This window comes from Serinicoccus marinus DSM 15273 (genome assembly GCF_008386315.1).
In the GTDB taxonomy this organism is placed as follows: Bacteria; Actinomycetota; Actinomycetes; order Actinomycetales; family Dermatophilaceae; genus Ornithinicoccus; species Ornithinicoccus marinus.
In genome coordinates, this window is sequence record NZ_CP043808.1 from 562042 (window position 1) to 618417 (window position 56376).

Sequence of the window (56376 nt, forward strand, 5' to 3'; positions counted from 1 at the left end):
CCCGTGCGCCGCGGGCGCCAGGCCGACGACGAGGACCTGCGGGTGAGGGTCGCCGAGGCCCGGCGCAGGACGCCCCCAGTAGGGCTGGTCGGCATAGGCGGCCCGTCGCGTGCTCGCGACCTCCTCACGCCACGTGACCAGGCGCGGACAGGCGGCGCACACGCTGACCCGGGCGTCGAGAGTGGCCAGGTCGCGGGCCCCGGCGGCCAGCCGGCGCACCCCGCCCTCGGAACGCGCGACGCGGGTGCCGGGGTCGGCCGGGTCCTGCGGCCAGCCCGTGCCGGGCGGGACGGGCGAGGGGAACTCGTGACCGGTGACCGGGTGCGGGTCGGTGCGCGCGGGCATACCCCCATCCTGCCGCCCCACGCCCACGGCGCGGAGCGCAGGAGTCGTCGTCACCGATCTGCGACAGGTGCCCCCGGCGGGACTCGAACCCGCACTGCGCCCATTTTAAGTGGGCTGCCTCTGCCGATTGGGCTACGGGGGCAGGATCCGGACGCCGGACGCCTGATGGAGGGCCGCCCGGCCTACCGACCGGCGCCGGTCCAGAGTACGGCGCGGGCGACGAGGGCGAACTGGCCCTTGGGGTGGGCCCGGAAGAGCGGCTCGCTGCCGAGGAGCACCGCGCGGGAGTCCTCGCCGTCGTGGCTGATCGCGAGCGGCTGACCCGCGCCGGCCTCCGGGCCGCCCTCACCGCTGGGCGTCGGCCTCCAGTGCCCGCTCACCACGGGGTCCGCACCGAGTCGCTGGTCCACCCGCACGTCGTCGCCCAGGTCGGAGAACCAGACGGGGGAGTAGACGAAGGTGTGAGGTGTTGCGCCGGAGGCGACCGGACTCTCCTGGTCGTTGTCCACCCGGACGACACCGTTGGCGTCACCGCGTCGCCGCGCACCGGCGTCGCCTCGATCACTCCGAGGGAGTTGGCCAGGCTGGTGCCCGCCACACCGCGCCCCACGAGGCCGCCCCCCTCCGCGACGAAGTCCCGCAGCTCGGCACGGGCCTCCTCGTCGAGGTCGTCCCAGGCGAGGCCGCTGGAGACATACAGCGCGTCGAGCTCGGTCAGGTCCATCCCGTCGTTGAGCGACCCGGTGCTCACCTCGCGCGCGGTCAGACCCATCTCGCCGAAGGCCCACCGCTCCTCGGCACTGCCGGCCACGCCGACCGTCCGGGCCGAGGGGTCCAGCGGCTCGCCGGAGGCCTGCCGGGGCGCCGCGTCGAGCTCCACCCCGAACCGCCGGACCACGTTGCCCGCGGCCCAGGTGTAGCTGCGCGGCACGAGCACTCGGCCGTCCTCGAGCAGCTCCAGCGGGACCCCCTGCTCCAGCAGCAGGCTCACGGCCTGCACGTCGGCGGGGTCGGTCATCGGCAGCGTCCAGCCGCTGCGGCTGCGGGGCAGCGAGCCCTCGCGATCCACCTCGTCGACGACACGACCCCGGATCCGCAGCGGGTCGCCCTCGGGCACGGTGACCACGTCGGCACCCCAGAGCAGCCCGTGGCTCCACCCGGAGATGTCGTACATCGCGTCCACCCGGTCGGAGATGTCGGTGCCCCGGCCGAGCAGCGTGTTCGCCATCCCGCGCTTGGCCTGGTGCATGTCGACGACATAGCTCCCCGCGGGATAGCTGCGGCCCGACAGCGTGGCGGAGCGCGTCAGCCGCGTCACCTCGACGTCGTTGGCGAGCAGGTGCTCGACCAGCCGGACGGTCGCCGGGGCCGACCGCTGCTGGTCGCCGACGGGATGACGTAGGCGCGCGGGTAGGTCGTGGTGTAGACGTCCTCGGGCCCGATGACCCCGTCGAAGAGACCCTCCTCGACCGGCGTCTGCGGCTCGCCGGCCTCGCCCCGCCGGAAGATCTCGATGTGGTCGGCGAGCAGCTCGTCACGGTGCGTGGCGGCATACTCCAGCGTCGCGGTGACCGCCGCGTGCGCGATGTCGGTGTTGATCCGCGAGCGGCGCTCCAGCTCCTCCACGGGCAGGTCGTAGGAGGAGTTGTTGACCCGCAGCGGCACCTCGATCGTGTGCGCGACGGCCCCGTGCAGCGCGGCGTACTGCGGGGTGAAGATCGGCGGCCAGTCATCCCAGCCCTCGTCCCAGTCGCGCAGCGGCACCTGGACCGGCTCGACCCCGTCGTCGGCGTCGTAGCCGAGCCCGTTGATCGCCTCCTCCATGCCGAGGCCGTTGGGATAGGCGTGCTCGATGAAGAGGTCGTACTCGTAGTTCTCCCCGTGCGGCGGGGTCGTCGGCTCCACCAGGGTCCCGTTGACGTAGCCGTGCAGGTCGAGCATGAGCGCGGGCTGCGTCGCGATGAGCGCGTCCCGCACCGCGATCGTCTCCGGCTGGGTGGCGGTGACGAAGTCGCGGTTGAGGTCGAAGCCGGCGCTGTTGCGGCGGGTGTTGCCGTGCCGGCCGTCCGGGTTCATCGTCACGACGAGGTGGATGCGCGAGCGCTCGAGGAGATCCACGACCTGGGGGTCCTCGCTGGTCGCGTAGTCCTCCACGAGCCGCAGGGCTGCGTCGGTGCCCTCGAACTCGTTGCCGTGGATGTTGGCGTTGACGAAGACGGGGAGCTTGTAGCGCTTGCCGAGCTGCCGGTCGCGGGCCGCCCGGGCGGGGTCGTCCGTGATGAGGTCGCGCAGCCGCTCCTGCTGCCGGGCCTGGCCCGGGTCTCGGGCGCGGTCAGGGTGACGAGGACGACGTCGCGGCCGCCCCCGGTCTGCGTGATGACCTCGGCGGAGACACGGTCGGAGCCGGCCATCGCGGCGTTCAGCCGCCGCGAGACGTCGTGGTATGCCGTCAGCCCGGGTTTCAGCGCCGCGTCGGTGTCGTCGACCGGCGGCTCGGGCAGCGGCTCCTGGCGCGGGTAGGGGGTGCCGTCGCCCGGGTGGGTGGTGACCGGGGTCGTGAGGACGTCGCCCGAGGGTGCGGCGCCGGCCGTGACGGGGGCACCGAGCAGCCCGGCGGACATCGCCAGGGCCAGGGCGCCGGTGAGCGCGCGGGTGCCGGTGCGGCGCGGCATACCCTCCTTCGGACGGGAGCCGCCAGGATAGCCGCACCCGGTGACACGGACCAGATCGATGCCGCGAGCGTGATGAGCGCGCGGAATCCTTCTGTCGGCCCGCGCGTTTATGCTGGTGACACCTGACATCGCGGTCGCTCGACCGCGGTGCCGTACGACTTGGAGGTTCCATGGCCGTCAACCCGGTCTTCAACCGCATCGACAAGGAGGCCGCCCAGGGCGGGTATGCCGGCTTCGGCCAGCAGTCCGGCGGCTACGCGCAGCAGGGGTACGGCCAGGCGCAGGGCGCACCGCCCATGCCGACCGGCTACCAGCCCGGCCCGAGCGAGACCATGTCCGAGCAGCAGCTGCAGGACATGTACGACCAGGCCCCTGCCGGCCCCGCGCAGACCGGTCGCCTCACCCTCGACGACGTCGTCGTCAAGAGCCTCATGCTCTTCGGCGTCGTCGTGGCGGTCGCCGCCGCGACCTGGATGTTCGTCGGCCCGCGACCGGAGGTCGCCATGCCGATCTGGCTGGTCGGCATGTTCGGCTCGCTGGCGCTGAGCTTCGCCATCGGCTTCAGCAAGAAGGTGAACGTCGGCCTCATCCTCGTGCACGCCGTGCTGCAGGGCGCCTTCCTTGGTGCCGTCAGCTCGACCTTCGAGTTGATGTTCCCCGGTGTCGTCACCACTGCGGTGGTCGCCACCTTGGCGACCTTCGCCGGCATGTTCATCGGCTGGAAGGCCGGCTTCATCAAGGTCACCAGCAAGTCCCGCCGGATCTTCGGCATGGCCGCGATGGGCTACATGGTCTTCCTGCTCGTCAACATCGGCGCCAGCTTCCTCGGCTTCGGCGACGGCTGGGGAATCTACAGCGGGCCGCTCGGCATCCTCGTCTCGCTACTCGGCGTGGGCCTGGCGTCCTACTCGCTGGCCGTCGACTTCGACTCCGTGGACCGCGCGGTCAGCGGCGGTGCTCCGGAGAAGTACTCCTGGCTGCTGGGCCACGGCCTGGTCGCCAGTCTGGTGTGGCTCTACATCGAGTTCCTGCGGCTCTTCGCGATCCTGCAGAGCAGCGACTGAGCCTCTCTGGCTCGGCACACCTCGTGTCCGGTCTGCGGTCCGTCGGCAGTTCCTCTGCCGGCGGGCCGTCTGCGTCCCGTGCTGCCGACACCGAGCTGGAGCGGGTCGCGCTGCGCTGGGCGCAGCTCCCGGTGGACCGCGCGCTCCGGGCATACCCGGCACTGCGGCGACTGGTGCAGGAGCTCGCGGACGAGACCGCCCGCGTGACCGGTCAGCCGCAGGAGGGCGTCCCCGACCTCGGTCCGGCCGTGGTCATCGACCAGTTGCGGGTGATGATCTACGACCGCCGCGAGGCGGGCCTTCCCGACGAGGCTGTGCGTGAGCGCCTTCGTGCCGTGCGGCGCTCGCTTCCCTGATCGCTCGACGCTGTCAATGGCTGTCGGCGCCGGCGTGCGCGGCGCCGCTGTCGCTCCCGTGGTCCTCGTCCTTGCCGCCGAACGGCAGGACCGAGACGATGCCGACGATGAGCAATCCGACGAGCAGGCCGAGGATCGCCGAGAAGAAGGTGTTGGTCAGCCAGGTGAGGAAGCCGGCGATCGCGGGGATGAGCCCGGCGACGACCTCCTCGGCGTGGTGCACGAACTCGTAGATCGGGTGGAAGCCGAGCTCGTCGATGCCGACGAGCAGGATGTGCCCGCCGACCCAGAGCATCGCGACGACACCCACGATGGACAGGGTCCGAAGGACGATCGGCATCGCCTTGACCAGGCCGCGCCCGAACTTCTGGGTCCCCTCGGACTCGCGCTGCGACAGGTTCAGCCCGATGTCGTCCATCTTGACGATGAGCGCGACGGCGCCGTAGATCAGGGCCGTGATGGCGAGGGCCACGACGACGAGGACGATGGCGCGGTTGAGCAGCGGCTCCTCGGACACCTCGTTGAGCGCGATGACCATGATCTCGGCGGAGAGGATGAAGTCGGTGCGGATCGCCCCCGAGGTGACCTTCTGCTCCGCCTCCGGACCCGTCTCGACGGCCGGCTCGTCGTGCGACGCGTCGTGCCCCACGCCCAGCCACTCCAGCACCTTGTGCGCGCCCTCGTAGGAGAGGTAGCAGCCGCCGACCATGAGGATGGGCGTGAGCAACCAGGGGAGGAAGACGCTGAGCAGCAGCGCCGCCGGCACGATGAAGAGCAACTTGTTGCGGATCGAGCCGATCGCGATCGTCTTGATCATCGGCAGCTCGCGGCTGGGGTCGACGCCGCTGACGTAGCGCGGCGTCACCGCCGCGTCGTCGATGATGACGCCGGCCGCCTTGGAGCCGGCCCGGCCGGCCGCAGCGCTGATGTCGTCCACGGACGCGGCGGCGACGCGGGCGATGGCCGCGATGTCGTCGAGCAGTGCAGCGAGGCCAGCGGCCATCGGGTCACCTCACAGGAAGCAGCGGATCGGTCCGCGTCAGGCTACCTGCCGGGGCGCGCGTCTGCCGCATACCGCGCGGCCGGTCCGCCGCAGACCACGCGGCCGGTCCGCCGCAGACCGCGCGGCCGGTCCGCCGCATACCGTGCGGCCGGTCGGTCAGGAGAGGCGCTCGATCACCATCGCCATGCCCTGGCCGCCGCCGACGCACATGGTCTCCAGCCCGAACTGCCCGTCGTGGGTCTGCAGCGCGTTGATGAGCGTGGTCGAGATGCGGGCGCCGGTGGAGCCGAAGGGGTGCCCCAGCGCGATGGCGCCGCCGTGGACGTTGAGCTTGTCCTCGTCCATGCCCAGCGCGTCGGCCGAGCCGAGGACCTGCACCGCGAAGGCCTCGTTGATCTCGTAGAGGTCCATGTCGCCGATGCTCATGCCCGCACGCTCCAGCGCCTGCGTGCTCGCCTCGATCGGCCCCAGGCCCATGATCTCCGGGGAGAGCGCCGAGACGCCGGTGGAGACCACGCGCGCCAGCGGGGTCAGGCCGAGCTCCTTGGCCCGGGTGTCGCTCATGACGACCAGGGCGGCCGCTCCGTCGTTGAGCGGGCAGCAGTTGCCGGCGGTGACCGTGCCGTCCTCGCGGAAGACCGGCTGCAGCTGGCTGACCTTCTCCAGGGTGACCCCGGCACGAGGGCCGTCGTCGGTGCTGACCACCGTCCCGTCGGCGAGCGTGACCGGCGCGATCTCGCGGGCGAAGACACCGTCGGCGATGGCCTTCTCGGCGCGGTTCTGGCTGCGGACGCCCCACTCGTCCTGGCGCTGCCGGGAGATGCCGAGGGAGGTGGCGACGTTCTCGGCGGTCTGGCCCATGGCGATGTAGACGTCGGGCAGGCCGCCCTGCTCGCGCGGGTCGGTCCAGGTCTCGTTGCTCGCGGCCATCGCCTCGGTCCGGGCGACGGCGTCGGCGAAGAGCGGGTTGCGCCACGACTCCTTGCCACCGCCGGCGCCGGAGAAGTCGGCATACCGCGACACGCACTCGACCCCGGCGCTGATGAAGACGTCGCCCTCCCCGGCCTTGATCGCGTGCAGCGCCTGCCGGGTCGTCTGGACCGAGCTGGCGCAGAAGCGGTTGACGGTCGAGCCGGGCACCCCGTCCAGGCCCAGCAGCACGCCGACGACGCGCGCCATGTTGAAGCCGTGCTCGCCCCACGGCTCGGCGCAGCCGAGGTAGAGGTCCTCCACGGTGGTCGGATCGAGCTCGGGCACCTGCTCCAGCGCGGCGCGGATGACGCCGGCGGCCAGGTCATCCGGCCGCGCGGTCGTCAGCGACCCCTTGAAGGCGCGACCGATGGGGGTGCGGGCGGCGGCGACGATGACGGCCTCGGGCATGGGGTCCTCCTTGACGCGAGCGGTATGCCGTGAGTCTAGGTGAGCGCCGCGGCGCCGCCGGGGGAGAGGTCCCGGCGGTGCCGCTCCCGACGTGCGCGACTGCACCGGTTGTGTGCTCAGAACCGCTGATGTGGCGACATGACCGCTGCAGGCGCACAGAGCTCAGAGGCGGGTGAGGCCCTCGTCGACGCTCACCCGCGGGCGCCAGTCGAGCACCTCGCGGGTGTGCCGTTGGTCGAACCAGTGCGCGGTCGAGAGCTGCTCGGCCAGGAAGCGGGTCATCGGCGGCTGGGTGATGGTCGGCAGGCCGGGGACCCGCTCGGACAGCGCGGTCACTCCCTCGACCGCCGCCCCGAGGCCCCAGGCCAGGGGGGTGGGCAGGCGCAGCCGCGGTGCCGGTGCCCCGACCGCGCGGCAGATGTCACCGACGAGCTCGCCGATCGGCCGCGGCTCGCCGTTGGTCACGACCAGGGCCTGGCCGCGCGCGACGTCGATGCGGTCCAGTGCAGCGACCAGGGCCTCGGCGGCGTTGTCGACATAGGTCGTGTCCACGAGCGCGGTGCCCGGGCCGACCAGCGCGAGCCGGCCCTGGTGGGCGCGCTGCGCGATGCGGCCGACGAGCTGGGTGTCGCCCGGCCCCCAGACCAGGTGCGGCCGCACGGCGGTGACCGCGAGGTCGGGGGAGTCGGCCTCGAGGGCGAAGAGCTCGGCCGCGGCCTTGGTCCGGGCGTAGTGCCCGCGGGCGCGCATCGGGCTGGCGGGGGTTGCGCCCGCCCCGGCCAGCGAGTGGCCGCTGTGCGCGACCGAGGGAGAGCTGACCTGCACGAGCCGGCCACCGCCGTGGTCGCGCAGCGCCTCGATGACCCGGCGGGTGCCGCGCACGTTGACGTCGACGAAGTCGCGCCACGGGCCGACCACGTCCACCTTGGCCGCCAGGTGCACCACCGCGTCCTGCCCCCGCACCGCGCGCTCCACGGCGTCAGGGTCGCGGATGTCGCCGAGCGACTCGCGGTGCCGACCCCCGGCGGTCCGGCGCTGCATGACGGTCACGTCCCAGCCCTGGTGGGCGAGCAGGTCGGCGGTCGCGCCCCCGAGCATCCCGCTCGCACCGGTGACGAGCACCCGCCCGCCCATCAGCGGCTCCTGCGCCGGGGTGCCCGGGCGCGACCCCGGCCGGCAAGCACGTCGCGCAGCCGGTCGGTCGTCCGGCGACCGTGGAGGATCCCCTCGGCCCAGTCCGCGAGGGCGCCGCGGTCGACCTTGCTCGCGTGCCGGACGTCCACCGGGAGCCAGTCGCGCACGAGCACGGCAGCCACCGGGACGCCTGCCGCGGCCCGCGCCCGTGCGGCGAGGTCTGGGCCGGCCAGCGCCCCGGCGCCGGCAGCGGCCCCGGTGACGCGCGCGAGAGGCCCGCCCCGGTGACCCGGCACGAGCACGAGCACGACGAGCTGCGCCCCGATCGGGCCGACCCCGACGACGGCGACGTCGACCAGCCCGGGAACCTCCCGCACCCGGTCCTCGACAGGGTAGGGGGTCACCGGTCCGTCCGCCGTCGTGAGCACGTGGGCCAGCCGCCCCTCCACCCAGAGCCGACCGTCCTCGTCCAGGTGTCCCACGTCGCCGGTGCGGTGCCAGCCGGTCGGACGGTCGCTGTGCTCCTGCGCGGCCCAGCGGCGGTCGTAGCGGTCCTTGACGTGCGGGCCGCGCACGACGATCTCGCCGACCACACCCGGTCCTGTCTCGAGCTCCTCCGCGGGTATGCCGTCCGGCCCCAGTGCGGCCACACCCACCTCGACGCCCGGCACGGGTCGTCCCACGCAGACCCCGTCCTGCGCGGTGAGCTCGTCGGTCGCGGTCGCGGTGGGGTCGTGCGTGGCGACGGGAAGCGCCTCGGTCATCCCGTAGGGCGTCTGCGTCTGCGCACCGGGCAGCACCTCCTGGACCTCGCGCAGCAGGTCCGGCGGCACCGGCGCGCCGGCGGAGAGCACCAGCCGCACGCCGCCGAGAACCCCCCGCTGGTCAGCGGTGAGCGACCCGGCGGTCGCGACGACGTTGCGCAGGGCGGCCGGCGCGGCGAAGACCATCGTGGCGTCGACCGCGGCGACCGCCTCGACCAGCCCGGTCGCCGTCAACGTGTGGGGAGCCGTGACGTCCATGTCCGGGACGGCGCTCGGCAGCCCCAGCGCAGGGCCGTAGAGCGCGAACGGCGCGAACGCCGCGACGAAGCGCTCGCCCGGGCCGAAGCCGAAGGTCTCCCGCAGCAGCGCGACCTGGGCGCCCAGGCCGCGCCGGGTGTAGACGACCCCCTTCGGCGGGCCGGTCGCACCCGAGGTGAACAGGATCGCCCCGTCGGCCTCGTCGTCGAGCCGGTCCGGGAGCGGGCCGGTCCCGCCGCGGCCCTCGTCCGCCAGCGCGTCCAGGCCTCCCCCGTCGGTGCGGATCCGTGACCCCGGGACCCGGGTCGCCGCCGCGAGAGCCAGCGCACGGCCGATGCCGACGACGTGCGCCGGCCCCGCGCCGGACAGCGCCGCGGCGAGCCGGCGCAGCCCCAGCCCGGCGTCCGCGACGACCACGACGGCGCCGAGGCGCCACACGGCATACACGACCGTCGTCAGGTCCACCCCGGGTGGCACGAGCACGGCCACGCGGTCACCCGGCTGCACGCCTCGGGCCGCCAGGCCGCGGGCCACGGCGTCCACCCGCTCGTCCAGCTCGCCGAAGGTCACCCGCCGCTCGCCCTCGCCGAGCTCGACGATCGCGACCTCGTCCGGTCTGCTCGTGTCGACCCGGACCGGCACCACGGCCGCACTCCCACCCTGAGCCGTCCCCTCGGCCCCGTCGTCGTGCGAGGCCCGTGCCCCGTCCCCGCCGACCCGTCGCCGCACCCAGTCCCAGACGACCCCGACACCCTCGGGGGAGTCCTCGAGGACGAGATGCGACGCGGTGGGGTAGACCTGCACGTCGGCGTGCGGCAGCCGCCGCAGCAGGTCCTCCAGGTAGCGCTGCGAGAAGACCGGGTCGCGGGTGCCCCAGACCAGCAGCGCCGGCACGTCCAGCGTCGCCGTGCCGGCGGCGATGTCGTCGAGCGTCCTCCGGCTGGGGTGGTCGGGGTCGAAGGGGATGTCCCGGACGAAGTCGGCGACGGCGTCGCGGCGCGCGGCGCTCGCGTAGGGCGCCGCGAAGGCGTCGCGCACGTCGCGGGCCAGCGCCGGCCGGGACAGGGCGGTCGTCGCCCGGACGAAGGCGGGGGTGGTGCGGCACACCTGCGCGAGCAGCATCGGGGCACGCGCGAGCCGGATGACGGCCGGCGCCGCGTGCTCGACCGGCTGGTGCACGGCGGTGTTGGTCAGCACCACGGCCGCGAGCTGCTTCCGGTGCGCCAGGGCCCAGCCCAGGCTGACCGGTCCGCCCCAGTCGTGGGCCAGCGTGACCACGGGTCCGGTGAGCCCGAGGGCGTCGGTGAGACCCCCGAGGTCGGCGACGCGCTGGCCCAGCGTGCGGGGGGTGCCGGGGCGCTCGGACCAGCCCATCCCGAGCTGGTCGACCGCGACCACGCGCCAGCCGGGCGGCGACTGCGCCAGCACCCGGCGCCACAGGTAGGACCACGTCGGGTTGCCGTGGACCGCGAGGACCGTCCCGACGGGCTCGACCCCCTCCGCCTCGAGCGCGGGGCCGTTGTCGAGCACGTGCCACCGCCGGGTCCGCCCTTCGGCGTCCCGGGCCAGCACGACCCGCGACCAGTCGCGCTCGAGCCCGGGCAGCGGCGCGGACGGGAGACCGACCCGGTCGTGCGCGGCGCGGCGCGCCGGATCCTCGATCCGGTGGGTGGGGGAGGGGTGCGGCACGGCCACGCTCAGCTGGGCTCGGCCCGGGTCACCAGTCGATCTCGAGGCAGGTCATGTTGAGCCCGGAGCCGATGCCCATCATGAGCACCCGGTCCCCGCGCTCGAGCGCGTCCGCCTCCTTGGCGAGGGTGATCGCGACCGCGGCGGGACCGACGTTGCCGTAGGTGGGGAAGGTCAGGGGGATGCGCGCGAGGTCGATGCCCAGCGCCTCGGCGGTCTTGGTGGTATGCACCTGCGAGACCTGGTGGACGATGTAGCGGTCCATCTCCTGCCAGTCGAACTCCTGGGCCGCGTCACGCCACAGCTCGCCGGCCAGCCCCATCCCCGCCGCGAGGAGCCCCTGGGCGTCGGTGCGCATCTCGGTGAAGTCGCCGACGCACAGCTCGTGGTGCTCGGTGGCCGCGCGCGTGACGCCACCGACCACGCGGTGTCCTTCCGGGTGCTCGCTGGCCCGGCCGAGCAGCATCGCCGCCGCGCCGGAGCCCAGGGTGAGGGTGGCGAACTGGCTGACGATGTCCTCCGCCGTCGCGTCGGGGCCGGAGAGCCGCTCCAGGGTCCGCTCCTGCGGGATGCGCGAGCCCTCGCCGCAGACGACCATTGCGTAGTCGATCTGGCCGGCGTCGATCATCGTCGCGGCCAGCTGCATACCGTTGACGAACCCGAGACAGGCGTTGGTGAGGTCGAAGTTGAGGCACGCCGAGGGCAGCCCCAGGTCGTGGTGCACCGACACGGCGATCGAGGGCTCGAGGTGCTCCCGGCTCACCGAGGTGTTGACGAGCAGTCCCACCCGGCTCGCGTCGACCCCGGCCTCCGCCAGCGCCTCCTGCGCGGCCTGGACCGCGCCGTCGACGAAGCTCTGGTCCTCGCGCCACCACCGACGCTCGGAGATCCCTGCCAGCTTGGCCAGCATGCCCGGGCGCAGCCCGTTGCGGGTGTAGGAGTCACCGATGACCTCGTCGAACTCGGCGGAGGTCTTGACGATCGGGGCGTCGACGGCGTTGACGGAGAGCACGGCGGTGTCGCTGTGCCGGAAGGTGGCGTTGCCGGTCACGTGGTGGTTCCTGCGTTCTGGCGAAGGGAAGACGGACAGAGTCCCCATTCGACCACAGCACCGGCGCCGGGGAAGAACCGAAGGCGCCGCTGTGCCACGATGGGGATCACCATCCACCTCCCGCCGCCCGGCGGGAGCCGCCGGGAAAGCGAGACCGACATGAGCAGCACGCGGACGAGGCTGGGCGCGATCCTCAGCGCCGGAGTCCTGGGGTTGGGGCTGAGCGCCTGCGGCGGGGACGAGAGCAGTGACTCCTCGGGCGGGGCCGGCGGGTCCTCCGGCAGCGAGGCGTCGCAGGAGAGCAGCGCCGGGCAGGAGGGCGAGAGCGAGGACGCAGCCGCGTCCGAGGGCGACGCCGGTGGTGAGGGTGACGCGGACGCCGCCGCGGACGGCGAGGAGATCCCCGTGGAGGAGTTCCTCGCGATGATGCAGGAGCCGGGCGAGGAGACGCTGTCCAGCTACACCCTCACCATGACGATGGACGCCTCCGGTCAGTCGATGGACGCGGAGGGGGCGGTCGACCTCTCCGGCGACCAGCCGGTCATGCAGTTCACGATGGCGGTGCCCGAGCTCGGCGACATGGACATGATCACCACCGGCGGCGAGGTCTACTTCGCGATGCCCGGCGTCACCCCCGACGGGATGTACGTCCGCGGTGGGGAGGACCTGCTCGGTCAGGCCGCCGCCATGGAGGATCTCGACGTCTCCTCGCAGTGGGAGGCGTGGGAGCAGGGCGCGCAGAGCGTGGTCCTCGTCGGCGAGGAGGACGTCGACGGCACCGAGATGCGGCGCTATCAGGTGACCCTCGATCCCGAGGCGGCCGCGGCGGAGTCAGGGGAGGCCGCCACGACGACCGCGCCGGGTATGCCGGAGACCGTCGTCTACGACGTCTGGCTGGACGACGACAACCTCATGCGTCAGCTCGCCTTCGACATGGAGGGCGTGTCGGCCGAGATGATGATGGACAACTGGGGCGAGCCGCAGGAGATCGAGGCCCCCGCCGAGGACCAGATCATGGAGATGAGCGAGCTCGGCGGGCAGCCGGGCAGCGAGGGCTGACCCCCCGAGCAGCAGGAGGGCCACGACCGGAAGACCGGTCGTGGCCCTTCTGCGACCTCCGGCCGACCCTGGTGCGACCGCCGTGTGAACGCCTCGTGAACCCTCGCCGGGAACCCCCGATCTGGGCCGTCAGCGGCTGCGCGGCACGGCAGACTGACGGTGTCGTCGAGCCGAGGTGAGGAGAACGACATGGCGTCAGGCTGGACCCCCGCCCGGGTCGTCCGCTGGCCCGCGCAGCAGCAGGACCGTGCGTGGTGCGCCCAGCGGGCGATCCCCTGCCTGCTGCTCGTCGACGACGGGGCAGCGGCCCCCGAGCCCGGGCCGTCGGAGTCGGTGCTGCCGCAGACCGCCGACGAGCACCGCATCGCCGGAGCCGTCGACGAGCTGTCCTGGCGCGCGGCGGCCGCCGCGGCTCCCGCACCAGAGCCGGAGCGCCTCGCGCACCCGTCGGGTCGGCGCCGCTCGGTCGTCGGCCTGGTCGCCGCGCTGTTCTGAGCGATCGACCGCCTCGTCCTCAGGCGCCCTCGAAGAGGCGGGCGACGACCCGCTCGGCGCTGTGCCCGTCGTCGAGGTGGTTGAAGCGCTCGACCCACCGGGCGTAGCGCTCGGCATACCGGTGCGTGTCGTCCATCTCCCGGAGCGCCGTCACCACCTCCTCCTGGGTGGCCACGACCGGGCCCGGTGCCTCCTCGCCGAGGTCGAAGTAGACCCCGCGGACGTCGTCGCGGTACTCGTCCAGGTCGGGGACGTAGAAGATCATCGGGCGCCGGGTGACGGAGTAGTCGAACATCACCGAGGAGTAGTCGGTGATGAGCGCGTCGGCCGCCAGGAACAGCTCGGTGATGTGCGGGTAGGTCGTCACGTCGACGACGCCGGGCAGGTCCACGCTGCGGCCGTGGCCGACGGTGCGGGAGTGGCCGCGCAGCAGGACGACGTAGTCGTCGCCGAGATCGGCGGTGAGCCGCTCCAGGTCGAGGAAGACCACCATGCCCGCGGCGTTGTCCCGCCAGGTGGGGGCGTAGAGCACGGCCTTCTGGTCGGGTCGGATGCCGAGGCGCTCGCGGATCTGCTCCCCGGACCCCCCGGCGAGGGCGTCGTTGCGGGGGTAGCCCTCCTCGTAGAAGACGCCCTCCCAGGCGTAGGCGCTGCGGAAGATCTCGGTGCTGTGGTGGTTCTGGCTGAGCAGGACGTCCCACTTGTCCCGCTCGCGGACCAGGGCTTCCCGGGTCGATGCGTCGGCGTTCGGGCGGTCCAGGCCGATGCGCTTGAACATCGACCCGTGCCACGTCTGCAGCACCGTCTGGAAGGGCTGCGGGGTGAACCGGCGGCGCAGCCAGTCGTTGGCGATGACGAACCGCGAGCGGGCCCGCGCGTCGAACCAGGCCTGGGTGCCCTCGACCACGGCGACCGCGCCCTCGGGGACGGGCACCGACAGGTCCGTCACGCCCCAGTAGCGCACCCAGTCCGGGTGCTCGCGCGCGATGACCGCGTCCAGGGCGTGGGGGTTGCAGGTGGCCAGGCGGCCGTAGAACGACTCGAGGTAGACCGAGCGCTGCGGCTCGTGCGGACCGGCGAGGTAGGCCGCGTCCATCCGGCGCTGGTGGAACGACCCCAACTCGTCGGCGGCGCGGGTCAGGCCGACGCGCAGCCGCAGCGAGCGCCCCTTGCCGATCTCCCACCGCAGCCGCGCCTGCTCGACCGGCAGCTTCTGCGGGGTGCGCGCGACCACGTCGGGGGCGGCCATGACCCGCACGGAGCCGCCCGAGGAGTCTCGTCCCAGCAGGGCGTAGCTGCCGGTGCGCGGCAGCCGGGCAGGGCCGCCCCATCGTGGCTGCAGCAGGTCGACCCCGGCCTCCCAGGTCCCGTCCGGGCGCAGCTCCACGGCCGCGGGCAGCACCTGGCGCCGGCCGGCGAAGGTCAGGTCCAGGTGCTCCAACTCCCCGCCCCAGGTGCCCCGCAGGCGCACTCGCGGTGCCTCGCCGGGCTCGATCTCGGTCCCGGTGACGACGAGGTGGGACCGCGGGTCGGCGAGGTAGAGCGCGCCGCCCGAGCCCGCGTAGGCGAGCAGGCCGGACCCACGGGCCTGCACAGGCATCTCCTGGTCCAGCGCGGTGGCGACGACGTGCTCGGTGCCGTGCGTGTCGACGACGACCACCCGGTAGGTCTGGGCGACGCCACGCTGCCCCTCCCGGGCGTCGTCCGGTCCCGCCGCGGTCGTCGTGTCGGACTGCTCCGAGCCGGCCTCCTCCGCGGCGGCCTCGGAGCCGTCCTCCTCGGCTGCCGCCCTCGGGCCGGGGGCCTGGGAGTCTAGCGCACCCTCCTCCGTCTCCGGGGCGAGCAGATCGGCCTCAGTCGGGAGGACCACCCAGGTCTCGGGCACCTTCGCGCGCAGCCGGAGCACCCCGTCGTCCCGCCGGTCCACGTCGACCGGGCGCCGGGCATACCGGGAGACGAGCTCGACCCGCTCCGCCCTGATGCCGCGCAGCTCCACCTCGGCCCGGACCTCGCGCCCGTCGATGCCGACCTCTCGGGCGAGTGCCGGCGGCACCACCCGGGCGAAGAACAGTCCGCGCCACCGGACCCACCTCGGCACCACCTGGACGCCACCGGGGAAGGTGCGCGCGCCGAGCATCAGGGCCGAGCTGGCGCGGTGGCGGTACTTCAGCGTGCCTGACGCGGTGCGGCCGTCCGCACCGGTGACCCGGACGTGGACCTGCCACGGGCGCGGGTCCTCGTCGGCGAGGACGGCGGCGAGGTCGACGCGGGCCACGAAGGCGGTGTTGGCGTAGTCGAACTCGCCCTGGGTGGCGAAGGCGTTGACCTCCATCTCGTGCACGGACGTGACGTCGGCGCGCACCCGCAGGCGCGTCCCTCCGCGCCGCGCGACGACGACCTCGACCGGGGCGGGGAGGTATGTCCCGTAGCCGCGCTCGTAGGCCCAGCCGCGGATCTCGTAGCTGGTGCCGTCCAGCCAGCGTGCGCCCCACAGGGTCGCGACCCACCCCACCTGACGGTGGGTGCGGTGTTGACGGCTGCCCGGGCCCCTGCCGCCCCAGCACGTAGGCCCGCTGCAGCAGCTCGCTGTCCGCGGAGCGGGCGCGGGTCAGCTGCCGCCGCAGGAGACGCCGGGCGCGACGCTCGGTCTGCGTCCTGGCCCGCAGCGCGGTCGCGCGGGCGCGCTCGAGCGGCGAGGGCGCGGCGGCTCCTGGTCGGGCCCGACCGGGCGCAGCGCCATCAGGTGAGGACCTGGGCGTCGGTGCGCGCACGCTCGATGACGTCGGCGATGGCGACCGACTCGGCGGCCCGCAGCTTGTAGGACTCGGAGGTCTCGTTGCGGATCAGCCAGGCGAACTCGGCCAGCTCGTAGCGCAGCCCGTCGCCGTCGAACTTGTAGTAGTACTTCTTGTTGTCCGGCTTCCTCGAAGCGGGCCTCGAAGTACTCCGTCTTCCACCAGGGTGCCGGGACGTAGAGGTAGCCGGCGCTGCCCGCGACGACGAGGTCACCCTCGGCCTTGACCCCCAGCCCGGTCCGGGCGGTGGCCTCCCCGTGCCGGAAGGTCACGTCGATCTTGGAGTAGACCTCGACCGGGGACTCCTCCGGCTGCAGCGAGGTGGTGCGCACGTCGGCGATCTCGGTCCCGAGCAGCTTGACGACGGCGACGAGCGGATAGCTGGCAAGCTCGGAGATGCTGCCGCCCGCCGGGGCCTGGAGCTCCCGGCCCTCGTCGACGAGCTTGGTGAAGGTCGCATCGACCGAGCGCACCTGGCCGATCGCGCCGCTGCGGGCCAGCGCCACCATGCGCTGGAAGCCGGGGGCGAAGGCGGTCTTGATCGCCTCCATGAGCACGACGCCGCGCTCCTTCGCCCGGGCGAAGAGCTCCTCGGTCTCGGCGCGGGTGAGCGTCATCGGCTTCTCGCACAGCACGTGCACGCCGGCGTCCAGCGCGCGGCGGGTGAAGTCGGCGTGGGTGTCGTGCGGGGTGGCGACGTAGACCGCGTCGACCGCCTCGAGCAGCGTGTCGTAGTCCTCCACGGCACGGTTGAGCTCGTGCTCGGCGGCGAAGTCCTGCGCCGTGCTGTGCGTCCGGTTGTGCACCGCCTCGACGCTGACGCCGCTGACGAAGCGAGCCTCCTGCACGAAGCGGTGCGCGATCCGGCCCGCCCCGACGACCCCGACCTTGATGACCCCCGCCTCGTTGCGCAGCTGGGTGCTGGAGACCCCCTTGGTCCGCTCGAGGTAGACGACGTCGCAGTAGTCCCGCAGGTAGTCGAAGCGCCCCAGCCAGTCCGAGCCGATCGCGAAGACGTCGACCTGGTGCTTCTGGATGTCCTGGACCTTCTGGCCCTCGTACTCCTCGATGATGATCTTGTCGGCGAGGCCGCTGTCCTCGACGTTCTTGATCCGCGTCATCAGGCTCTGCTGCACGTTGAGCTTGCCCCGGGCGTCGTCGTAGTTCTCCGTCGTCACGCCGACGATGAGGTAGTCCCCGAGCGCCTTGGCGCGCTCCAGCAGGCGACGGTGCCCCTCGTGGAACAGGTCGTAGGTGCCGTAGGTGATGACACGCACTCTCGGTTGCCTCCTCGTGGTGGACTCATGCGAGTATGCCTGGTGATGGCGAGGAGACTGAGATCCACGCCGCGCCGGGTGCTCGACCGGCTGCGGCGGTCCGGGCGTCCGGACCGGGTCGGGGGCGAGGACCCGTCGCAGGCCCCCCGGCCCGTCGTCCGCCGCGACCCGGTCCCCGAGCTCGCACCGCCGCCGGACGTCCAGCACGTCGTGCTCGTCGAGGGCATCCCCATGGAGTTCGGAGGGCGCACCGCCTCGATCCTGGCCAAGTGCCGCACCCTCTACGAGCAGGGCGGGCTCCGCTCCGTCGTGCTCGTGCGTAACCACTCCCACACGCTGCCCCGGGCGATCGAGGGGATGCGTCGCCGCGGGCAGCTGGGCGAGGGCGTGGAGGTGCGCTGGCTGATGGACGCCTACCCCGACGGCACCGAGGCGGCCCGCCGGTGGCCGTGACCCAGGAGGCCGAGGACGGCCTGGAGGCCGCGGGTTGGCGCAGACGGGGCCGCTGGTGGGTGCGTGGCGCCGCCGTTGGACAGGTGCGGCGCCGGTACCACGAGGGGGCCCTGGAGATGGAGGAGCAGCTCGACCCCGACGGGCACCGGCTGAGCCGCTCCGAGTACGACGTCGAGGGTCGGCTGCGTCGCTCGCTCGTCTGGGAGGGCGGGGAGCACCACCCACGTCGGCAGGTCTATCACCGTCGCAACGGCCGACCGATGTATGCCGTGATCCTCGCTCCTCGTGAGGATCACCAGCGCCGCTCCCGGGAGGAGTCGGTCACCTTCTTCGACGAGGACGGCGAGGTCGAGGGTGTGCACGACGGCTCGCTCACCCCGGTGGTCCACCGTGCCCTGGACGCGCTGACAGGAGGGCGGCCGACGATCCTGGCGGTCGAGGCGCGTCAGGCGGACCCGGACGCCCTCACCTATCGCCGCGAGCACGTCCGCACGTGCTACGTGGCGCACAACTCGCACCTCCAGGCTCCCGACAGCGAGGTGGACGAGGTGCGGGGGTCGTTCCGGCGGCTGTTCCGGCGCCTCGACCCGTCGTCGGCCATGGTGTTCCTCACCGACAGCCAGCGCGCCGACGCCGAGGCGCTGCTCGGTCGACGCGACAACTTCTGGGTCATCCCGCACGCCGCTCCGGCGGCGAGCTCCCACGCCGAGGTCGAGCGGGAGCCGGGGCTGGTCATCATGATGGGCCGGCTGGCCCCGCAGAAGAGGACCGACCACGGGATCCGTGCCTTCGCCTCGGTCGTCGATCAGGTTCCCGGCGCGCGGATGGAGATCTTCGGGGAGGGCGCGAGGCGACAGGAGCTGCAGCGGCTGATCGCCGAGCTCGGTCTGCAGGACGCCGTGAGCCTGCGCGGCTTCACCACCGAGCCCGGCCGGGAGTACCGCCGAGCCGCACTCTGCCTGCAGTCCAGCCGGTTCGAGGGCGCCCCCATGGTCTTCGTCGAGGCCTTGCGTCAGGGGTGCCCCATCGTGAGCTACGACATCCGCTACGGGCCTGCTGACATCGTGGACCACGGGGTCAACGGCTTCCTGGTCCCGGACGAGGACATCCAGGGCCTGGCCGACCGCACCTCGCAGGTCCTGCGCGACCCGGAGCTGGCCGCCTCGCTGCGCGCCGGGTGCGCGGGGGTGGACGAACGCTTCGGCCAGCAGGCCTTCGCGGCACGGTGGTTCGCGCTGTTCCGGGCGTTGGCGGCCGAGCTTCCCTCGACCCAGGGCTGACCTGCCCGGCCCCGGGTTGGGCCGTGCCTGGCGGTGTTGGATCAGGGGCGTTCGAGGGCCGTCCTGAGGCGTCGCCGCAACGGCTCGTGGACCGGCTGCTCGATGCACCGGTGGATGAGCCAGGCGAGCAGGAACGACAGTGCCGTGGCGAGTGCCAGGACGACGTAGCTGTTCACGTGCCCCGACAGGTTCTCGATGACGAAGAAGCCGAACTGCCCGTGGACGAGGTAGAGGGGGTAGGTGAGCGCACCGGCCAGTGTGAGCCACGGCTGGTCGACGCGGGCCAGTGGTCCGACGGAGCAGGCATACACCGCCGCGAACATCAGGACGACGAGCAGTGACACCACGGGGGTCGAGATCGCCACCTCGCTGTGGACGACGGCTCGCTCCGCGGCGAAGACTGTGGCCTGCCGTATGCACAGGACCACGTTGAGTCCCAGGCCGAGCAGCACCAGCAGGTCCGGCCCCTCCCGGTGCAGGAGGTAGAGCAGCATCCCGCCGGCGAAGTACGGCGCCCAGCTGGGGATGAGCAGGGAGGACAGGAGGCCCGCCTCGGTGGCCCGGGTCAGCTCGGCGAGGACCGGCCACAGCAGGGCGTAGGCGATCGCCCGCTGCCGGGTGACCCCGCCCAGGGCGATGAGCACCCCGATGAGCAGGTAGAACTTCAGTTCCACCCACAGCGTCCAGAAGGCGCCCTGCACACTCCCGATGTCCCACGCTTCCTGGAGCATGGTGAGGTTGACCAGCGCTTCGACCGGTTCCACCTGGCGGCCGCCTTCCCAGAAGGTCTGGAGTGCCACCGTGAGCAGCACGGCGGCCCAGTACGCGGGGTACAACCGGGAGATCCGGGAGGCGACGAAGCCCGGCAGTGCCCGCCCGTACGCGGTCATCAGGATGACGAAGCCGGAGATGACGAAGAAGAGCTCGACCCCGAGGTAGCCGTAGCGGGTGACGACGCTCGCCGCCGGGAACTCCTCCCCGGCGGCGTTGCCCCAGAACTCCTGGTCGATCGCGGTGTAGTGGTAGGCCAGGACGGCGACCGCGGCCAGGAGGCGCAGGCCGTCCAGCGCGGCCAGCCGCGGTCGCGACGGCGGTGGGGTGGTCTGCTCGGCGGGCACGCGACGTCCTCGGTGGAGAGCGATGGGGAGGATGGCAAGATCGTGCGCCATGGTAGACGCGGTGGTGCGAGTGGCGCGGCGAGCGAGGCGGTCGTGGCGAAGGGCGACCTCGGGTCGAACCGGTCGGCCGACGGCTCCGGCGACGGCGTCCGTGCCCGTCGAGCCGGAGCGCGCAGAGCACCAGGCCGTGCCGGTGCGGCACGACCCCGTCCCTGAGCTGGGGCCACCGCCGGACGTGCTGCACGTCGTCGTGGTCGAGGGCATCCCGGTCGACTACGGCGGCCGCACCGCCTCGATCCTGGCCCGGTGCCGCAGCCTGGCCGAGACCGGGGGGGTCGAGTCCGTGGTGATGGTCCGCAACCACTCCACCAACCTGCTGTCGGCGATCGCCAACATGGAGCGCCGGGGCCACCTGGTGCCGGGCGTGCGGGTCCTCGCCGTCACCGACGCCTTCCCGGACCCGACCGCGCCCGGGCCGCCCGATCCGCGCACGCTGGAACCGGTCGACGGCCTGGAGGACGAGGGCTGGAGCAGTGTCGGGCGCGGCCCGGACGAGGTGTGCCGCTACGAGCAGGGTCGGCTCGTCGCACGGCGACGCTACCGCGAGGAGCAGCTGGTCCTGGAGGATCGTCTCGACGCGGTCGGTGAGCGGTGTCGTCGGGAGGAGTTCGCCCCGGACGGGCGTCTCGTGCGCACCATCTTCGGCGACGACCGCCCCGGTCGCCGCCAGCAGCACGTTGCCCTCCGCCGCAACGGACAACCGATGTTCGCTCGCGTCTTCACCCGTTCGGACGCGCCGCGAGGGTGGCCCACGGAGCTCGGCACCACGATCTTCGACGAGCAGGGGAGGCCCACATCCGTCCACGGCGGCTTCGAGGAGGTGCTGCACCAGGCGCTGGACGCCGTCATCGGGGGCCGCCGGGCCGTGGTCGTGGTGGAGGCACGCGCCCTCGACCGGGAGATGGCCGGCTATCGGCGCCCCCACGTCGACACCTGCTTCGTCGTGCACAGCTCGCACCTGGAGCCGCCGGGGGAGGACCTGAGGGCCCTCCGCCCGGGGTTCGGCCGGCTGCTCCGGGAGCTGGGTCAGCACTCGCCGGTCGTCTTCCTCACCGAGCGGCAGCGGGCCGAGGCGGAGGCGACCGTCGGGGAGAACCCGCTGTTCCGCGTCATCCCGCACGCCGGGCCGGCCCCGCAGGGCCGCTCCCGGGACGACGACCGCGACCCTGACCTGGTGGTGATGATGGGTCGGCTGGTCGACGTCAAGCGGACCTCGCACGGCATCAAGGCCTTCGCGCGCGTGCTCGAGGAGCGGCCGCAGGCACGCCTCGAGATCTACGGCGACGGGCCCAACCGGGCGGGCCTGATGCGGCTCATCTCACGGCTCGGGGTGCAGGACTCGGTGCGGCTCGCGGGCTTCACCACCGACCCTGGTGCGGTCTTCCGCCGTGCCTCGCTGTGCCTGCTGACGAGCAAGTACGAGGGTGCGCCCATGATGCTTGTCGAGGCCATGACCCACGGCTGCCCGGCCATCGCCTACGACGTCCGCTACGGACCTTCGGACATGATCGAGGACGGGGTGAACGGCTACGTCGTGGCCCCGGGAGACATCGTCGCGCTCGCCGAGGCTACGCTGCGGGTGCTCCAGGACCCGCAGCTCGCCGCACGACTGCGTGAGGGGTGCACCACCGTGCAGGAGCGCTTCGGGCAGGACGCGTTCGTGGCCCGGTGGTTCGGCCTGTTCCACGAGCTGGCCGACGGATCCCCCCCGACCAAGGAGAAGACCTCTGATGAGTCTGCGTAAGGACGCCGCCCGCATCGTGCGAGGTGTCGGTCGAGAGGTGCTCGGGCGGGTGCGGAGCACCGCGAGCCGGCCGACCTCGCCCGCCAGGGTCGACGGCCCGGCCCCGGACACCTCTCGTCCGCGACCTCGTCCCACGGCGGCGACCGAGGTCGGGGCGGGCGAGGCCGCGTCCGGCCCGCCCTGGGTGGGTCACGGCGGCGGCTGGAGCGCCTCGGTCGTCGACGCGGTGCGCGAGCTGATCCGCGCCGGCAAGGTCGGTGAGGCGGTGTCCACGGGGTATGCCCTCCGCGAGGACCCCGTGACCCGTCCACTGGGTGACCTGCTGCTCGGCGTGTGCCGTCGCAGCACCTCCACGTCCGGGGTCGCGTGGCGCGACCTGGGACGGGTCACCCAGCCCGAGGTGGTGGCACTCGGGGCCGAGGACTGGTTCGTGCCGGCCTACCAGCACGAGCCGGAGCTCGCCGCCCGGGTGCTGCGTGAGGTCGTGGAACGCGAGCTCCTCCTGGGGTGGACGGGCACGCAGCTGCTGCTCGTGGCGCGGGCGGCCTTCCAGGCCGAGGACTGGGACGGAGTGCTGGGTGTCAGCGACGTCGCCACCTCCGGTCGAGCCAGGAGGGTGGCCGCGAGTCGCCGGCACGAGCTCGCCGAGCTCGTGCGGTGGCTGCCCGACGGCGACCACCGCAGGCCTGTCCCCGAGCTGGACGCGGACGTGCGGTTCGGGCTGATGAACTACCTGGCGCCGGGCCCGGGCTCGCGCAACGTGGGTGATTGGATCCAGACGCTCGCCTCGCTCGGGCACCTGGTGCGGCACGGCAACCTCACCTATGTCGGCACCGACCCCGGGCTGGTCGACCTGGTGACCGAGCTGGCGACGGGTGTCCGTGAGGAGCGGAGGGTGTCGGACACGCCGGCCGCGACGGTCCAGCTCGTGGAGGTGCAGCGTGACGGCATGGCGCTGCAGCAGCTGCCGGCGCCGACCTGGGTGCCCACGTTCGGGTGGTACCTCCACCCGGTCACGGAGCACGACTACCTCTTCCCGTTCTCGGACGCGGTCCGGCCGATCTTCATCTCCTTCCACGTGAACAAGCCGGACATGCTGACGCCGGAGGCCGTGGCCTACCTGCGCCGCTACGGCCCCGTCGGCTGCCGCGACTGGCAGACGGTCGCCCTGCTCCGCGCGCTGGACGTCCCAGCGTTCTTCTCCGGCTGCATGACGACCACCGTGGACGCGGTGGTCCCACCCGGGGGTCCCGCGGGACGCACCGAGACCGCCTACATCGACTTCCCCGGTGGCCCGGCGGAGGCTCCGGTGGTGGAGCAGTCCATCACCGGGCTGCGCAGCCTCTCGTTCGCGGACAACCTGCGGTTGGCGCGGGAGTGGGTGCACGACTACGCCACCCGCTACCGCGCGGTCAGGACCTCGCGGTTGCACGCGAACCTGCCCTCCCGCTCCGTCGGGTGCGAGGTCGAGTTCGCGCCGAAGAACCGCTCGGACGTGCGCTTCGGCGGGCTCATCGACATCGACGACGACGCCTTCGACGCGATCCGGCACGGCATCCTGGACAAGCTCGAGGCCGTGTTGCGGCTGATCCTCTCCGGCGCGGGCGAGGACGAGGTGTATGCCCGGTGGCGCGAGGTCTGCTCGACCGATGTCGAGGCGGCCGGGCGAATGCTCGACGCCCGGGAGGTGGACCTGCCCGAGACCGCACCGGCGCCGCCGCAGGGGCTGGAGGCCGATCGTGTCGTGGTGGTCGATCTCGGACCGGGCGAGGCGCCGCACTTCTCCGGTCTGGTGGAGGCGCTCGCGCAGCGTGTCCCGGCCGGCACCGCCGTGGTGGTCAGTGGGGACGAGACGCTGCGGCTGGGAGCGCTGCCTGACGTGGGTCTCCCGGTCACGCTGGTCAACCGTGAGACGGTGCCGCTCGAGCACCTGGACGGGCTCGAGGGTCGGGGCGCTGCGGCCCGCCGCGAGGTGCTGCTCGCGCACGCGGTGCTGGGTGCGCGGCAGGCCGGCAGGGTTCTGGTCATCCCCGCGGCGGTGCTGCTGCCCGAGGATCTCCAGCCGCTCCTGGACCACGACCTGCAGGGCGAACCGGTCGCCGCTCCCCGTGACCCCCGCGGATCGCGCCGGCTGTCGGTCGGGCTGCTGCGTTCGCTCAGCTCGCGGCAGGGTGAGGACGCCGCGGGCGCGCTCGACCTCATCGCCTGGGGGAGCCGTCGGATCGACGTGCTCGGGGCACCGTTCGACCCGGTGGTCGTCGTGGTGGATCCCGCCGCGCTGGGCGCCGCCGGGTCGGATCAGGTGATCCCGCTCATGGTGCGCTTCGGCGCGACGTTCCGGGAGGCGCTCAACATGGTGCTGGGTGGTCGGTGGACACCGCTGCCCGAGCGCTGGGCGAGCATCCCCCACCTGCAGACACCGGAGCCGGGGGCCGAGCTGCTGTCCTACCGCGTCGGTGCACGGCCGTGGTCGGGCCTGACCACCGCGGGCCAGCAGGAGTGGCGGGAGCAGCAGTCGGTCAGACGATGAGGAAGCGGCCGTGCCGGGCCATCCGCGCGACCGCCCACCAGCTGAGGCGGGTGCGGTCCTCGCCCGGCTCGAAGGGGTCGCTGCGCCAGCCGTGCACCCAGCCGGACCACCACGAGGCGAGCCCGTCACGCTGCGCCGCCCAGCGCACCAGCTGGATCCCGGTCCAGCTGCCGACGTAAGCCACGGCCAACGGCCGGGGCAGGTTGCGCCGGGCCAGCCATACCCGGTTGCGGGCGTTCTTGAAGAAGTAGTCCGAGTGCCGGCGCGGGTCGACCACGGGGTGACCGGTGCGCAGCGAGGGGACGTAACGGACCCGGTAGCCGGCCGCCCACACCCGCCACGCCAGCTCGATGCCCTCGTGGGCGTAGAAGAAGATGCCCGGCCACCCGCCGGTCGCCTCGAACGCCCCCCGGCGCATCGCCACGGTCATCTCGACCACGCTGAAGACGTCGGCCTCGGTATGCCGCTGACGCGCCCCGAGGCGAGGGATCCACCGGCCCGGGTGCGCCCCGTCGCTGACCTCGGGGTCCTCGATGAGCGGCTGCACCAGGCCGACGTCGGGGTGCTCGCGCAGGTAGCCCGCCGTCCGCAGCAGCACGTCGTCGTCGATGAGCCAGGCGTCGTCGTCGAGGAAGAAGAGGAACTCGCCGTCCACGTGCGGCACGCCGGCGTTGCGCCCCGCGGGGATGCCGATGTTGGTCGGCAGCGCCAGCGTCTTGACCTCGTCGGGGAGGCCGGTGGGGTTCCAGGCGTTGCCGACCACCACCACGTCGAGGTCCACCCCCTGCTGGCGCTGCAACGACTTCAGCCCGCGCGCCAGCTCCTCGGGGCGGCGGCCTTGGGTCAGGACGACGACGCCGAAGCTGGGACGGCCGCTGGAGGTGCCCCCGGTCATCGGGCGTCCTCTCGGCGCAGCCGGGGCGAGGCGAGGATCGCGGCGAGGTGGCCCGCGGTGACCGGGAGGATGACTGCGGCCATGACGAGCACCTGCCAGCGCGCGGCCTCCAGCTCGGCACCGGCGAGGGCGCCGACCACCGCGACCGCCAGCGTGACCAGAGTCATCTCGATCGAGTGGAACATCCGGTGGAAGGGCACCAGCCGCGCCGCTCGGCGTAGCACCCCCAGCACGCTGCCTGCCGGCACGGCCCGGGCCTGGGTGGTGTCCGGCAGCCGGTCCAGACCGGCCGCCGCCCGCGAGGCGTGCACCATCTCGTTGAGCGCCTTGTTGAGCAGGAGCCCGGCGGCCAGCAGCGCGCCGAGGAAGGCATACCGCCACACCGCGGCCGGGTCCGTCTCCTGCCCACCGACGACCCCGGCCGCCCGCCAGCCGAGGGCCAGCGCGATCGCCCCCTCGACGGTGTAGTGGCCGACCTTGTCCAGGAAGACGCCGACCGGCCCGGACAGCCCCTTCCACCGGGCGACCTCCCCGTCCGAGCAGTCCAGCAGCATCTGCAGCTGCGCGAGGAGCGCGCCGAGGAGCGCTCCCCAGAGGCCGGGGATCAGCAGCGCGCCGGCGGCGGCCCAGCCGGCCACCATCATCAGCCAGGTCACCCCGTTGGCCGTCACCGGCGTCGGGATGAGCGCGCGGGTCAGGTGCGGCGACACCCGACGGAGGTAGAGATCCCCGGTCCAGTGCTCGGCGCTGCCGCGCCCCAGGACCTCGGGCGGCTGAGCCACGGAGCGTACCTGCGCCAGCGTGGGCCGCCGGGGCCGGGAGTCGAGCGGGCTGGCGGCCGACGGGTCAGCCATGGACCACCTCTCGTCGCCGGTCACGGGATCTGACCCGCAGGAGTCTAGGGGGTGGACGACCGGGTCACCCTCCGGCGAGGCCGACGCCGCCCTCAGTCGGGCGGTGCGATGCTCGTCTGGGCGGGGAGCTCGTCCTGCGGGACCAGGCCGACCGGGCAGGTGTAGCCGTTCGGGCCGTGGTTGCAGTAGCCGCCGGGGTTCTTGTGGAGGTACTGCTGGTGCACGTCCTCGGCGTAGTAGAAGGGTCCGGCCTCGGAGGCGGGCAGCAGCTCGGTCGTGATCGGTCCGTGCCCGGCGTCACGCAGGACCTCGCCGAAGGCGTCGGCGGTCGCCCGGGCCGCGCGCTCCTGCTCGGGGGTCGTCCAGTAGATCGCCGAGCGGTACTGCGTGCCGATGTCGTTGCCCTGCCGGTTCGCCGTCGTCGGGTCGTGGTTCTCCCAGAAGGCCTTGAGCAGGGTCTCGGGATCGGTCGCGCGACGGTCGTAGACGACCAGCACCGACTCGGTATGCCCGGTGCGCCCGGTGCACACCTCGCGGTACGTGGGGTTCGGGGTGGTGCCGCCCTGGTAGCCGGCCGCGGTGGTGACCACGCCGGGCAGCTGCCAGAAGATCCGCTCGGCTCCCCAGAAGCAGCCCATCGCCACGGTCATCACCTCCGAGCCCTCGGGCCACGGCTCGTGCATCGAGGTGCCGAGGACCACGTGGCGCTCGGGGATGTCGGGCAGGGGGGTCGCGCGGCCGGGAAGGGTGGCGTCGTGTCGCATCACCCCAGTGTCCCACCCGCGGCGACCGAGGGCCGACCGTGCCGCCCCATGCCGCCGAGGTGGCTCGCGGTGAGCCCGGGATCGAGGCGCGGTCGCCGTGTGAGGTCCACGCGTGAGGTCGACTCAGGGGTGCAGGCGGGCTAGACTTGTCGCTCGATCCACGGTCCGGGCCCTGTTGGCCCGGACCTTGTGTTTGGGGAGAGCCGCACCGCCTGGTGCGGCACCCGGCGCACGATCGCCGGCCGCGGCTGGACGCCGCCGGCCACGCGAAGGCATACCGAGGAGAGGCAGTGACCGAGACCACAGCAGCCAGCTACCTGACCCAGGAGGCCTACGACCGCCTGCAGGCCGAGCTGACCCAGCTCAAGGACGAAGGACGCTCGGAGATCAGCAAGCGCATCGAGGCGGCCCGGGAGGAGGGCGACCTCAAGGAGAACGGCGGCTATCACGCCGCCAAGGAGGAGCAGGGCAAGATGGAGGCCCGCATCCGCCAGCTCGAGCACCTGCTGCAGAACGCCGTGGTGGGGTCGGCCCCGACCGAGAAGGGCGTCGTGCAGCCGGGGACCGTCGTGACCGTCGAGATGTTCGGCGACAGCGAGACCTTCTTGCTCGGGTCCCGGGAGATCATCGACGAGGGAAGCGACCTCGACGTCTACAGCGAGCAGTCCCCGCTCGGGGCCGCGCTCCTGGGCGGCCGGACGGGCGAGACGGTCAGCTACGAGGCGCCCAACGGCAAGACCGTGGAGGTCAAGATCCTGGAGGCCACGCCCTACCAGCCCTGACCTCCCGCGCGACCGCCTCGGGGCGTCCTGCCGTCAGCGGCGGGGCGCCCCGTCGGCGTACCAGCACTCCTCGACGTAACCGGTGACGGCCGGCGAGGCGGTGGTCACGCTCTCCACGTGCCGGCTCGGGGAGCTCTGCGCCGCGGGGATGCGCACCTCGGTCCGCCCGACGACCACGTGCGAGGTGGCCTGCGCCTCGAGCCGGCACACCGCCTCGCGCGAGGGGTCGCGCCGCAGGTCGAAGCGCACGTCCACCCGGCTGTCGGAGACGGCCTCGAAGCCGGTGTCGACCCAGTGCACCCGCCCCACGGTGGCGGACAGTCCCCAGATCACGGCCATGAGGCTCATGACGACCACGGCCAGCACGCCGACGACCCACCACCGGCGGTCGCCGCGCCGGCCGCGCTCCTGCGCCTCGGCACGCTCCTCCTCCGCGTCCCAGTCCCGGACGCCGTCCGGGCGCGGCGGCTCGGCGGGACCGGTGTTGCTGGCGGTCATGTGCGGCTGCCCTCCGAGGGGGTGAGAGGATGGCGGGGTGCCCGGAGCGGCACCACCACCATTGTCCGGCACGGTCCGGTCGGCCGTGACGCCGACCCGTGCCGGCTCCGACGCGGAAGGAATGCCGATGGCCACCTCGGGTCGCGGGCTGCGCCTGCTCGCGGTGCACGCACACCCTGACGACGAGTCGAGCAAGGGCGCTGCCACGACGGCGCACTACGTCGCCCAGGGGGTCGACGTGCGCGTCGTGTCCTGCACCGGTGGGGAACGGGGGGACGTGCTCAACGAGAAGCTCAAGGACGACCCGCACATCATCCGCGACATCGCCCAGGTCCGGCGGGACGAGATGGCCCGGGCGGTGCAGATCCTCGGTGTCAGCCACACCTGGCTGGGCTTCGTCGACAGCGGCCTGCCCGAGGGTGACCCGCTGCCGCCGCTGCCGGAGGGGTGCTTCGCGCTGGAGCCGCTGGAGGTGACCACCGAGGCGCTGGTCCGGGTGATCCGGGAGTTCCGGCCCCACGTGCTCACGACCTACGACGAGAACGGCGGCTACCCGCACCCCGACCACATCATGACGCACACGGTGACGATGGCGGCCTTCGAGGCGGCCGGCGACCCCGAGGCATACCCGCACGCCGGCGAGCCCTGGCAGCCGCTCAAGGTCTACTACAGCGGCTGGGACCCGCAGCGGATGATCCGGCTGGACGAGGCCATGGTCGAGGCCGGTCACGAGCCGCCCTTCGCCGACTGGCGCAAGCACCTCGGGAGCCGGCCGCGCCGCGTGCTCACCACCCGCGTGCCGTGCGGGGAGCACTTCTCGGTGCGCGACGACGCGCTGCGCGCGCACGCGACCCAGGTCGACCCGGAGGGGCCCTGGTTCCGCGTCCCGCTGGAGATCCAGCAGCGGGTCTGGCCCACCGAGGACTACGAGCTGGCGCGCTCGCTGGTCCCCGTGGCGCTGCCCGAGGACGACCTCTTCGCCGGCCTGCGCGAGCTCGACGGTGGGCTGGACGCCCGGTGCCGTCAGGTGCCGGAGCGGGACGAGACCGGGGCGCTCGTGCTGGAGCACCGGGGCGAGCCGCCGCTGCCGCCGCTGGAGCAGGATGCGGTCGGTGAGCGGAAACAGGACGCCGTTGCCGACATGGGGGACGCCGACGGAGACGGTGTCGACGACGTGCGCCGCGACGAGGGGCACGACCGGTGAACTCGACCGGCGTCGAGATCACGGCCGGGCTCGGGGGCTTCCTCGTCCTCTTCGGGCTTGCCCTGGCCGTGTGGTTCCTCGGCCGCGACCTCACCCGGCGGCTGCGGCGGATGCGGCAGGCGGAGGAGGCCCGGCTGCGGCAGGAGACCCCTGCCGAGCAGGGCGACGCACCGGACCGGCCCGAGGACGACCCGCTCGCCTGAGCGCCGCCGTGCTCTAGGTGCTCAGGCCGCGGGCACCGAGTCCAGCGACAGGCTGAGGTAGGCCGCCAGCCAGTGCGCGGCGAAGGCCGCCACGGTGAAGGCGTGGAAGACCTCGTGGAAGCCGAACCACCGCGGTGAGGGGTCCGGGCGACGCAGGCCGTAGACGACGGCGCCCAGGGTGTAGAACAGGCCCCCGAGCCCGATGAGCCCCACGACGACCGGGCCGCCGCTGCGCCACATCGGGACCAGGAAGAAGATCGCCACCCAGCCCAGGGCGATGTAGACCCCGGTGTAGAGCCACCGCGGCGCCCCGACCCAGAAGACGCGGAAGAGGACGCCGGCGAGCGCCCCGGACCAGACGACCCAGAGCAGCAGCCTGGTCTGCGGCGTCGGGAGGAGCAGCACCGCGAAGGGGGTGTAGGTGCCGGCGATGATGAGGAAGATGTTGGCGTGGTCCCAGCGCTTGAGCACGCGCGCGACCCGAGGACTCCATCGACCGCGGTGGTAGACCGCCGAGGTGCCGAAGAGCAGGACGGCGGTGATCGCGAAGACGAGTGCGGCGGCGCCCGCCGGGGCGCTGGGGGCGAGCGCGACGAGCACAGCTCCGGAGACCACGGCCACCGGGACCATCACGAGGTGCAGCCAGCCACGGAGGTGGGGCTTGACGCGATCCTTCACCTGGTCCGTCATTTGGCCGACGAAGGAGCCCAGGGTGCCGGTCGCCTCGGTCGTGTCACGGGGGGTCGACATGCCTTCAGGCTAACCTACGCAACCGTAGGTTACGAAACCGTAGGTTCGGTCCCGCCGAGGGTTCCACGACTCCGGGCGACGCTTCCACCGCCCCGGGCGCGGGCGCAGCGGATCTCCAGGGGTGGCCGGTAGGTTGAGGCCATGCCGACGCCGAGGGACCTGGTCTACCGGGCCTACAACTCATCGCTGCGCCGGCACCTGCCCGACGAACGGCTCCCGCGTCACATCGGGGTCATGCTCGACGGCAACCGCCGTTGGGCCCGGCGGCGAGGGGCGCAGACCGCGGACGGGCACCGTGCGGGGGCGGAGAACATCGCGCCCTTCCTGGGGTGGTGCGAGGAGGCCCGGGTCGAGGTCGTGACCCTCTGGCTGCTCTCGACGGACAACCTCAACCGCGCCGCGGGGGAGCTCGAGCCGCTGCTGACCATCATCGAGGGGGTGGTGCAGCAGCTCGCCTCGACCGGGCGCTGGCGCGTGCGGGTCGTCGGTGCCCTCGACCTGCTGCCTCAGGAGACCGCCGACCGGCTCACCGAGGCCGCTGCGCTGACCGACGACATCGACGCCATGGTCGTCAACGTGGCGATCGGCTACGGCGGGCGCCGGGAGATCGCCGACGCCGTGCGCTCGCTCCTCCGGGACGCCGCCGCGTCCGGAGCCTCGCTCGAGGAGGTCGCCAGCACGGTGACCGTGGAGGACATCGCCGGGCATCTCTACACCCGCGGCCTGCCGGACCCCGACCTGGTGATCCGCACCTCGGGCGAGCAGCGGCTCGGCGGCTTCCTGCTGTGGCAGAGCGCGCACAGCGAGTTCTACTTCTGCGAGGCCTTCTGGCCCGACTTCCGCAAGGTCGACTTCCTGCGCGCGCTGCGGGCCTACGCCGAGCGCGAGCGGCGCTTCGGCAGCTGAGCGACACGCCGCCGCAGCGCGTAGGCGGGACCTGGCTCCCGGCATACCGTCGAGGCAGACGCGGGGCACCCCCGCCCCGCCTCTCGGGAGGCCCACCACATGGAGCTCTGGCTCTGGCGGAGGGCCGGTACCGGCCTACGTCGTGGCGTGGCCCGGTCCCGGACCGCCCACCGCCTGCGACGCGCAGCCCACCGGCGCGCGTCCCCCTGGGAGTCAGCATGAGCATCAGCCGTCCCGTCTCGACCGCCGACCTGCTGGACGAGGCCGTCACCCCCTTCGACGCACTGCCGGAGACCGGCCGCAAGACCTACGTCCTGGACACCTCCGTGCTGCTGTCCGACCCGCGGGCGCTGCTGCGCTTCGCCGAGCACGAGGTCGTCCTGCCGGTGGTGGTCATCTCCGAGCTGGAGGGCAAGCGGCACCACCCGGAGCTCGGGTATTTCGCGCGCCAGGCGCTGCGGATGCTCGACGACCTGCGGGTCGCCCACGGCACCCTGAGCGAGCCGGTGCCGGTGGGGCAGCCGGGGGCAGCCTGCGGGTCGAGCTCAACCACACCGACCCGACCGCCCTGCCCGCCGGCTTCCGGCTCGGGGACAACGACACCCGGATCCTCGCCGTGGCGGCCAACCTGGCCGGCGAGGGCCAGGACGTCACCGTCGTCAGCAAGGACCTGCCGATGCGGGTCAAGGCGTCGTCGGTCGGTCTGGACGCGCAGGAGTACCGCGCCGAGCTCGCGGTCGACAGCGGCTGGACCGGCATGGCCGAGATCGAGGTCGACGACGAGCAGATGCGCCAGCTCTACGACACCGGCCGGCTGGAGCATCCCGGGGCGGTGCAGATGCGCACCCACACCGGGTTGACCATCCTCGGCGCCTCGGGCAGCGCCCTGGGCCGGGTGGCGCCCGACCACACCGTGCGTCTGGTGCGCGGTGACCGGGACGCCTTCGGTCTGCACGGCCGCTCGGCCGAGCAGCGCATCGCGCTGGACCTGCTGCTCGACCCCGACGTCGGCATCGTGAGCCTCGGTGGACGCGCGGGCACCGGCAAGAGCGCGCTGGCGCTGTGCGCTGGGCTCGAGGCGGTCATGGAGCGTCGCCAGCACCGCAAGGTCATCGTCTTCCGTCCGCTCTACGCCGTCGGCGGCCAGGAGCTGGGCTACCTGCCGGGCAGCGAGAACGACAAGATGGGGCCCTGGGCGCAGGCGGTCTTCGACACCCTGGGCGCGGTGGTCTCCACGGAGGTCGTCGAGGAGATCCTCGACCGCGACATGCTCGAGGTGCTTCCCCTCACCCACATCCGCGGTCGCTCCCTGCACGACGCCTTCGTCATCGTGGACGAGGCGCAGAGCCTGGAGCGCAACGTGCTGCTCACCGTGCTGTCCCGGATCGGCCAGAGCTCCCGGGTCGTCCTCACGCACGACGTGGCCCAGCGGGACAACCTGCGCGTCGGGCGCCACGACGGGGTGGCCGCCGTGATCGAGGCGCTCAAGGGGCATCCGCTCTTCGCCCACGTCACGCTGCACCGCAGCGAGCGCAGCCCGATCGCCGCCTTGGTGACCGAGATGCTGGAGGGCCCAGAGGCGCTGCTGTGACGGGCGTGCCTGAGTGTGAAGTCACAGACGTCACACCGGCCTCATGTCGGTGTGACCTTCACCACGTCTCGCCCTGAGGGTTTGACGTGAGGCCGTGCTGCCCGGCACGGTAGTGGGGTTACATCACGTTTTGGTAACGCCGCGCGGGCCCCGATCGTCCCTGTGATCCACCCCCCTGAGGGCCCGGCAGCCATGAGCGAGAGCGGCGAGCCGTCCGAGTGAGGAAGAGCTGTCCCATGAGCCATGCCCCCATGACCGATGACCAGAAGGCCCGCCACACGCGAGGCCGCCGGATGAGCCCCGCGGCGATCGCCGTGACGGCCTCGATCGCCGCCGGATCGCTCGGCCTGGCGACCTACGCGGCCACCGCGGGCTCCGGCCCCCCGCCGCCGAGGGCCACAACGAGGCGCTGCGGGCCTCGGTCGGCCAGTTCTCCCCGACCGTCGCTGCCGACGCCGTCGCCGCGCTGAGCGAGGTCGCCGGTGAGGAGTCGACCGGGATGTTCGCGCAGCTGCGCGAGGTGCGCGCCGACCAGGACGCCGCCCTGAGCGTGTCGACCGGCATCCGGGACGAGAGCCTGTCCACCGTCCGGGACGCCTCCGACGCCGTGGTGAAGGCGCGCGCCGAGGAGCGCCGTGCCGAGGCCGAGAAGGCCGCCCGTGAGGCCGCGGAGAAGGCGGCGCGCGAGGCCGAGGCCGCCGAGGCCGCTGCCGCGGAGCGCGCGGCCGAGCAGGAGCAGGCCGCCTCCCGTGACCAGGAGCGCGCGGCCGCCGAGCCGGAGCCGGAGCCGGAGCCCGAGCCCGTGGCGCAGCCGGAGCCCGAGCCCGTGGCGCAGCCGGAGCCCGAGCCCGAGCCGGAGCCCGCCCCCGTCTACAGCGGTGACGCCCGCGGCATCGCGCAGTCGATGCTCGGCAGCTACGGCTGGGGCATGGACCAGTGGAGCTGCCTGGACTCGCTGTGGCAGAAGGAGTCCGGCTGGAACCACACCGCGATGAACCCCAGCTCGGGCGCCTACGGCATCCCGCAGTCCCTCCCGGGCAACAAGATGGCCTCGGCCGGTGCCGACTGGCAGACCAACCCGGCCACCCAGATCGAGTGGGGCCTGGGCTACATCTCCGGCCGCTACGGCTCGCCCTGCGCCGCCTGGGCCCACTCCCAGGCCGTGAACTGGTACTGAGCCGGTCCCGGCATACCTGACAGCACCCCCGGTCGCGCCGCGGCCGGGGGTTTGTCATGCTCTGCCGCGTGGGCAACGACATCGTGGACGAAGGATCGCGCCGGGCACGTCAGGTGGCGGACCACCCGTGGCTGGAGAAGGTGGCCAGGGTCGGCTTCGCGGCCAGCGGGCTCATCCACCTGGTGCTCGGATGGATCGCCGGCCGGGTCGCCCTCGGCAGCGGCGGGGAGGCGGACACCAGCGGCGCCATCACGACGGTGCGTGAGGCCCCGGCCGGTCCGCTCCTGCTCTGGATCTGCGTCCTCGGCTTCGTCGCGCTCGCGCTCTTCCAGCTGCTCGACGGGATCTTCGGTGATGGCGAGACGGGTGACCGGGTCAAGGCCGCGGGCAAGGGCGTCCTGTATGCCGCTCTCGGCGTGATCTCGGTCCGCTTCGCGGTCGGTGGGGGCAGCTCGGGCGGTCAGGAGTCCAGCACCGACATCACCCAGCGGTTGATGGAGATGCCCGCGGGTCGCCTCCTCGTCGGCGCGGTGGCGCTCGGTGTCATCGCCGTCGGCGGCTACCACGTCTACAAGGGCTTCACGAAGAAGTTCCTCGAGGACCTGTCCGCCACCGGTGGCGGCAGCCTCGGCACCGGTGTGACGGTGGCCGGCATGATCGGCTACGTCGCCAAGGGAGTGGCCCTGCTGGTCGTCGGCGGCCTCTTCGGCCTCGCGGCGTGGCAGGCCGACCCGGACGAGGCCCAGGGGATGGACGGCGCCCTCAAGACGCTCGCCGAGCAGCCCTTCGGCACCGTCCTGCTCCTCCTCGTCGCGGTGGGCCTGGCGCTCTACGGCGTCTACAGCTTCGCCCGCGCCCGGTATGCCCGCATGGACTGACCCCTCCACCACCCTGAGCAAGGAAGCCTGCTTCGGACAAGGCAATATCCCCTGTCTTGCGAAGACATCTTTGCTCAGGTCGGGATGGAGTCGGGGCCGGCGTAAGGGCCGGGGACGAGATCGTCGATGCCCAGGGTGGTCGTCGCCAGCGCGACATAGCTCAGCGTGCTGGCCACCCAGAAGGGGCGGAAGGTCGTGGGGAGGGCCACGGCTCGCTCAGAGGCGACGGAGCCGGACGCGGTCGACGCTGTGGTCGGCGCCCTTGAGCAGCACGAGGGTCGCGCGGCTGCGGGTGGGGAGGATGTTGTCGACGAGGTTGGGGGCGTTGATCGTGTCCCAGATGTTCTCCGCGATGTCCACGGCGGCGTCGTCGGTGAGCGAGGCATACCGGTGGAAGTGCGAGTCCGGGTCGGCGAAGGCGGTACGCCGCAGCTCGAGGAAGCGGTCGACGTACCACCGCTTGATGTCCCCGACGTGGGCGTCGACGTAGACGGAGAAGTCGAAGAAGTCGCTCACCGCCAGACCGGGGCGGCCGTCGTCGTGCGGGCGCGGCGGCTGCAGGACGTTCAGTCCTTCGACGATGAGGACGTCCGGCCGGCGCACCACGATCTGCTCGTCGGGCACGATGTCGTAGACGAGGTGGCTGTAGACCGGGGCCCGCACCTCGGCCCTGCCTGCCTTGACCTCGCTCACGAAGCGCAGCAGCGCCCGCCGGTCGTAGGACTCGGGGAAGCCCTTGCGCGGCATGAGGTTGCGGCGGGCCAGCACCTCGTTGGGGAAGAGGAAACCGTCGGTGGTGACCAGGTCCACCTGCGGCGCGGACTCCCAGCGCGAGATGAGCTCCTTGAGGATACGGGCGGTCGTCGACTTGCCCACCGCCACCGAGCCGGCGACGCCGATGACGAAGGGCGTCCGCTCGTGCCCCTCGTCGAGGAAGTCGCTCGTCACCTGGTGCAGCCGCCCGGTCGCCCGTTCGTAGAACGACAGCAGCCGGCTGATGGGCAGGTAGACCTGCTCCACCTCGGCGAGGTCGAGGCGCTCCCCGAGACCCCGCAAGCGCTCGACGTCGGCGGCGTCCAGCCGCATCGGGTGCTCCTCGCGCAGCCGGGCCCAGTCACCCCGGTCCAGCTCGACATACGGGGACGGTATGCCCGAGCTTCCCTGCGCACCCATGACCGGCATTGTGCCAAGCGCGGCGGCGCGAGGCGGACGGGCGTGCCGGGCCGCGGCAGATGCCGTGCGGGCGGGGGCAGACACGTAGGCTTGCCCCCATGTGCGGAATCGTCGGATATGTGGGTCCTCGGACCAGCGAGAAGGCCCTCGACGTCGTCATGGAGGGACTCGGGCGGCTGGAGTACCGCGGCTACGACTCGGCCGGTGTCGCCGTGGTCGAGCAGGGCGGTGTGGGCACGCGCAAGCGGGCCGGCAAGCTGACCAACCTGAGCCAGGCCCTGGTCGAGGCGCCGCTCCCGGAGACGGCGACCGCGATCGGGCACACCCGGTGGGCCACCCACGGGGGCCCGACCGACGCCAACGCCCACCCGCACCGAGGGGGGTCCGGCGGCAAGCTGGCGCTCGTCCACAACGGGATCATCGAGAACTTCCACGCGCTGAAGCAGTCGCTGCTCGCCGACGGGGTCGACTTCTCCTCCGAGACGGACACCGAGGTCGTCGCGCACCTGCTCGACCGGGCCTTCGCGGGGTCCGGCGACCTCACCGAGGCCATGCGCGAGGTCGTCGGCACGCTCGAGGGCGCCTTCACCCTGCTGGCGGTCCACGCCGACCAGCCGGACGTCGTCGTCGGGGCCCGCCGCAACAGCCCGCTCGTCGTCGGGCTCGGGGAGGGCGAGAACTACCTGGGGTCCGACGTGGCCGCCTTCATCGGGCACACCCGGCAGGCGCTGGAGCTGGGCCAGGACCAGATCGTCACGATCACCCCGGACTCCTGCTCGATCGTCAACTTCGACGGCTCGCCCAGCGAGGGCAAGGCCTACGAGGTCACCTGGGACCGCCGCCGCGGAGAAGGGCGGCTACGAGACCTTCATGGAGAAGGAGATCCACGAGCAGCCGCACGCGGTGGGTGACACCCTGCTCGGGCGCACCGATGCCGAGGGCAACCTCATGCTCGACGAGCTGCACATCCCGGTGGAGGAGCTCCGCGCCGTCGACAAGATCGTCATCGTGGCCTGCGGCACCGCGTCCTACGCCGGCATGGTCGCGAAGTACGCCATCGAGCGGTGGACCCGCATCCCGGTCGAGGTCGAGCTCGCCCACGAGTTCCGCTACCGCGACCCGGTCATCGACGCGCGCACGCTGGTCGTGTCGATCTCCCAGTCGGGTGAGACCATGGACACCCTCATGGCGGTCCGGCACGCCAAGGAGCTGGGCGCCAAGACGGTCTCGATCTGCAACACCCACGGCTCGACGATCCCGCGGGAGTCCGACGCCGTCCTCTACACCCACGCCGGTCCGGAGATCGCGGTCGCCTCGACCAAGGCCTTCCTGGCCCAGATCACCGCCTCCTACGTGCTCGGGCTCTTCCTCACCTCGCTGCGCGGCGAGTCCTACGGCCGCAGCGCCGCGGAGATCATGGCCGAGCTGCAGGGCATCCCGGACAAGATCGAGCAGCTGCTGGGCACCATGGACCGGGTCGAGGAGATCGCCTACTTCATGGCCGACTCCCGGTCGGTCCTCTTCCTCGGCCGGCACGTCGGCTACCCCATCGCGATGGAGGGGGCGCTCAAGCTCAAGGAGCTCGCCTACATCCACGCCGAGGGCTTCGCCGCCGGGGAGCTCAAGCACGGGCCGATCGCCCTCATCGAGCCCGGTCAGCCGGTCTTCGTGGTCGTGCCCTCCCCGGACAGCGAGCACGGGCTGCACGGCAAGGTCGTCTCCAACATCCAGGAGATCCGCGCCCGCGGGGCGCGCACCCTGGTCATCGCCGAGGAGGGCGACGACGACGTCGTGCCCTTCGCCGACGAGGTCATCCGGGTGCCGCGGACCTCGCCGCTGCTGGCGCCGCTGCTCACCGTCGTCCCGCTGCAGGTCTTCGCGCTGCACCTGTCGACCGCCAAGGGTCTGGACGTCGACCAACCGCGCAACCTGGCCAAGTCGGTCACCGTCGAGTAGGCGGGGTCGTGGGTGTGCGGACCGGTGGTGCCCGGTGATCGTCGGCGTCGGGATCGACGTCGTCGACATCGCGCGCTTCGCCGCGCGGCTGGACGCCAACGCCCGGCTCGGTGAACGGCTCTTCACAGCCCAGGAGCTGGGCCTGCGCCCCGAGTCGATGGCGGCCCGTTTCGCCGCCAAGGAGGCGCTGGCCAAGGCGCTGGGTGCCCCGGTCGGGCTGCGCTGGACCGACGCGTGGGTGCAGCGCGACGAGGCCGGCCGCCCCCACCTGCGCACCGAGGGCACGGTCCGCGCCCGGGCGGACCAGCTCGGCGTCACCCGCCTGCACGTCTCGCTCTCGCACGACGCCGGAGTCGCCTCCGCCGTGGTGATCGCCGAGGCCGATCCCGTCCCCACCCCCACAGGAGGCTGACATGCTCCAGGCGTATGCCGTGCCCGACGTCCGCGAGGCCGAGGCCCGGGTGCTGGAGAGCTCGGCCGAGGGAGAGCTCATGCTCCGCGCCGCCCGGGGTCTGGCCGATGTCGTTCTCGCCCGCTGCGAGGAGCGCGGGGCGCACCGGGTCGTGGTGCTGGCCGGACCCGGCCACAACGGGGGCGACGCCCTGCACGCCGCGGCGATGCTGAGCGACCACGCCGAGGTCGCGGTCGTCGGTCTGGCCGCCGAGCTGCACGCCGGGGCCGAGCAGGCCGCGCGCTCGGCCGGGGTGGTGATGGAGGCGGTGGACCCCGACCTCGCCGAGGTGCCCGAGGCGGTCCACGCGCTACTCGCTGGCGCCGACGTCGTCGTGGACGGCCTGCTCGGCCTGGGCGGGCGACCGGGGCTGCAGGGCGCGATGCGGGCCGTGCTCGACGCTGTGCCGGACGCGGCATACCTCGTCGCCGTCGATCTGCCCAGCGGCGCCGACCCCGAGGGCGCGGCACCTCTCGAGGACTGCGTCCACGCCGACGAGACCGTCACCTTCGCGGTCCCCAAGCCGGTGCACCTGCTGCCGGTGACGGCGCCGGCGGTCGGGAGGCTGACCGTGGTCGACATCGGCGTCCGCCTGGACACCGAGCCGGTCGCGGAGCGGCTGCTGCCCGAGGACGTCGCCGGGCTGTGGCCGGTGCCCACGGCCTCGGACGACAAGTACCGCCGGGGCGTGCTCGGGGTGATCGCCGGCAGCGCCGACTACCCGGGTGCTGCCGTGCTGTGCACCACCGCCGCGCTGGAGGCCGGGGTGGGCATGGTGCGCTACCTCGGCCCGGACCCGGTGCGCGACCTCGTCCTGGCCGCCTGCCCCGAGGTCGTCCCCGGGCAGGGGCGGATCCAGGCGATGGTCATGGGGCCGGGGGTGCCGGTGCAGGGCGGGGAGACCGGGGACCGCCGGCAGATCCAGTGGTTCCGGCAGGCACTGGCCAGCGACGTCCCGCTCGTCGTCGACGCGGGCGCGCTCCAGCTGCTCGGTCACTGGCAGCGCACCGGGCACCTGCGGTGCGAGGCCCCCACCCTGCTGACCCCGCACGCCGGTGAGCTCGCGAGCCTGCTCACCGAGCTGCGCGACGAGGAGGTCTCGCGGGAGCAGGTGGAGGCCGAACCGGTCCGGCACGCCCGGCGCGCGGCCCGCTCGACCGGCGCGGTGGTGCTGCTCAAGGGGGCCACCACGGTGATCGCCGACCCGGACCCCGGCGTCCCGGTGCGCACGCAGACCGACGCGCCGGCCTGGCTGTCCACCGCCGGCGCGGGGGACGTGCTCGCGGGCCTCTGCGGGGCGTTGCTCGCGGCCGGGCTGTCCCCGCGCGACGCCGGGTCCCTCGGCGCCCTCGTGCACGGGAGGGCGGCGCACCGGGCCAACCCGGGTGGGCCCGTCCGGGCCACCGCGGTGGCCCGGGCGATCCCGGGCGTGGTCAGCGAGCTGCTGCGTCGCTGACGGGTGACCTGCCCGCGCAGCGCGGGCAGGTGACGGACAGTGCCGAGTGCCCGAGCCTTGGTTCGAACCCCAGGCTGCGGAGGTGGTCGGCCACCGGTGCCACGACCTCGGCGGGCAGGTCGACGACCGTGCCGCACGCCGAGCACGCCGCGTGCGCGTGGGGACGCCCCGTGACCTCGGCGGAGAAGTGGAAGCCGGGCTCGGCGTGGTCCACGTGGACGTGGCTGAGCACCCCGACGGCGCACAGGCTCTCCAGCGTCCGGTAGGTCGTCGACAGGTGCGGAGCACCCTCCTCGCCCAGCGCCTCGTGGATCTGGGCCGCCGTCGGGTGACCACCCAACCGGGCGAGCGCACCGAGGATCTGCTCGCGTGCGGCGGTCAGGCGACCCCCACGCCGCCGGAGGAGGGCGACGGCCTCGGCGACCAGGTCCGGGTGGTGCATGCCGCCAGTCTGCCTCAGTGGCGCCCGGCGGGAGGGGCGCCCGGCCTTGCTAGGTTGACGGCATGGATCAGCGTCTGTCCCTCGTGACCCTGGGTGTGAGCGACCTCGAGCGTGCCCGCGCGTTCTACCAGGCCCTGGGCTGGACGCCCGGGCCCTCGCCGGACCACATCGCCTTCTTCCAGGCCGGTGGCATGGTGGTGGCGCTGTGGGAGCGTGCCGCGCTCGCCGTGGACTCCGGCATCGACATCGACTCGGACACCGACGAGACGCCGGGCAGCGGTGACTCCTGGGGTGGCAAGGTGCTGGGGGTCAACCTGCCGACCACGGCGGACGTCGACGACCAGATGAAGGACGCGGAGCAGGCCGGTGCGACCGTGCTCCGGGCCCCGAGCACCCGCTTCTGGGGTGGCTACTCCGGGGTCTTCACCGACCCGGACGGCCACGTGTGGGAGATCGCGCACAACCCGTTCTGGACGGTCACCGAGGACGGCCGCACGCTCCTGGGCGACGGTCGCGGGTAGTCCGGGTCGGTCTCAGCCCGGCGCGCCTGCGGTCTCCCGGGGTGCCGTCTCGCGGCGCCCGATCATGAGCGACAGGACCGCCGCGCCGAGGCACAGCCCGCCGGCGGTGAGCCAGGCCAGGGTGTAGTCGCCCTGGGTGTCGCGCACCACCCCGGCGGCGGTCGCCGCCACCGCGGCGCCCAGCTGGTGCGAGGCGAAGACCCAGCCGAAGACCATCGGGGCACGTTCCCCGAAATGCTCCTGGCAGAGCGCGACCGTCGGTGGCACGGTCGCCACCCAGTCCAGCCCGTAGAAGATGATGAAGGCCCACATGCTCGGCTGCACGTCCGGGCCCAGCAGCATCGGCAGGAACATGAGCGACACCCCGCGCAGGCTGTAGTAGAGGCCGAGCAGCAGGCGCGGGTCGACGCGGTCGGTGAACCACCCCGCTGGCGACCGTGCCCACGATGTCCACCAGCCCGATCACCGCGAGCAGGCTGGCCGCCGCGGTGAGCGGCATGCCGTGGTCGTGCGCCGCCGGCACGAAGTGGGTGCCGACGAGGCCGTTGGTGGAGGCCCCGCAGATGGCGAAGCCGCCGGCCAGCAGCCAGAAGGTCCGCGTCCGGGCCGCGTCCCGCAGCGCCGTGAGGGCCACCAGACCTGCGTTGCCGCGCTGCGTCGGCGGCGCGGGGGTCGGGTGCTTCGGGGTGGCGCCGTAGGCCTCCAGGCCGAGCGCGTGCGGGTGGTCCCGGACCACGAGGGCCACGAGCGGCAGCACGAGCAGGGCCGCACCGGCCACGACGAGCGCCGGCACCCGCCAGCCGAAGGCCGTGGCCAACCAGGCCACGGCCGGCAGGAAGACGAGCTGCCCGGTGGCGCCGGCGGCGGTGAGGATGCCGCTGACCAGGCCACGTCGCGTCACGAACCACCGCGAGACCAGGGTGGCCACGAAGGCCATGGAGATGGATCCCGCCCCCAGGCCGACGACGACGCCCCACAGCAACCACAGCTGCCAGGGCTGGGTCATGAGGACCGTCAGTCCGCTGCCGCTGGCCAGCAGGAGCAGCGCGACGGTGAGGACCGGCCGGATCCCGAAGCGGTCCATCAGTGCGGCGGCGAAGGGGGAGAACAGGCCGAAGAGCACCAGGTTGATGGACACCGCCATCCCGATGGTGCCGTGCGACCACCCGAACTCCGTGTGCAGCGGATCGATGAGCACGCCCGGCACCGACCGGAATCCGGCCGCCCCGACGATCGCCACGAAGCCCGCCAGGGCGACCCACCAGGCACGATGCACCCGTGGAGCACGGGCGCCCCGCGTCGGGCTGGTGCGGTCGGGGGAGGCGGGCGACGTCATACCCCCATCGTGGGTCACCCCGGACGTGCGCACGAGTGGTGGAGAAGCCGATATGTGCCAAATTTCGGCCATGACGACCAGCGCGCCCGACGACACCGACCTGCGACCGCACCGGGTGGCTGTGCTCTGCCTCCCCCGCTCGTCGGCTACGACATGGTGATCGTGCCGCAGGTGCTGGGGGCGGTGCGCGACGGGCAGGGTCGCTGCCTTTACGAGGTGCGGGTGTGCGGGCTCGAGCCCGGCCCGGTCCCGACGCCGAAGGGGTATGCCGTGCTCGTCGAGCACGGCGCCGAGGCTCTCGCCTGGGCGGACACGGTGGTCGTCCCCGGCACGCGCTACGCACCGGCGCGCGAGCGCGGCGAGGTGGGGCCGGAGCTGGCTGCCGCCTGGGCGCGGGTGCGACCAGGGACGCGGCTGGTCTCCATCTGCACCGGCGCCTTCGTCCTGGCCGCGCTGGGGCGTGCCGCCGCGCGCCGAGCAGTCGACCGCGGCCACCCGGGAGTGGGCCCGGGCCCACCCGCGTCAGGCGGTGCGGGTGGACGACCTCGTCGCCCGCTCCGGGATGAGCGAGCGCACCTTCGGTCGTCGCTTCCGCGCCGAGACGGGGTTGTCGCCGCACCAGTGGCTCGTGCGGACGCGGCTGCAGCGCGCGCTGGAGCTGCTGGAGGGCAGCGACCTCCCGGTCGACCGCGTCGCCGAGGAGGCCGGCTTCGGCACGGCAGCCGCGCTGCGGCACCGGATGCGCCTCGAGCTCGGCACCTCACCGCAGCGATACCGCCGCACCTTCGCCGGACCCGCGGCTACGCCTGCGGCCGGTTGAGCGCGCTGCAGACCGCGTGCAGCGAGGCCCGCACGGTGGAGGAGTTGATGCCCACGCCCCACCTCACCTCGCCGCCGACAGCGCACTCGACGTAGGCGGCGGCGAGCGCGTCCTCCCCGGCGGAGAGGGCATGCTCGGCGTAGTCGAGCACCCGGATGTCGTGGCCCAGGGCGTTCATGCCGTCCACGAAGGCCGAGATGGGGCCGTTGCCGTGCCCGGAGATCTGCCGGTCCTGGCCGTCGACCGTGACGCTCGCCTCGAGCCGGACGTCGTCGGCGTCACCCTCCACGTGCGAGCTGGTGAAGTCGTGCAGGACGATCGGCCCGTCCTGCTCGAGGTATTCGTGCTGGAAGGACTCCCAGATCTGCGTGGGGGTCATCTCCCCGCCCTCGGTGTCGGTGTGCCGCTGGACCGCCTGGCTGAACTCGATCTGCAGGCGCCGGGGCAGGTCGAGCTTGCGCTCGGTCTTCATGACGTAGGCCACGCCACCCTTGCCGGACTGGCTGTTGACCCGGATCACGGCCTCGTAGGTGCGCCCGATGTCCTTGGGGTCGACGGGCAGGTAGGGCACCTCCCACCGGAACGCGTCGACCTCGGCACCAGCGGCGGAGGCGTCCCGCTCCATCGCCTCCAGGCCCTTCTTGATCGCGTCCTGGTGGCTGCCGGAGAAGGCGGTGAAGACGAGGTCGCCGCCGTAGGGGTGCCGCTCGGGCACGGGCAGCTGGTTGCAGTGCTCCACGGTGCGCCGGATCTCGTCGATGTCGGAGAAGTCGATCATCGGGTCGACGCCCTGGCTGAACAGGTTCATACCCAGGGTCACCAGGCAGACGTTGCCGGTGCGCTCACCGTTGCCGAACAGGCAGCCCTCGATCCGGTCGGCGCCCGCCAGGTATCCCAGCTCGGCAGCGGCCACGCCGGTCCCACGGTCGTTGTGGGGGTGCAGCGACAGGATCACGTGCTCCCGGTGGTCCAGGTGGCGGCTCATCCACTCGATGGAGTCGGCATACACGTTGGGCGTGGCCATCTCCACCGTCGCCGGCAGGTTGATGATGACCGGGGCCTGCGCCGTCGGGACGAAGACCTCCATCACGGCGTTGCAGACGCGGGCGGCGAACTCCAGCTCGGTGCCCGTGTAGGACTCGGGGGAGTACTCGTAGAAGACGTCCGTGCCCGGAGGCAGCTGCTCCTCGTACTTCTTGCAGGCGCGCGCACCGCGCACGGCGATATCGACGATCTCGTCCTCGCTCGCGCCGAAGACGACCCGCCGCTGCAGCGTGGACGTCGAGTTGTAGAGGTGGACGATGGCCTGCCGGGCGCCGGCGATGGCCTCGTAGGTGCGCTCGATGAGGTGCTCCCGGGCCTGGGTCAGGACCTGGATCACCACGTCGTCGGGGATCAGGTCCTCCTCGATGAGCATGCGGACGAAGTCGAAGTCGGTCTGGCTGGCGGCCGGGAAACCGACCTCGATCTCCTTGTATCCCATCCGCACGAGGAGCTCGAACATGCGGCGCTTCCGGTCCGGGGTCATCGGGTCGATGAGCGCCTGGTTGCCGTCACGCAGGTCGACCGCGCACCACCGTGGTGCCTCGGTGATGGTGCGGCTCGGCCAGGTGCGGTCCGGCAGGTCGACCGCCGGGAAGGGGGCATACCGGTCGATCGGCATGCCGCTGGGCTGCTGGGGGTTGGGGTGGTGCACCGCAGAGGTGTCGGTGGTGATGACGCTCACGAGAGGATCTCCTCGCTGGGGGCTGGTGGGCTGGTGTCCGTGGCAGCAGCGACTCCGCAGCGAGGGCCGGACCTAGGAGGTCTCGCTGCGGCAGCCGAGGAGGAGCAGGTGAGTCATCGCCTGCGACTCTAGCTCATGACGATGACGTCGCGTCAACCCGGGACCGCGCGTCGCGCCGCTCCGCAACCACGCTGGTGAGGACGGTGACCGCGAGGATGCCGACGATGACCAGCAGCGAGGCCAGGGTGGGGACGGTCGGCACGCCCTCCCAGACGCCGTGCGCCCAGTGCAGCACGAGCTTGACGCCGATGAAGGCCAGGATGAGCGACAGGCCGTAGCCCAGGTGGCGCAGCTGCCCCAGCGCCCCCTCGAGCACGAAGTAGAGGGCGCGCAGGCCGAGCAGGGCGAAGGCGTTGGTGGCGAAGACCAGGTAGGGGTCACCGGTGATGCCGTAGACCGCGGGCACGGAGTCGACGGCGAAGACGACGTCGGTGCCGAGGATCGCCAGGGCGACCAGCGCGAAGGGGGTGAGCGCCCGGCGGCCGCCCTCCCGCACGGTGAAGCGGGTGCCCCGGTAGTCGTCGGTGACGGCGAAGAAGCGACGGGTGAGGCGGACGGCAGGCAGCTTGGCCACCTCCACGTGGCTGTCCGTCCGGGCGTCCTTGAGCACCTTCCAGGCGGTCGCCAGCAGGATGAGACCGAAGACGAGGAAGGTGACGGCGAAGTTGGCGAGATGAGGCTGCGCCAGGCGATGAAGATGCCACGCAGGACCAGCGCGCCGATGATGCCGATGAGCAGCACCGCTGCTGCAGCTCGCGGGGCACGGCGAAGGCGCTCAGGATGAGGATGAAGACGAAGAGGTTGTCGACCGACAGCGACTTCTCGACGAGGTAGCCGGTGTAGTACTCCAGCCCGGTCTGGCTGCCGAAACGCTGCCAGATCCAGAGCCCGAAGAGCAGCGGCAGCGCGAGGTAGAAGACCGACCAGGCCAGCGCCTCCTTCATCGACACCGCGTGCGGCCCCGGGTCAGGACCATGTCGAAGGCCAGCAGCAGGACCACCCCGCCGAAGGTGATGGCCCACAGCACCGGGTCGGCGATGCTGCTGGTGGAGGTGGTCTCGGCCGGGGCCAGGGGCAGGAACGTCACGAAGGGTCCTCTCGATCACGACGCGCGGATCGAGGTCTCTTTCACCCTGGCACCAGGGCGCGCGCCGAGCGGGGCTCGGGCCCCGCGTAGTGGCCGACGCGACGTTCGGGAAATACTCCCCTCGAAGGGCCCACGATAGGAACGGCCGGGGCCGGGTGTCAACGTGGCGCCTCGTCTGCCGTATGCCGCCTGTCCCTGCCGCGCGCCGCGACGGCGCCCCTGCCGCGCGCCGCGACGGCGCCCCTGCCGTGCGCCGCCTGCCGAGAAGGTGCCCCCGCCGCTCGGGGTCAGTCCACGGCCGAGGTGACCGTCGGCTTCCAGGAGGGACGGCCGCGCTCGAACGCCGCGATGTCGTCCTCGTGGCCCAGGGTCAGGGAGATGTCGTCCAGGCCGTTCTCCAGCCGCCACGCGACGTAGTCGTCCACCTGGAAGGGCGCGGTGATGTCGCCGCAGACGACGCCGCGGCCCGGCAGGTCGACGGTGATCTCGGTGCCGGGCTCGGCCTCGAGCTGCTTCCAGATGAGCTCGATGTCGCCCTGGTCCAGCTGCGCCGTGAGCAGGCCTTGTTTGCCCGAGTTGCCGCGGAAGATGTCGGCGAACCGGCTGGAGAGCACCGCGCGGAAGCCGTACTGCTGCAGCGCCCACACGGCGTGCTCGCGGCTGGACCCGGTGCCGAAGTTGGGACCGGCGACGAGGACAGAGCCCCGCGCGTACGGCTCGGTGTTGAGGACGAAGGAGGGGTCCTCGCGCCAGCGCGAGAACAGGCCCTTCTCGAAGCCGGTGCGCGAGACCTGCTTGAGCCAGTGCGCGGGGATGATCTGGTCGGTGTCGACGTCGGAGCGCCGCAGCGGCACGCCGATCCCGGTATGCGTGGTGAACGGCTCCATCAGACCAGTGCTCCCTGGGTCGTGCCGGCAGGGCTCAGGTCGGCCGGCCGGAGAGCGTGCCGCGGACGGCGGTGGCCGCCGCGACCGCGGGCGACACGAGATGGGTCCGCCCGCGTGCTCCCTGACGACCCTCGAAGTTGCGGTTGGAGGTCGAGGCGCAGCGTTCCTCCGGGGAGAGCTGGTCGGGGTTCATGCCGAGGCACATGGAGCACCCGGCGAGCCGCCACTCGGCCCCCGCGTCGACGAAGACCTGGTCCAGCCCCTCGGCCTCGGCCTGCTGCCGCACCGCGTGCGACCCCGGCACGACGAGCACCCGCACCCCGGGGGCGACGGTGCGGCCCCGCAGGACGTCGGCGGCCAGCCGGAGGTCCTCGATCCGCCCGTTGGTGCAGGAGCCGAGGAAGACCGCGTCCACGGCGATCTCCCGCATGGGGGTTCCGGCCTCCAGCCCCATGTAGGCCAGGGCCCGGCGCGCGGTGTCCTGGGCGTCCTCGTCACCGGCGTCGGCCGGGTCCGGCACCGCCTGACCGAGCTGCACCGACTGCGCCGGGTTGGTGCCCCAGGTGACGTAGGGGCTCAGGCTGCTGCCGTCGATGACGACCTCGGCGTCGAAGACCGCGTCGTCGTCGGTGCGCAGCGCGCGCCAGGCCTCCACCGCGGCGTCCCAGTCTGCTCCGGTCGGTGCGTGCGGGCGACCCTGCACGTAGTCGAAGGTCGTCTGGTCCGGGGCGATCATGCCGGCCCGGGCCCCCGCCTCGATCGACATGTTGCAGATGGTCATCCGGCCCTCCATCGACAAGGCCTCGATCGCCGGTCCGCGGTACTCCAGCACGTAGCCCTGCCCGCCACCGGTGCCGATCCGGTTGATGACCGCGAGGATGATGTCCTTGGCGCCCACGCCGTCGGGCAGCGAGCCCTCGACCGTGATCGCCATCGTGCGGAACGGCCGCAGCGGCAGCGTCTGGGTGGCCAGCACGTGCTCCACCTCCGAGGTCCCGATGCCGAAGGCGAGGGCCCCGAAGGCGCCGTGCGTCGAGGTGTGGCTGTCGCCGCACACGATGGTCATCCCGGGTTGCGTCAGCCCCAGCTCGGGGCCGATGACGTGCACGATGCCCTGCCCCAGCCGGCCCCGCTCGTGGTGCACGATGCCGAACTCCTCGCAGTTGGTGCGGAGCGCGTCGAGCTGCGTGCGGGAGGTCAGGTCCGTCACCGGGCCGAGCGTGGTGGGGACGTTGTGGTCCTCGGTCGCCAGCGTGAGGTCCGGGCGCCGGACCGGGCGGCCCTTCTCGCGCAGCCCGTCGAAGGCCTGCGGGCTCGTCACCTCGTGCACGAGGTGCAGGTCGATGTAGAGCAGGTCCGGCTCGCCCTCGACGGAGCGCACCACGTGCTGCTCCCAGAGCTTCTCGGCCAGGGTCCGTCCAGTTCGTTCGGACACGGTCCGACCCCTTCCATGTCGCCGTGGTGGTGGGTGAGAGACAATGCGCTCAACTGTAAGCCCAGTCGTTGACGCCACGTCACGGAGGTCGCCTGTGCCCACCCGCTCCCATTCCCTCGCCGTGCTGCCGGGAGACGGTGTCGGCCCGGAGGTGACCGCCGCCGCGCTGGAGGTCCTCGACGCCGCACATCAGCGTTTCGGTTTCACGACCGAGCGCACCGTCGTCCCCCTGGGCGCCGAGCACTACCTCGAGACCGGCGAGCTGCTCACCGAGGACACCGTCGCGCAGCTGCGCGAGCACGACGCCATCCTCTTCGGCGCGATCGGCAGCCCGAAGGTGCGTCCCGGCATCCTGGAGCGGGGCATCATCCTCGCGCTGCGCGGAGCCATGCGGCAGGCGGTCAACCTGCGCCCGGTCCGGCTCTACCCCGGCGTCCCGACCCCGATCGCCGGTCTGGAGCCGCAGCGCTGCGACCTGGTCATCGTGCGGGAGAACACCGAGGGCGCCTACGTCGCGCAGGGCAGCACCGTGCACCGCGGCACCCCGGCCCGCACCGCGGTGCAGGAGTCGGTCAACACCTGGTATGCCGTCGAGCGCGCCGTCGAGTTCGCCTACCGGCTGGCCTCGGTGCGGCGCGGGCGGGTCACGCTGTGCCACAAGACCAACGTGCTGGTCGAGGCCGGGTCGCTGTGGCTTGACGTCATGGAGGAGGTCGGGCAGCGCTTCCCCGACGTGGAGACCGACTACGTCCACGTCGACGCGATGTGCATGCACCTGCCGGTGAGCCCCGAGCGCTTCGACGTCGTCGTCACCGACAACCTCTTCGGCGACATCGTCACCGACCTGGGCGCGGTCGTACAGGGCGGCCTGGGGGTCGCCGCCAGCGGCAATCTCAACCTGGAGGGGACCGGCACGAGCATGTTCGAGCCCATCCACGGGTCGGCGCCGGACATCGCCGGTCGGGGCTGGGCCAACCCGGCGGGCGCCTGCCTCTCGCTCGCGCTCCTGCTGGGCGAGCTCGGCGAGGGCGAGGCCGCCGCCACGGTGGAGGGCGCCACCGCCGCCGTGCTGGGGCAGCTGCCGGCGCTGGCCGGGGAGGCGATGGGCGCGAGCACCGGAGAGCTCGGTGCGCGGATCGCCGCAGCGGTCGCCGAGGGGAGCACGAGCCCGGTCCCGGGCAGCCTCATGGGCCAGCTGGCCCGGGTGAGGACTGCGTGAACGACCTCTACCCCGCCCGGGCGGTCGTCGACCTGGACGCCATCGCGCACAACGTGGGGGTCCTGCGGGAGCGCGCGGGCTCGGCGGAGGTCATGGCCGTCGTCAAGGCCGACGCCTACGGCCACGGGCTGGTCCCGAGCGCCCGGGCGGCGCTGGCCGGGGGCGCGGCGGCGCTGGGCGTCGCCCAGCCCTACGAGGCCCTCGCGCTGCGCGCCGCCGGGGTGGAGGCGCCCGTGCTGTGCTGGCTCACCGCACCGGGGACCGATCTGGGCCCGCTGGTCCGTGAGGGCGTGGAGGTCGCCGCCTCGGCCCGCTGGACGCTGGACGCCGTGGCAGCGGCGGCCCGGGAGCAGGACCGGGTGGCCGTCGTCCAGCTCAAGGCCGACACCGGCCTGGGGCGCAACGGCGCCTATGCCCTGCCGCTCCGGTCGGGCCCGGACACGGACTGGTCCGACCTGGTGGCGCACGCCGCTGCGCTCCAGGCAGAGGGCGTGCTGCGGGTGCGCGGTGTCTTCAGCCACTTCGCGCACGCCGACGCGCCCTCCCACCCCACGGTCCGGGGGCAGCAGGAGACCTTCGCCCGGGCCGTCGCCGTGGCGGAGGAGGCGGGGCTGCGCCTCGAGGTCCGGCACCTGAGCAACTCCGCGGCGACCCTGACCACCCCGGGGGCCGCCTGGGACATGGTGCGCCCCGGCCTCGCCGTCTACGGGCTGACGCCGGTGCCCGAGGTGGGCTCGGCGCAGGACTTCGGGCTCCGGCCGGCGATGCGGGTCGTCGCGCGCTCCGTGCTCGCCAAGCGGCTGCCCGCCGGCCAGGGGGTCTCCTACGGGCACGCCTACGCCCCGTCGCGCGAGACCACCGTCCTCGACGTCCCGATCGGGTATGCCGACGGCATACCTCGTCACGCCTCCGGCGCCGGTCCGGTCCAGGTGCGCGGGCAACGGTTCTCCGTCTCCGGCCGCGTGTGCATGGACCAGTTCGTCGTGGACGTCGGCGACCTGGACGTCGACGACGGCGAGGAGGTGGTGCTCTTCGGTCCGGGGGACGACGGGGAGCCCACCGCGCAGGAGTGGGCCGACGCCGCGGGGACCATCAGCTACGAGATCGTCAGCCGTCTGGGGTCCAGGGTGCCGCGCGAGCACGTCGGGGTGATCGCCAGATGACCCCGGAGCACGAACGGCGGTGGACGCTGCCGATGGCGCAGGACACCCGGGACCTCGGGCGCGAGCTGGGCGCGGTGCTCCGCGAGGGCGACCTGGTGGTGCTCACCGGTGACCTCGGGGCGGGGAAGACGACCTTCACCCAGGGGCTGGCCGAGGGTCTGGGCGTCCGGGGCCCGATCACCTCGCCGACCTTCGTCATCGCCCGGGTGCACCCGTCGGTGACCGGGGGGCCGGACCTCGTGCACGTCGACGCCTACCGGCTCTCCGGCGGCGCCGAGCTGGACGACCTCGACCTGGACGCCTCGCTGGAGGAGTCGGTGACGGTGGTCGAGTGGGGCGAGGGGCTGGCCGAGAGCCTGGCCGCGCAGCGGCTCGAGGTGCTGCTGCAGCGCTCCGGGAGCGAGGACGAGGAGGAGCAGGAGCGCGTCGCGGTGCTGCGCGGGGTGGGGGAGCGCTGGGCCGACGGACTCGCCGAGGTGGGGCAGGAGCGATGAGCGCACCGACGATCCTCACGGTATGCACCGGCAACGTGTGCCGCTCCCCGCTGCTGGAGCGGATGCTCCAGCGCGACGTCGACGGCGCGCACGGACCCGGACGCGTCGCCGTCCGCTCCGCCGGGACCGGGGCGCTCGTCGGCGCGCCCATGGACGAGCGGTCGGCCGAGATCCTCGTTGGGCTGGGTGGCGACCCGACCGGGTTCGTGGCCCGGCGGCTCACCGCCGAGCTGGTGTCCGACGCCGCTCTCGTCCTCGCCGCGACGCCGACGCACCGCTCGCAGGTCGTCCAGCTGGACCCCCGTGCGCTGCGGCGGACCTTCACCGCGCAGGAGTTCGCCGGGCTGGTCGCGGCCGTGCCGGACGAGGACCTCCCGACGTGGGAGGAGCCGGCCACGGCTCTGGCCGAGCTGTGCACGGCGGCCCGGGCCGCCCAGGGTGCCGCGACCCGCCCGGCCGGCGAAGGTCTGGTCGATCCCTACCGGCAGCCGGACGCGGTCTACGACCGGCTCCGGGCCCAGGTGGTGGAGCTCAGGCCGCTCCTCGCCCGCGGTCTCGCCCGCTGAGCCGGGAGGGTCCGGGCACAGCAGCCGGGGCCAGCGGCGCGGGCGCCGGCGGGGCAGCCGGAGCAGCGCGACGGCGACGAGGGCCTGCGGTTCGAGGTGCCCCAGCTCGCGGGAGTCGGTGCCGTGCCCGTCGGAGAGCACCCAGAGCGCTCCGTCGTGACGGATGCCCGCCAGCCGCTTGACCGCCAGGGGCCGGGGACTGCCGGCGTGGTCCGGCGGCAGTCGGACCACGACGACGGAGCCAGGACGCGGCCGGCCGCCGTGGCGGACCAGCAGCCGGTCACCGGGCGCCAGGATCGGCAGCATCGAGGATCCGGTCACGCGCGCCACCCCCACCGCGCCGGGGTGTCCCCACGTGTCACTCACACGCGGTAGGGTAGCGAGCGACCCAGGGGTGACATCGGGTCGACGATGGGATGAGCACGAGATGTCCGAGGAACGGACATTTTTTCTGCGTGTGGGGTAGACGCCATCGTGGGTGGGTGCTTTACTGAGAGGTAGGTAAAGATTTAGTAAGGTCAGGCTGATAGGGGATCGGCCGCATACCGCAGGGACAGGATGGGAATTGCCGTGACCGTGATCGCAGGCACCGCAGCACGTGAGGCGTCGGGGACGTCGATGAGAACTGTCGACGCCAGCTACCCCTTCGTCATCCCGGACTCGCTCCAGGGGATGGTCGACCGACCGAGCGGCGGTCGCAAGACGCCGCACCGTGCCCGGCGCTACCTCGCGCCCTACCTCAGCACCCTCAAGGTGCTCGACCTCGTGCTCATCACCGTGGCGGTCCTGGCCGCCTACGTGACCCGCTTCGGGCTGGACGAGTCCATGCAGCGGGTCTCCGGCATCGGCTACGGCTACATCGCCTTCACCCTGGTGCTCGTCTGGGTGCTCGCCCTCCACGTCCAGCGGGCCTACGACGGCCGCACCGTGGGCCACGGGGTGCAGGAGTACCGCCAGGTCTTCGCCGCCTCCACCTGGGTCTTCGCCGCCGTCGCCATCGTCGGCTTCGCCTTCCGGCTCGAGATCGCCCGTGGCTTCGTGATCGTGGCCTTCCCGCTGGGGACGTTGATGCTGCTCGCCGGCCGCTGGGGCGCCCGGCGCTGGCTGGTGGCCCGTCGCAAGAGCGGGCAGCTGTCCGACCGCGTCATCCTCGTCGGTGACGCGAACCACGTCGCCGGGCTCGTCACCGCGCTGCGCCGCAGCCCGGACGCCGGCTACAACGTCCTGGGCGCCTGTGTCGACGACGCCGAGGGAACGGTGCAGGGCGTGCCGGTGCTCGGCCCGGAGTCGGACGTGCTGCTCCAGGCCCTGGACCACCACGTCGACGTCGTGGCGGTCTCCTCCTCGGCCGGCCTCGGGACCACCGGGCTGCGTCAGCTCGGGTGGGCGCTGGAGTCCACCGACATCGACCTCGTCGTCGCCCCCGGCATCATGGACGTCGCCGGTCCCCGCGTGCTCACCCGCCCGGTGCAGGGCCTGCCGCTCATCCACGTCGAGGCCCCGCGCTTCGTCGGTCCCGAGCGGGTGCTCAAGAACGTCATGGACCGGCTCATGGCCCTGGCGGTCACGCTGGTCCTGCTGCCGGTCATGCTCGCCGTGGCGCTGGCGGTCAAGCTCGAGGACCGCGGCCCGGTGCTCTTCTGTCAGGAGCGCATCGGCCAGGACGGTCGCAGCTTCTCGATGTTCAAGTTCCGCAGCATGGTCATGGACGCCGAGGCCCGGCTCGCCGAGCTGAGAGACTCCAACGAGGGCGCCGGCCCGATGTTCAAGATGCAGCGTGACCCGCGGGTCACCCGCGTGGGCGCCTTCATCCGGCGCTACTCCCTGGACGAGCTGCCCCAGCTGCTCAACGTGCTGCGCGGCGAGATGAGCCTGGTCGGACCCCGTCCGCCGCTGCCGCGCGAGGTCGCCGAGTATGCCCGTGACACGCACCGCCGTCTGCTGGTGCGGCCCGGCATGACCGGCCTGTGGCAGATCAGCGGCCGCAGCGACCTCTCCTGGGAGGAGGCGGTGCGCCTCGACCTCTACTACGTGGAGAACTGGAGCCCTCTCCTCGACGGCATGATCATGTGGCGCACCGCGCGGGTCGTGCTTGGCTCCGAGAGCGGCGCCTACTGAGCGAGCCCGCCTCGGCTAGGGTGCCCGGGTGAGATCCCGCGTCGCCTATCTCGGCCCGGCCGGCACCTTCACCGAGCAGGCCGTGCGCCAGTGGGACGTCGGTCGAGCTCACGAGGCGTGGCCGGCGCCCACCGTTCCGGCCGCGATCGCCGCGCTGCGCGAGGGCGACGCCGAGGCGGCGGTGGTCCCCTTCGAGAACTCGGTGGAGGGGTCCGTGCCCGCCACCCTCCAGGCCCTCCTCGAGGACGCCCGGGTGCGGATCTGCGAGGAGATCCTCGTCGAGGTGCAGTTCGACCTCCTGGCCCGCGGCAGCACCACCCTCGGCCAGGTCGACGTCGTGGCCACGCACCCGCACGCGGCGGCCCAGACCAGGGACTGGTTGGCGCAGCACCTGCCGCGGGCCGAGCTCGTCCAGGAGTCCTCGACCGCGCGCGCCGCGCAGGCGGTGGCCGAGGGGCGCTACGACGCCGCGATCGCCTCGCCCGAGGCAGGGGCGGCCTACGGGCTCACCCCCCTCGCCCGGCGGATCGCCGACCGGGACGGCGCCCTGACCCGGTTCGTCCTGCTGCGCCGTGACGCACCGGTGCCCCCGCCGACCGGGGCGGACCGCACCACCCTCGTCGCCCTCATCTGGCAGAACCGGCCGGGCGCGCTCCTCGAGCTGCTGGAGCAGTTCGCCGTCCGGGGGATCGACCTGACCCGGCTGGAGTCCCGCCCGACCGGGGAAGGGCTGGGGGAGTACTGCTTCTGGATCGACGCCGACGCGCACCTGTCCGAGGCACGGATGAGCGAGGCGCTGCTGGGGCTGCGGCGCACGTGCCGGGACGTGCGCTTCCTCGGCTCCTACCCCCGCGCAGACGGCCGGCTGCCCGCGGTGCCCTTGCACGCGGACGAGCAGGCGTACCGCGAGGCGCGGGAGTGGCTCGAGAGCCTGTGACCCGGTCCGGCGCCGCTCAGCGGTCCAGCTGGAGCCAGCGGGTCCAGCCGCCGTTGAGGACGAGCCAGGCCATGAGGCCGTAGCCCGCCTGGCCGGGGTGCACGGTGTCGCCGGCGGCGAGGTCGGACTGCCACTGGTCGTGGCTGAGCAGGGGGGCGAAGCAGTCGACGTAGGGCACGCCGCGGCGGGCGCAGACGTCGGCGAGCGCGTCCGCGAGCACCTGCAGCTTCGCGTTGACCTCGGCGTCCAGCGTGGGCGTCGGGCCGACGACGAAGGTGGCGATGCCCGTCGAGCTGGCCTCGTCCAGCACGTTCGCCAGGTTGAGGCGGGAGCGAGCCGTCGTCACCCCCTGGGCGACGTCCTCGGCCCCGACCCCGATGACGAGGCGACGCTCGGAGCGTCCGGCCCAGCGGGGCGGGCACTCCGCGCGCCAGCGGTTCATGACGTCCGCCGAGCTCGACCCGCGCACCCCGAGGTTGTAGCTGGTGAGCGACCCCCCCTCCGCGGTGCCGCTGAGGTCGGTGCGGCCCACGACACGGTTGACCCAGCCGAGCGCGCGCGGGTCGCCGTAGCCGGCCACGAAACCGTCGCCGACGAAGCACAGACCGACGTCCCGCGGGCCGTCCGCGACCTGGAAGTCGGCGCTGGGGGTGTATTCCAGCTCCACCCGGCCCTCGCGCTCGGCGCTGCTCACTGCTCACCTTCCTCGTCGTGGGTCAGGGCACGGTGCCACGACTGGGTGACGTACTTCGTCTCCCAGCCCAGTGAGCGGTAGAGCCCGTCGGCACCCGTGGGGGAGTCGGCGTCGACCTCCAGCCCGACCGAGGCACGACCACGGGCGGCCGCGTCGGCGATCACCGTGCGCAGCAGACCCTTGGCCACGCCACGGCCTCGCGCGCGGCGGTGGACGCCGATGTAGTCGATGTAGGAGCTGTCCGGGCTCGCCGTGCCCCGCGCGTCGATGCTGCCGCGGCTGATCGAGGCCACCACCGCACCGGCTGGTTCACCGTCGACGGTGGCCAGCCACCAGTGGTCCCACCGGTGGCCCGGGTCCTCGCGCAGCCGGGCGACGAACTCCTCGAAGGTCTCGCGGTAGGAGTTGAAGTGGTCGGCGAAGGACTGCTCCAGGACGAGGTGCACCGCGCGCAGATCCTCCTCGTCCGGCATACCCACCCCGTCGTCCTGGCGCACGCGATGGATCCGGACCCCCTCGCGCAGCTCCGGTGACCCGGCGTCCTCGTCCGGGTCCACGGGGCGGGTCATCTGCCACCAGTCCCGGACGTGGTCGTAGCCCGCTGCACGCAGCCAGCGCTGCTGCCGCTCGTCGTCCGCGAAGGCCCCGGAGTCCAGCTGGGTGCGGTCCATGCCGCGCTCCGCGAGCAGCTCCCGGCCGAGCTCCTCGACCCGGGCGAAGGCCCAATAGGCGAGCGGGTCGGCCTCCTCGTCCGGCAGGTCAGGGTCGAGGGTGACCCCGACGAGCACACGACCGGCGGCGCGGTC

Annotated in this window: 51 protein-coding genes, 1 tRNA gene and 5 pseudogenes (2 of these 57 cut by a window edge); 26 read left to right on the forward strand and 31 right to left on the reverse strand. The window is 72.9% G+C overall.

The features are described 5' to 3' along the window. From FU792_RS02830 to FU792_RS17250, 5 genes are all read right to left on the reverse strand, one after another. Positions 1–345, reverse strand: the start of a protein-coding gene (locus FU792_RS02830; RefSeq protein ID WP_022924468.1) for a uracil-DNA glycosylase. It extends 483 nt beyond the left edge of the window; only the first 345 of its 828 coding nucleotides appear in the window; its start codon is at positions 343–345; the stop codon falls past the left edge of the window. 68 nt (positions 346–413) lie between these two features. Then, positions 414–487: transfer RNA gene (locus FU792_RS02835), tRNA-Leu, on the reverse strand. Positions 488–527: 40 nt separating this feature from the next. Beyond that, positions 528–755, reverse strand: coding sequence for a hypothetical protein (locus FU792_RS17240; protein WP_202980395.1), 228 nt, complete (start codon positions 753–755; stop codon positions 528–530). Beyond that, positions 722–1663, reverse strand: coding sequence for a hypothetical protein (locus FU792_RS17245; RefSeq protein WP_202980396.1), 942 nt, complete (start codon positions 1661–1663; stop codon positions 722–724). The genes FU792_RS17240 and FU792_RS17245 overlap by 34 nt, the downstream gene beginning before the upstream one ends. Next, complete coding sequence (locus FU792_RS17250; protein WP_338101147.1) at positions 1660–3216, reverse strand: M14 family zinc carboxypeptidase; 1557 nt, start codon at positions 3214–3216, stop codon at positions 1660–1662. The genes FU792_RS17245 and FU792_RS17250 overlap by 4 nt, the downstream gene beginning before the upstream one ends. Here FU792_RS17250 and FU792_RS02845 point away from each other — a divergent pair. Together FU792_RS02845 and FU792_RS02850 are read left to right on the forward strand one after the other, a co-directional pair. Continuing rightward, complete coding sequence (locus FU792_RS02845) at positions 3188–4081, forward strand: Bax inhibitor-1/YccA family protein (RefSeq protein WP_022924466.1); 894 nt, start codon at positions 3188–3190, stop codon at positions 4079–4081. The two genes, FU792_RS17250 and FU792_RS02845, sit on opposite strands and share 29 nt — an antisense overlap. A gap of 23 nt (positions 4082–4104) precedes the next feature. Then, a complete protein-coding gene (locus tag FU792_RS02850) occupies positions 4105–4437 on the forward strand; it encodes a hypothetical protein (protein WP_022924465.1) in 333 nt (110 codons plus the stop codon). Between the two features lie 13 nt (positions 4438–4450). On the opposite strand, the gene FU792_RS02855 is transcribed toward FU792_RS02850, so the two are convergent. The 5 genes from FU792_RS02855 to FU792_RS02875 all read right to left on the reverse strand — a co-directional run bounded on the left by FU792_RS02855 (position 4451) and on the right by FU792_RS02875 (position 11716). Beyond that, positions 4451–5440 (reverse strand): DUF808 domain-containing protein, encoded by a 990-nt coding sequence (locus FU792_RS02855; RefSeq protein WP_022924464.1) that lies wholly within the window; start codon positions 5438–5440, stop codon positions 4451–4453. A gap of 156 nt (positions 5441–5596) precedes the next feature. Further along, positions 5597–6820 (reverse strand): acetyl-CoA C-acetyltransferase, encoded by a 1224-nt coding sequence (locus tag FU792_RS02860; RefSeq protein WP_022924463.1) that lies wholly within the window; start codon positions 6818–6820, stop codon positions 5597–5599. Positions 6821–6982: 162 nt separating this feature from the next. Further along, entirely contained in the window at positions 6983–7954 is a 972-nt protein-coding gene (locus tag FU792_RS02865) for an NAD-dependent epimerase/dehydratase family protein (protein WP_022924462.1), read from the reverse strand. Next, positions 7954–10671, reverse strand: coding sequence for an alpha/beta fold hydrolase (locus FU792_RS02870; RefSeq protein WP_149814533.1), 2718 nt, complete (start codon positions 10669–10671; stop codon positions 7954–7956). The genes FU792_RS02865 and FU792_RS02870 overlap by 1 nt, the downstream gene beginning before the upstream one ends. 22 nt (positions 10672–10693) lie before the next feature. Continuing rightward, on the reverse strand, positions 10694–11716 hold the full coding sequence (locus FU792_RS02875) for a 3-oxoacyl-ACP synthase III (protein WP_022924460.1): 1023 nt from the start codon (positions 11714–11716) through the stop codon (positions 10694–10696). 159 nt (positions 11717–11875) lie between these two features. Here FU792_RS02875 and FU792_RS02880 point away from each other — a divergent pair, with 159 nt between their 5' ends. Both FU792_RS02880 and FU792_RS02885 read left to right on the forward strand, forming a co-directional pair. Beyond that, positions 11876–12775: a hypothetical protein gene (locus FU792_RS02880; RefSeq protein WP_149814534.1), complete on the forward strand. Its 900-nt coding sequence runs from the start codon at positions 11876–11878 to the stop codon at positions 12773–12775. 189 nt (positions 12776–12964) lie between these two features. After that, the gene (locus FU792_RS02885) at positions 12965–13270 is read left to right on the forward strand and encodes a hypothetical protein (protein WP_022924458.1); all 306 of its coding nucleotides are present in this window, start codon (positions 12965–12967) and stop codon (positions 13268–13270) included. Between the two features lie 19 nt (positions 13271–13289). Here the strand turns inward: FU792_RS02885 and FU792_RS02890 are convergent, their stop codons facing one another. Continuing rightward, positions 13290–15782, reverse strand: coding sequence for a CDP-glycerol glycerophosphotransferase family protein (locus FU792_RS02890; RefSeq protein ID WP_149814535.1), 2493 nt, complete (start codon positions 15780–15782; stop codon positions 13290–13292). 96 nt (positions 15783–15878) lie between these two features. Further along, positions 15879–17342: a Gfo/Idh/MocA family oxidoreductase gene (locus FU792_RS02895; RefSeq protein ID WP_238706032.1), complete on the reverse strand. Its 1464-nt coding sequence runs from the start codon at positions 17340–17342 to the stop codon at positions 15879–15881. 45 nt (positions 17343–17387) lie between these two features. On the opposite strand from FU792_RS02895, the gene FU792_RS02900 reads away from it, so the two are divergent. Both FU792_RS02900 and FU792_RS02905 read left to right on the forward strand, forming a co-directional pair. After that, a complete protein-coding gene (locus FU792_RS02900) occupies positions 17388–17795 on the forward strand; it encodes a hypothetical protein (protein ID WP_149814536.1) in 408 nt (135 codons plus the stop codon). Next, positions 17786–19075, forward strand: coding sequence for a glycosyltransferase (locus FU792_RS02905; protein WP_149814537.1), 1290 nt, complete (start codon positions 17786–17788; stop codon positions 19073–19075). The genes FU792_RS02900 and FU792_RS02905 overlap by 10 nt, the downstream gene beginning before the upstream one ends. Positions 19076–19116: 41 nt before the next feature. Here FU792_RS02905 and FU792_RS02910 read toward each other — a convergent pair whose 3' ends face one another. After that, positions 19117–20193 (reverse strand): acyltransferase family protein, encoded by a 1077-nt coding sequence (locus tag FU792_RS02910; protein WP_022924454.1) that lies wholly within the window; start codon positions 20191–20193, stop codon positions 19117–19119. A 151-nt stretch (positions 20194–20344) separates the two neighbouring features. On the opposite strand from FU792_RS02910, the gene FU792_RS02915 reads away from it, so the two are divergent. Both FU792_RS02915 and FU792_RS02920 read left to right on the forward strand, forming a co-directional pair. After that, positions 20345–21997, forward strand: a complete 1653-nt coding sequence (locus FU792_RS02915) for a glycosyltransferase (RefSeq protein WP_022924453.1) — start codon at positions 20345–20347, stop codon at positions 21995–21997. Further along, a complete protein-coding gene (locus tag FU792_RS02920; RefSeq protein WP_149814539.1) occupies positions 21984–24527 on the forward strand; it encodes a hypothetical protein in 2544 nt (847 codons plus the stop codon). The genes FU792_RS02915 and FU792_RS02920 overlap by 14 nt, the downstream gene beginning before the upstream one ends. Here FU792_RS02920 and FU792_RS02925 read toward each other — a convergent pair. The 3 genes from FU792_RS02925 to msrA form a co-directional block, all read right to left on the reverse strand. Further along, on the reverse strand, positions 24517–25422 hold the full coding sequence (locus FU792_RS02925; RefSeq protein ID WP_022924451.1) for a glycosyltransferase family 2 protein: 906 nt from the start codon (positions 25420–25422) through the stop codon (positions 24517–24519). The two genes, FU792_RS02920 and FU792_RS02925, sit on opposite strands and share 11 nt — an antisense overlap. Beyond that, positions 25419–26276, reverse strand: coding sequence for a CDP-alcohol phosphatidyltransferase family protein (locus FU792_RS02930; RefSeq protein WP_028130917.1), 858 nt, complete (start codon positions 26274–26276; stop codon positions 25419–25421). Before FU792_RS02930 ends, FU792_RS02925 begins: the two co-directional genes overlap by 4 nt. A gap of 92 nt (positions 26277–26368) precedes the next feature. Continuing rightward, positions 26369–27040: a peptide-methionine (S)-S-oxide reductase MsrA gene (gene msrA / locus FU792_RS02935; protein WP_033418706.1), complete on the reverse strand. Its 672-nt coding sequence runs from the start codon at positions 27038–27040 to the stop codon at positions 26369–26371. Positions 27041–27330: 290 nt separating this feature from the next. Between msrA and greA the strand changes: the two genes are divergently transcribed. Further along, positions 27331–27822 (forward strand): transcription elongation factor GreA, encoded by a 492-nt coding sequence (gene greA / locus FU792_RS02940; RefSeq protein WP_022924448.1) that lies wholly within the window; start codon positions 27331–27333, stop codon positions 27820–27822. Positions 27823–27855: 33 nt separating this feature from the next. On the opposite strand, the gene FU792_RS02945 is transcribed toward greA, so the two are convergent. Further along, the gene (locus FU792_RS02945; protein WP_022924447.1) at positions 27856–28320 is read right to left on the reverse strand and encodes a DUF4307 domain-containing protein; all 465 of its coding nucleotides are present in this window, start codon (positions 28318–28320) and stop codon (positions 27856–27858) included. 127 nt (positions 28321–28447) lie between these two features. On the opposite strand from FU792_RS02945, the gene mca reads away from it, so the two are divergent. Both mca and FU792_RS02955 read left to right on the forward strand, forming a co-directional pair. Further along, entirely contained in the window at positions 28448–29524 is a 1077-nt protein-coding gene (mca, locus tag FU792_RS02950) for a mycothiol conjugate amidase Mca (protein WP_022924446.1), read from the forward strand. Then, positions 29521–29727, forward strand: a complete 207-nt coding sequence (locus tag FU792_RS02955) for a hypothetical protein (RefSeq protein ID WP_022924445.1) — start codon at positions 29521–29523, stop codon at positions 29725–29727. The genes mca and FU792_RS02955 overlap by 4 nt, the downstream gene beginning before the upstream one ends. Before the next feature lie 21 nt (positions 29728–29748). Here FU792_RS02955 and trhA read toward each other — a convergent pair whose 3' ends face one another. After that, a complete protein-coding gene (gene trhA, locus FU792_RS02960; protein ID WP_022924444.1) occupies positions 29749–30477 on the reverse strand; it encodes a PAQR family membrane homeostasis protein TrhA in 729 nt (242 codons plus the stop codon). Between the two features lie 141 nt (positions 30478–30618). On the opposite strand from trhA, the gene FU792_RS02965 reads away from it, so the two are divergent. From FU792_RS02965 to FU792_RS02980, 4 genes and pseudogenes are all read left to right on the forward strand, one after another. Continuing rightward, positions 30619–31383, forward strand: a complete 765-nt coding sequence (locus FU792_RS02965) for an isoprenyl transferase (RefSeq protein WP_022924443.1) — start codon at positions 30619–30621, stop codon at positions 31381–31383. A gap of 218 nt (positions 31384–31601) precedes the next feature. Further along, positions 31602–32974: pseudogene (locus tag FU792_RS02970) on the forward strand (PhoH family protein). Between the two features lie 499 nt (positions 32975–33473). After that, a complete protein-coding gene (locus FU792_RS17120; RefSeq protein ID WP_052327786.1) occupies positions 33474–34151 on the forward strand; it encodes an aggregation-promoting factor C-terminal-like domain-containing protein in 678 nt (225 codons plus the stop codon). Positions 34152–34219: 68 nt separating this feature from the next. Next, positions 34220–35029 carry a DUF1206 domain-containing protein gene (locus FU792_RS02980; protein WP_237739999.1) on the forward strand — a complete coding sequence of 270 codons (810 nt, stop codon included), beginning with the start codon at positions 34220–34222 and terminating at the stop codon, positions 35027–35029. 74 nt (positions 35030–35103) lie between these two features. Here the strand turns inward: FU792_RS02980 and FU792_RS18345 are convergent, their stop codons facing one another. Further along, the gene (locus tag FU792_RS18345) at positions 35104–35238 is read right to left on the reverse strand and encodes a hypothetical protein (RefSeq protein WP_022924439.1); all 135 of its coding nucleotides are present in this window, start codon (positions 35236–35238) and stop codon (positions 35104–35106) included. 7 nt (positions 35239–35245) lie between these two features. After that, a complete protein-coding gene (coaA, locus tag FU792_RS02985; RefSeq protein WP_028130914.1) occupies positions 35246–36202 on the reverse strand; it encodes a type I pantothenate kinase in 957 nt (318 codons plus the stop codon). A gap of 98 nt (positions 36203–36300) precedes the next feature. On the opposite strand from coaA, the pseudogene glmS reads away from it, so the two are divergent. The 3 genes and pseudogenes from glmS (at position 36301) to FU792_RS03000 (ending at position 40065) form a co-directional block, all read left to right on the forward strand. Continuing rightward, positions 36301–38158: pseudogene (gene glmS, locus FU792_RS02990) on the forward strand (glutamine--fructose-6-phosphate transaminase (isomerizing)). A gap of 34 nt (positions 38159–38192) precedes the next feature. Continuing rightward, on the forward strand, positions 38193–38570 hold the full coding sequence (locus tag FU792_RS02995; RefSeq protein WP_022924436.1) for a holo-ACP synthase: 378 nt from the start codon (positions 38193–38195) through the stop codon (positions 38568–38570). Position 38571: 1 nt separating this feature from the next. Continuing rightward, positions 38572–40065 (forward strand): bifunctional ADP-dependent NAD(P)H-hydrate dehydratase/NAD(P)H-hydrate epimerase, encoded by a 1494-nt coding sequence (locus FU792_RS03000; protein WP_022924435.1) that lies wholly within the window; start codon positions 38572–38574, stop codon positions 40063–40065. Here the strand turns inward: FU792_RS03000 and FU792_RS03005 are convergent. Next, positions 40043–40507 carry a Fur family transcriptional regulator gene (locus FU792_RS03005; protein WP_022924434.1) on the reverse strand — a complete coding sequence of 155 codons (465 nt, stop codon included), beginning with the start codon at positions 40505–40507 and terminating at the stop codon, positions 40043–40045. The two genes, FU792_RS03000 and FU792_RS03005, sit on opposite strands and share 23 nt — an antisense overlap. Positions 40508–40569: 62 nt before the next feature. On the opposite strand from FU792_RS03005, the gene FU792_RS03010 reads away from it, so the two are divergent. Further along, positions 40570–41028, forward strand: a complete 459-nt coding sequence (locus FU792_RS03010; protein ID WP_022924433.1) for a VOC family protein — start codon at positions 40570–40572, stop codon at positions 41026–41028. A 12-nt stretch (positions 41029–41040) separates the two neighbouring features. Here the strand turns inward: FU792_RS03010 and FU792_RS18735 are convergent, their stop codons facing one another. Next, positions 41041–41424, reverse strand: a complete 384-nt coding sequence (locus tag FU792_RS18735) for an MFS transporter (RefSeq protein ID WP_338101178.1) — start codon at positions 41422–41424, stop codon at positions 41041–41043. Between the two features lie 73 nt (positions 41425–41497). After that, positions 41498–42436: pseudogene (locus FU792_RS18740) on the reverse strand (MFS transporter); the annotation flags it as partial. A 388-nt stretch (positions 42437–42824) separates the two neighbouring features. On the opposite strand from FU792_RS18740, the gene FU792_RS17255 reads away from it, so the two are divergent. Continuing rightward, complete coding sequence (locus FU792_RS17255; RefSeq protein WP_022924429.1) at positions 42825–43184, forward strand: helix-turn-helix domain-containing protein; 360 nt, start codon at positions 42825–42827, stop codon at positions 43182–43184. Here FU792_RS17255 and leuA read toward each other — a convergent pair. From leuA to leuC, 5 genes and pseudogenes are all read right to left on the reverse strand, one after another. After that, entirely contained in the window at positions 43165–44847 is a 1683-nt protein-coding gene (gene leuA, locus FU792_RS03025; protein ID WP_052327785.1) for a 2-isopropylmalate synthase, read from the reverse strand. The two genes, FU792_RS17255 and leuA, sit on opposite strands and share 20 nt — an antisense overlap. Before the next feature lie 196 nt (positions 44848–45043). Continuing rightward, positions 45044–45658: a TerC family protein gene (locus FU792_RS17645; protein WP_275100765.1), complete on the reverse strand. Its 615-nt coding sequence runs from the start codon at positions 45656–45658 to the stop codon at positions 45044–45046. A 252-nt stretch (positions 45659–45910) separates the two neighbouring features. After that, positions 45911–46057 (reverse strand): hypothetical protein, encoded by a 147-nt coding sequence (locus tag FU792_RS17650; RefSeq protein WP_238706034.1) that lies wholly within the window; start codon positions 46055–46057, stop codon positions 45911–45913. 287 nt (positions 46058–46344) lie between these two features. After that, positions 46345–46944, reverse strand: coding sequence for a 3-isopropylmalate dehydratase small subunit (leuD, locus tag FU792_RS03035; protein WP_022924426.1), 600 nt, complete (start codon positions 46942–46944; stop codon positions 46345–46347). Continuing rightward, positions 46944–48379, reverse strand: a pseudogene (gene leuC / locus FU792_RS03040) (3-isopropylmalate dehydratase large subunit). The gene leuD and the pseudogene leuC overlap by 1 nt, the downstream one beginning before the upstream one ends. Before the next feature lie 43 nt (positions 48380–48422). On the opposite strand from leuC, the gene FU792_RS03045 reads away from it, so the two are divergent. The 4 genes from FU792_RS03045 to FU792_RS03060 are packed head-to-tail and all read left to right on the forward strand — an operon-like array spanning position 48423 to position 51821. Continuing rightward, on the forward strand, positions 48423–49598 hold the full coding sequence (locus FU792_RS03045; protein ID WP_084485110.1) for a 3-isopropylmalate dehydrogenase: 1176 nt from the start codon (positions 48423–48425) through the stop codon (positions 49596–49598). Next, the gene (gene alr / locus FU792_RS03050) at positions 49595–50761 is read left to right on the forward strand and encodes an alanine racemase (protein ID WP_022924423.1); all 1167 of its coding nucleotides are present in this window, start codon (positions 49595–49597) and stop codon (positions 50759–50761) included. Before FU792_RS03045 ends, alr begins: the two co-directional genes overlap by 4 nt. Continuing rightward, the gene (gene tsaE / locus FU792_RS03055) at positions 50758–51255 is read left to right on the forward strand and encodes a tRNA (adenosine(37)-N6)-threonylcarbamoyltransferase complex ATPase subunit type 1 TsaE (protein ID WP_022924422.1); all 498 of its coding nucleotides are present in this window, start codon (positions 50758–50760) and stop codon (positions 51253–51255) included. Before alr ends, tsaE begins: the two co-directional genes overlap by 4 nt. Then, positions 51252–51821, forward strand: coding sequence for an arsenate reductase/protein-tyrosine-phosphatase family protein (locus FU792_RS03060; RefSeq protein WP_028130912.1), 570 nt, complete (start codon positions 51252–51254; stop codon positions 51819–51821). The genes tsaE and FU792_RS03060 overlap by 4 nt, the downstream gene beginning before the upstream one ends. A gap of 228 nt (positions 51822–52049) precedes the next feature. On the opposite strand, the pseudogene FU792_RS19090 reads toward FU792_RS03060, so the two are convergent. Further along, positions 52050–52532: pseudogene (locus FU792_RS19090) on the reverse strand (S24 family peptidase); the annotation flags it as partial. On the opposite strand from FU792_RS19090, the gene FU792_RS03070 reads away from it, so the two are divergent. Together FU792_RS03070 and pheA are read left to right on the forward strand one after the other, a co-directional pair. Then, entirely contained in the window at positions 52440–53939 is a 1500-nt protein-coding gene (locus tag FU792_RS03070) for a sugar transferase (protein WP_202804728.1), read from the forward strand. The pseudogene FU792_RS19090 and the gene FU792_RS03070 overlap by 93 nt on opposite strands. 28 nt (positions 53940–53967) lie before the next feature. Beyond that, entirely contained in the window at positions 53968–54876 is a 909-nt protein-coding gene (gene pheA / locus FU792_RS03075; RefSeq protein WP_022924419.1) for a prephenate dehydratase, read from the forward strand. A gap of 16 nt (positions 54877–54892) precedes the next feature. Here pheA and FU792_RS03080 read toward each other — a convergent pair whose 3' ends face one another. Both FU792_RS03080 and FU792_RS03085 read right to left on the reverse strand, forming a co-directional pair. Beyond that, a complete protein-coding gene (locus FU792_RS03080) occupies positions 54893–55570 on the reverse strand; it encodes a GDSL-type esterase/lipase family protein (protein ID WP_022924418.1) in 678 nt (225 codons plus the stop codon). Continuing rightward, positions 55567–56376, reverse strand: partial view of a GNAT family N-acetyltransferase gene (locus tag FU792_RS03085; RefSeq protein ID WP_022924417.1) — the 3' portion only. It continues 243 nt past the right edge of the window; the window shows 810 of its 1053 coding nt (coding positions 244–1053); its start codon lies beyond the right edge, outside the window; its stop codon occupies positions 55567–55569. Before FU792_RS03085 ends, FU792_RS03080 begins: the two co-directional genes overlap by 4 nt.

Coding starts and splice junctions, on each gene's coding strand:
- FU792_RS02845 (WP_022924466.1), top strand. CDS start 3,188: ATGGCCGTCAACCCGGTCTTCAACCGCATCGACAAGGAGGCCGCCCAG.
- FU792_RS17250 (WP_338101147.1), bottom strand. CDS start 3,216: ATGCGGTTGAAGACCGGGTTGACGGCCATGGAACCTCCAAGTCGTACG.
- FU792_RS02855 (WP_022924464.1), bottom strand. CDS start 5,440: ATGGCCGCTGGCCTCGCTGCACTGCTCGACGACATCGCGGCCATCGCC.
- FU792_RS02860 (WP_022924463.1), bottom strand. CDS start 6,820: ATGCCCGAGGCCGTCATCGTCGCCGCCGCCCGCACCCCCATCGGTCGC.
- FU792_RS02865 (WP_022924462.1), bottom strand. CDS start 7,954: ATGGGCGGGCGGGTGCTCGTCACCGGTGCGAGCGGGATGCTCGGGGGC.
- FU792_RS02880 (WP_149814534.1), top strand. CDS start 11,876: ATGAGCAGCACGCGGACGAGGCTGGGCGCGATCCTCAGCGCCGGAGTC.
- FU792_RS02885 (WP_022924458.1), top strand. CDS start 12,965: ATGGCGTCAGGCTGGACCCCCGCCCGGGTCGTCCGCTGGCCCGCGCAG.
- FU792_RS02900 (WP_149814536.1), top strand. CDS start 17,388: ATGGCGAGGAGACTGAGATCCACGCCGCGCCGGGTGCTCGACCGGCTG.
- FU792_RS02920 (WP_149814539.1), top strand. CDS start 21,984: ATGAGTCTGCGTAAGGACGCCGCCCGCATCGTGCGAGGTGTCGGTCGA.
- FU792_RS02925 (WP_022924451.1), bottom strand. CDS start 25,422: ATGACCGGGGGCACCTCCAGCGGCCGTCCCAGCTTCGGCGTCGTCGTC.
- FU792_RS02930 (WP_028130917.1), bottom strand. CDS start 26,276: ATGGCTGACCCGTCGGCCGCCAGCCCGCTCGACTCCCGGCCCCGGCGG.
- msrA (WP_033418706.1), bottom strand. CDS start 27,040: ATGCGACACGACGCCACCCTTCCCGGCCGCGCGACCCCCCTGCCCGAC.
- FU792_RS02945 (WP_022924447.1), bottom strand. CDS start 28,320: ATGACCGCCAGCAACACCGGTCCCGCCGAGCCGCCGCGCCCGGACGGC.
- mca (WP_022924446.1), top strand. CDS start 28,448: ATGGCCACCTCGGGTCGCGGGCTGCGCCTGCTCGCGGTGCACGCACAC.
- trhA (WP_022924444.1), bottom strand. CDS start 30,477: ATGTCGACCCCCCGTGACACGACCGAGGCGACCGGCACCCTGGGCTCC.
- FU792_RS02965 (WP_022924443.1), top strand. CDS start 30,619: ATGCCGACGCCGAGGGACCTGGTCTACCGGGCCTACAACTCATCGCTG.
- FU792_RS17120 (WP_052327786.1), top strand. CDS start 33,474: ATGTTCGCGCAGCTGCGCGAGGTGCGCGCCGACCAGGACGCCGCCCTG.
- coaA (WP_028130914.1), bottom strand. CDS start 36,202: ATGGGTGCGCAGGGAAGCTCGGGCATACCGTCCCCGTATGTCGAGCTG.
- FU792_RS03000 (WP_022924435.1), top strand. CDS start 38,572: ATGCTCCAGGCGTATGCCGTGCCCGACGTCCGCGAGGCCGAGGCCCGG.
- FU792_RS03005 (WP_022924434.1), bottom strand. CDS start 40,507: ATGCACCACCCGGACCTGGTCGCCGAGGCCGTCGCCCTCCTCCGGCGG.
- FU792_RS03010 (WP_022924433.1), top strand. CDS start 40,570: ATGGATCAGCGTCTGTCCCTCGTGACCCTGGGTGTGAGCGACCTCGAG.
- leuA (WP_052327785.1), bottom strand. CDS start 44,847: ATGCCGATCGACCGGTATGCCCCCTTCCCGGCGGTCGACCTGCCGGAC.
- leuD (WP_022924426.1), bottom strand. CDS start 46,944: ATGGAGCCGTTCACCACGCATACCGGGATCGGCGTGCCGCTGCGGCGC.
- FU792_RS03045 (WP_084485110.1), top strand. CDS start 48,423: ATGCGCTCAACTGTAAGCCCAGTCGTTGACGCCACGTCACGGAGGTCG.
- tsaE (WP_022924422.1), top strand. CDS start 50,758: ATGACCCCGGAGCACGAACGGCGGTGGACGCTGCCGATGGCGCAGGAC.
- FU792_RS03060 (WP_028130912.1), top strand. CDS start 51,252: ATGAGCGCACCGACGATCCTCACGGTATGCACCGGCAACGTGTGCCGC.
- FU792_RS03070 (WP_202804728.1), top strand. CDS start 52,440: ATGAGAACTGTCGACGCCAGCTACCCCTTCGTCATCCCGGACTCGCTC.